Below are 56,742 nucleotides of genomic sequence, written 5' to 3'. Positions count from 1 at the left end.
AGAAATCGACTTGGGCAGAGCGCTCCGGAGTTACGTCCATGGCGGCGATGGCAACATCGTAACGACGGAACTTGAGGCTCGGGATCAGGCTGTCGAACGCCTGGTTATGGAAGGAGCATTGCAGCTTGGCTTCACTGCAAATGGCGCGGGCCAGATCGATGTCAAAACCCTGGAATTCGTTCTTGGCATCCATGAATTCGAACGGGGCGTAGGTCGCCTCGGTCACGAACTTGATCTCCTTGGCTACCGCCTGACCTGCCAGCACGCCCATCACAGTAAACAGCAATACCGCTTTTTTCATGACGATCTTCCTTAAATTAGTGATTCAAGAATTGAGCAAAACGTTCGGTCCGGGGTGCCGTGAAGCAATCAGCACTGCCCATCTCCACAATCTGTCCGCGCTCCAGATAGATAACCTGGCTGGCAATACGACGGGCAAAATCCACTTCGTGGGTCACCACCACCTGGGTGATCCCTGTCCCGGAAAGGGTACGAATAATCTCGGCCACTTCCTTGGTGATCTCCGGATCGAGCGCCGCGGTTGGCTCATCGAACAGCAGAATTTCCGGATCCATCATCAGGGCGCGGGCGATCGCCACCCGCTGCTGCTGGCCACCGGAAAGACGGGCTGGCCAGGTATCCTGTTTGTCGCCCAGACGCAGCTGATTGAGCAGATAGCGGCCTTTGTCCACCGCTTCCTGACGGCCCATGCCGAGCACCTTGACCGGTGCTTCAATCAGGTTCTCCATCACAGTCAAATGTGGCCACAGATGGTACTGTTGGAATACCATACCGACCTTTCGCCGCAGGGCCTGGCTACGCTTGGCAAATTCGGCGGGCGTCAGGGTCGACGGGAAAGAAAATTCACTGTCGCCGATCCGCATGGTACCGCTATCCGGGGTATCCAGCAGGTTCATCAAACGCAGCAGAGAGCTTTTCCCTGCACCGCTCGGACCAAGCAACACCAAGGTGGCACCGGGTTCGGTGCAAAACGAGACGTTCTGCAGGATGGTGTGTTCCTGCCAGGATTTGGCGATGCCGGAGAGTTCGATACCCATACAGTCAATGTGAATAAGTTTTCAGGATGAACTGCCAATTGTAATTAGATGCTCAATAGATGCAAGCCGAATTTGCATCAATATGCAACAGAAACCCCTGTTTCTTGCAAAAAAACGCATCGGAATGCAAAATGGACGGGTGATCGCCCTCCGCCAGGGCTTCAATCATGCCTCAGCCCTTCACTTCATGAGACCAAAATGAAACATAACGACAAGCAAGAAAAACTGGCGAAAGCCTTTAAAGCATTGCTCAAGGAAGAACGATTTGGCTCCCAGGCGGAAATTGTTGCCGCCCTGCAGGAAATGGGGTTTGAAAATATCAACCAATCCAAGGTGTCACGGATGCTCAGCCGCTTCGGCGCGGTACGCACCCGCAATGCCAAGATGGAGATGGTCTACTGCCTGCCGGTAGAACTCGGCGTGCCGACCACCTCCAGCCCGCTCAAGAATTTGGTGCTCGACATCGACCACAACGGCGCGTTGGTGGTCATTCACACCAGTCCGGGTGCGGCTCAGCTGATTGCCCGCCTGCTTGACTCCCTCGGCAAGGCAGAAGGAATTCTGGGGACCATCGCTGGCGACGACACCATCTTTATTACTCCGACCAGCGATACCGATGTCGAAGAGCTCTACATGTCGGCCCTCGAACTGTTCGAGCAGACGCCGTAAGCAGGCTCTGATAACAATCAACCCGGCCTTGGCCGGGTTGATTGTTTTGAGGGGTTAGCGTCCCTGCCCTTGCAGAAACTCGACGCTCGGAGCAAAGAAGGCGGCGCCGGTGACCGCTCGGGTAAAGCGCAGCAGATGGTCGAAGTGGCCACCCTCACCTTTATACATACTGGCCAGCATGGCATTGAAGTGGGTCGGGGTGCGGCAGCAGGAGATAAAGTAGAGCCCCTGCTCGCTCATGGTGCCCCACGGCATGCTCTGGCGCAGGATCTCCATCGACTCGCCCTTGGGTGTCTTCAGATTGACCCGCTTGATGTGCGAGGTGAGCGGTTTAGCGGCCGATTCATACTCGATATTGTCGGTCTTGGTGCGACCAATGATGTCTTCCTGCTCCTTGACCGCCAGCTTTTCCCAGTCGCACATACCGTGAACAAAACGTTGGACGTGGATATATGAACCACCGGCAAACTCGCCCTCGGCCAGCAGTGCGACGTCAGCCTTGTGGTCTCCTTGCGGGTTCTCGGTGCCATCGACAAACCCGGTCAGATCGCGGCAGTCGAGGTTACGAAAACCCTGCACCTCTTCAGCCACCACCACCTGGCCGCTAAGCAGGGCCAGCAAACGGTGGCCGGCATGATGCAGCACATCTACCCGGTCGGCTCGCAGTTGGACAAAGAGATCAAACGGGGTATGCGGCGCTTCCTGACCGTTGGCAGACTGGGCCATAAAGCTACGAAACTGCGGTGGGCGGGCATTCGGATAGAGCGCATCCCAGGCCTGTGAACCAACTGCCAGCAGACCGCTGAATGCCGCATCCGGGAAATCGGCCTGTACCGATGCCCACAGGGTTGGCACCTTGGCCAGCCGCGCCACCAGCTCTTGTGCCTCACCGGTCCGGTTCAACATCAGATAGAGCGCATGCAGATTGGAGTCGGCGCAGACGCCTTGTTGTGCTTGCATATCCTTCATCCCTCATCAAAAGCAGCGGGTGGTGATGGGTCAGTTAGCTGGTCAACACTTGTCACAGCACTGCCTCACGTCGAGGGTCAAACAGTACCAGCCAGGGGATAGGTCGTCCATGCGGTGAGACCGCAGAAAATAAAAAAGCCGGATGACGTCTCATCCGGCCGAAAAGGAACGACAGTGCCGAGGCTCAGAGCGCTTCGCCATCGGTCTCACCGGTACGGATCCGCACGGCGTGTTCGAGGTCATAAACGAAAATTTTGCCATCACCGATCTTGCCAGTGTAAGCAGCTTTGCAGATGGCTTCGATCACCGGCTCCACATTATCATCCGAGGTAGCAATCTCGAGCTTCACCTTCGGCAGGAAGTCGACCTGATACTCGGCTCCACGATACAATTCGGTATGTCCCTTCTGGCGACCGAAGCCCTTGACTTCAGATACGGTCAACCCTTCGACGCCCAGTGCGGCAACAGCCTCGCGCACATCGTCGAGCTTGAAGGGTTTGATAATGGCGGTGATGAGTTTCATCTGGTTTCTCCCGATCCTTAGGTGGTCCAGAACGGACTGAAACAAAACCTGTGCCAACTCTGTTTTCTCTTGAAACTCATCAGGATAAGCCCCATTGAGCAACATCTTGCCGGTTTCGCGGCCCACAACAGCGCCCCATGCGCCAAATCGGAGCACCAAATTGGAACACATTTTGATGACGCACCAAGATAGAGCAAGCGCGTGCTAACTATCTCGGATCGCTTGATCATTCCACGTCATCAGCTGGTTTTTCAGACTACCCGGGCCAGCGGCCCCGGTGGCCAGCACGTCAACAAGACCGATTCTGCGGTCTGGTTACGTTTTGATTATCGCGCCAGCACAGTGTTGCCGGATCACTACAAAGAGGGATTGGAGCGGATGCAAGATAGCCGCGTTCACGACGGCTTTATCCTGATCCGCGCTGAGCGTCACCGCAGTCAGGATATGAACCGGCAGGAGGCGCTTGAGCGCCTGCGTGAGTTATTGCAAAAGAGCGCCGAGCGGCCGAAAAATCGGCGGCCAACCAGACCCACTCGCTCTTCCCAGCAAAAACGGGTCAACACCAAAAAACACAAGGGGGCGCTCAAAGCCTCGCGGCGCGCCCCCACTGGAGATTAACCATGATCACCTTTCCTGCTCTGCTGGCACTCACCCAGCTGTGCGCCCTGCCCTTGCTGGTGTTGACCGGCATGTTGCCAATCTGGCTGGCAGGTTTATATGCCGTGATGAGTCTGCTCACCTTTCTGGTCTATGGCTGGGACAAGCGGGCAGCACAACGTAAACAATCACGGGTCGCCGAGCGAACCCTGCACACCTGGGCCTGGCTAGGTGGCTGGCCAGGCGCCTTGCTGGCGCGCCAACTGCTGCGCCACAAATCGAGCAAGAAAGAGTACAAGCTGCCGCTGTGGCTGAGCGTAGGCGGCAACTTACTGTTCTTTGCCGCCCTGCTCTGGTGGTGCAACCCTTAACACAGGCACAACCTTTAGAAGATCCCCTTCTGGCGAACCTTCTGCATCTTCTCGCTGGGTAGTGCCAAATCGGAGAGATCCACCACCTCGGTAGAGCTGCCTTTGGCGGTCTCAACCGTGGTGGCTGCCGCCACCGGACGAGCACTGACACGCAACTGCTGCAATTGGGTGCTCTGCTGCTCCGCCAGATTGCGCAGTCGGGTCAACTCCTGCTGCAACCCGGCCAACATCTGCTGTTGGGAGGTGAGCAGGGCCGTGACCGACTCGGGCAGCTCGCCCATCCCGGTTAACTCGCGCTGCGACTCCTGCGCCGCCAACTGGTGACCTAGCAGTAACTGCAATTGCTCAAGCTGCTGGGGCGAGAACGAGCCATCGGTGCCCGACTCTAGCGCCGAAGTGGCAGCCGGCTCCCCCGGCAACAGGTTGCACTGCTGCAGCTCGGCAAACAGCTCTTCGACTCCCAACTGTTCACGGCTGATGGACTCGGCCACGTGATGGCACAGACGCGGATCGAGCAGATAGAGCTGCAAACCGGCCAGATAGACGCTGCGATGGAAACTGCGCATCGTCATGCTGATGTCATCACGCGAGCCGCCCTCCCGGCGCAGCGCCAGATACCACTCCTGCAGCGCCTCCACGGCCCGCTCGTCAGAGCGGGAGTGCTGTGGATTGAGGTAAAGCGACAGATTGAGCTTTTTGCCCTGTCCCTTATGCATCTTCCCCAACCTCGAGCATCACCGGCTCGGCCACCTCGGCGGCTGCATCATCAGCATGGTAGAGGCAGATTTCGCGCGACAGGGCGCTTTGCGGGTTGTCGATCAGCATCACCTTGTCGCCCAGGGTGGGATAGGCTTCGCGGATCGCTTTTTCAATCAAAGATGCACCGCCACCGACCAGATAGACCCGATTCGGGTTCTTGGCGAACTTCTTCGCCTCATAGGCCACCTGATCACCCAGTTCACTGATTTTGATCTCGATCCGCTCAAGGATCTGGGCGATCCGGCTCTCATCGTTGACCACGCTGCGCACGAACTCCATGTCGTGACGGCGCTTGATCAGCTCGTTGGCCACCAGATAGCTGGAGTCGCTGTCAGCCGCCGCCAGTGCCTTGCGGGCAGCGTCAGTCACCATGGAAACACCGATCTCATTGTTACCATAGATGGCAGACACATCGTCAAACTCGCCAACGATGATGCCCATGTCGAGGGTGGTGCCACCGCAGTCGATCACCAGCGACTTGGTGAACTCGTTGCAGTTGGAGTTGAGCAGATGGGAAAGCGCCGCCGGCAGACTTTCCGGCATCACTTCTACTTCCGCGATCTGGAACAGCTCACCCTTGTTGAGGCTGATTTCGCGCATCAGATTCTGGCGCTTGGCCTCAATTTTGGCGTCGTTGCGCTGGCAGTCATCCGGGTTGTAGTACTCGGTGATGGGCAGGGTCACGATGATCTTAATCGGGCACGGCGTCATCCCGGTCTGCAACAGGGCGTGGTGCACTGACAGCAGATTGAGATCGTCGTACTGATACTCGATATGGGTGGTTGAGAGTGCCTTGTCAGACGTCGCGTCATAGGTGTACTTGGTGGTGCCTATGGTGTAGTTGAACACCTTCTGGCCACGCAGCAGCGCCGCACTTTTCCAATCCTTGCGAAACGAGTTGGGGGATACCACGGTCTTGAGGGTACCGTTTTCGATCCAGCTGACTTTTACGTTGGTGGATCCGTCGTCGATAGCAAATTTCATGAGAGCGTGGGTCATCTGAGCTGTCTCTTGGTGGCCGGTGGCCTGTATCGATGTGGCTTCGCAAGCAAGCGCGAAAAACCTGTTTTTGCCAACCAAACGACCAGATCAGATGAAAACTTTAATAAAAAAATAAAGCGCGGTAGCCCGCGCTTTATGCTTACTCTCTCGGTGTTATTCCACCCCTTGGCAGGGCGGAATCCGAACCGGACGGCGCCGAGTCACCGGCCGGTCTCGATGGGATTGCTGCTCAAGCGACGGGGCACGAAGGTCAAGAAGCGGAAGACATAGGCAGGAAAACGGGGCTACGCCATCGGCGTCCCCGGCAGAGAGTGTTTCCCGCTGTGTTGGTATCCGGCTCAAGGGCCGTGCATCGCTTGAAGCGGCACATGGCCATACTAATCGCAGGCGTCATCCATGACCGTGATCGCCTCGGCAATTACCCTTTCGTAGCCGGTTGCGGCAGACACTGCGGCACAAAATTTCGAGCCACCTCACAGACATGGCCGCGCAACTTGGCCCCAATGGGGACAACCAAGGAGCGACGCATGAACAAGAGCACCGAACTGGCAGATCGCCTGGAGCGCGAATATCAGGCCCTGATCCGGCTGTTTACCCAATTTTGCCAGCAGGCGGCGCCACTGGCCGATCGCTATCAGTTTTTCGGTTGGCCCGATTACGAGGATGCCCCGGCCCAGTCACGCCTGTTTACCCTACTCGGGGAAGAGCGTTCGCTCGAATTGCACTGCCATCCGGCTGCGGCTGGCGAGCTGACCGGTCATATCAAGGTGCGGGACGCCCAGGGTCAGGTGCATGCGGCGCTGACCTTCCAACCGAGCGGTCAGCTCCTGCTGGAGACCGGCAATCTGCTGGACGACCCGCCCGCCCTGTTACTCAGGCTGCTACTGGGTGCGGTGTATCACGATCAGCCAAAGGGCTGATTTCGACCGTAATGTGCACCAACTCTTCGTGAATGGAGAGGCGGCGGCGCATCTCGTCGGCCTCGAGCGGCTGTTCGCTCCACAGTGACAGCATGCAGGCGTAGCTACCCTGCCCCACCCGCCACACGTGCAGGTCGCGCAGGGTTGCTCCTTCCGGTGCCTCATCAATGATCTCGCGGATCTCCTCCACCACCGGCGCATCCATCTCGGCATCAAGCAACACCCGACCGGTCTGGCGCAACAGGCCAATAGCCCACACCCCCACCAACGCAGCCCCGACGATCCCCATCACCGGGTCCAGCCAGTCGGCCCCCCACCACATGCCGCCGCACAGAGCCAAAATGGCCAGCACCGAGGTCGCAGCATCGGCCAGCACATGGATATAGGCCGCACGCAGGTTGAGATCATGATGCTCATGATCGTGGTGATGGTGATCGTGACCATGGTGGTGGTCGTGGTGGTGATCATCTTTGAGCAACCAGGCGCAGGCCAGATTGACCAGAAGACCGCACAAGGCAATGCTGATCGCTTGCTGATAGTGGATCTGGGCCGGGTTGAGCAGGCGCACTACCGATTCAAACAGCATCAACAGCGCCACGCCGACCAGCATCAGGGCGCTGGTAAAGCCGCCCAGCACTTCAATCTTCCAGGTGCCAAAGCAGAAACGGTGGTCACGCGCAAACCGGCGTGCAGCGCGATAGGCCAACACCGATAACCCCAGCGCCAGCGCATGGGAGCTCATGTGCCAGCCATCAGCCAGCAGCGCCATCGAGTTGAACCACCAGCCGCCACCTATCTCGGCCACCATCATGATGACCGTCAGCAGCACGGCCCAGCGCGTCTTGCGCTCAGCCAGGGGGTTGCCCTCATTGATCATGGGGGCGTGACAAGGGAAGGTTTGGGCAGACATATTTGGTGGCTCCGACACGATGCGATATACTCCCCCCCAGTATACACCCGCTTCGATGGAGGCCAAGCATGTCCCACACCATTCACCACAAACGCAAGCTGTTGACCCGGGTTCGCCGCATTCAGGGACAGGCCAATGCGCTGGAGCAGGCACTGCTGGCCGAGAGCGATTGCGCGGCGATCCTGCAACAGATCGCCGCGATCCGCGGCGCAGTCAACGGTCTGATGCTGGAGGTGCTCGAAGGCCACATGCGTGAACACCTCGGCGCCGATGACGCCACCCCGGAACAGCGGCACCAGGATCTTGAGCAGGTCACCAGCGTGCTGCGCTCCTACCTCAAATAACCCCCTAGAATGATGACGGCGGCCGGCAGGCCGCACAGCCCTTGAGCCGCCTCGCCAATTACGCCATGATGACGAACCCGGCCAGACGCCGGTGTTGATTGGAATGTGACACTCAAGGACCCCCCATGTTTGAACATGTCGACGCCTATCCCGGCGATCCCATCCTGACCCTGGTAGAGACCTTCCACGCGGACCCGCGCAGCGAAAAGGTCAACCTCGGTATCGGTCTCTATTACGACGAACAGGGCCGTATTCCGGTTCTGCCTTCGGTGCAGCAGGCTGAAGCCCAGCGCGCCGCCCTGTGCGCGCCGCGTCCCTATCTGCCGATGGAAGGGGCCGCCAACTACCGCTCTGCAGTCCAAAAACTGCTGTTCGGCGCCGAGCATCCGGCCGTTAAGGCTGGCCGTATCGCCACCATCCAGACCATCGGCGGCTCCGGCGCACTGAAAATCGGTGCCGACTTCCTCAAGCGCTATTTCCCGGGTTCCGAGGTTTGGGTGAGCAATCCGACCTGGGACAACCACAAGGCCATGTTTGAAGGGGCCGGCATCAAGGTGCACGACTACCCCTACTACGATGCCCAGACTGGCGGCGTTGCCTTTGCTGCCATGCTCGACTGCCTGGGCAGCCTGCCGGCGCGCAGCATCGTGCTGCTGCACCCCTGCTGCCACAACCCGACCGGTGTGGATCTCTCCTGCGAGCAGTGGGATCAGATCATCGCTCTGGTGGTGGAAAAGCAGCTGATCCCCTTCATGGACATCGCCTATCAGGGCTTTGGTGACGGCCTCGATGAAGATGCCTACGCCATCCGCGCCATGACCGATGCCGGCGTCAGCTTCTTTGTCAGCAACTCCTTTTCGAAGAACCTCTCCTTCTATGGCGAGCGCTGCGGCGGTCTCTCCATCATCTGCCAAAGTGCAGACGAAGCCTCCTGCGTACTGGGCCAGATGAAGGCGACCGTTCGCCGCAACTACTCCAGTCCGCCCACTCACGGTGGCCAGATCACTGCCGCCGTGATGAGCCAGCCGGAGCTGTATGCCCTGTGGGTCGAGGAAGTGGCCGAAATGCGCAGCCGCATCAAGGCGATGCGTGAGAAGCTGTTCGCCGTGCTGAGCGCCAAAGTGCCCGGCCGAGATTTCAGCTACTTCGTCAGTCAGCGCGGTATGTTCAGCTACACCGGCCTCACCCCCGAGCAGGTTGACCGCCTGCGTGAAGAGCATGCCGTTTATCTGGTGCGCTCTGGCCGCATGTGTGTGGCCGGCCTCAACAGTCGCAACGTCGAGTATGTGGCCGATGCCATCGCAGCCGTCCTGAGCTGATGACCCCGACCCCGCTGCGGCGGGGTCCTTTTTATCCGGTGACCCCATGGATCTGATTGCCCTCTCTCGCCTCGGCGTCCGCCATCTGGTAACCCTGCACATGCTGCTCGATACCCAGAGCGTGACCCGTGCCGCCGAGCGGCTCTGCACCAGCCCCTCTGCCGTCAGCAAGACGCTGGGACAGCTGCGCGACACTCTGGGCGATCAGCTGTTCTATCGTCAGGGCAACCAGCTGGTGCCGACCGTGTTTGCCGAACGCCTGGCTCCCAGCCTGCATCGGTTGCTGGTCGATCTGAATACGCTGCTCGGTGAGGGCGAATTCGAACCCGCTCGGTGGCAGGGCACTTTGCGAATAGCCCTGCGCGAAAGCTCGATGGAGTGGCTCGGTGGGCCGCTGCTTGGCCAACTGATGCAGGACGTGCCGGGGTTGGTGCCTGAGGTGTGGAACAAAGAGGCGCGCGGGCTCGACGCGCTGGCGCAAGGGCGGCTGGATTTTGTCATTTTGCCGCACGATCAGAGCCAGCCTCGCCATACCGGACTGGAGTGGCAGACCCTCTATGAGGATCGCTTGATCTGTCTGCTGCGCCCCGACCATCCGGCGCTGGCCGCCGAGTGGACGTTGGATAGCTATCTTGGCTGGCGTCATTTAGCGATTCGCGACGAGGAGCTGGCGACCCCCTTCTTTGAGCAGCAACTGGCCCAGATGCAGGTACAGCGGCGCATTGGCGCCACCCTGCCCGACTTTGCCAGCGCCGCCGCACTTTGTCGCCACAGCGATCTCATCCTTACCTGCAGTCAAGGCTGGGCCGCGTCGCGTCATAATGAGCTTGGATTGGTAAGCCGTCCGGTGCCGTTTGCCTACGGCGCGGTTACCTATTCACTGGTCTGGTTTGGACCGGCCGGACAAGATCCGGCCATGCGCTGGTTACGGCGCCGGTTGGTGGAATTGGCGGGCGGATTGCCCCGCCTCACCTGATAACCAGCGGGTGATAAAGCTGCGCATCGGCTCAGGCCGGCCAAAATAGAACCCTTGCAGCAGATCCACCTTTTTGGCCTTGAGGTAGCTCGCCTGCTCGGCAGTTTCCACCCCTTCTGCCACCAGCACCAGCCCGAGACGGCTGGCCAGATCAATCACGTTATCAACGATATGCTCGGAGAGGGATTCGGTCCCGATCCGACGAATAAATGATTGATCGATCTTGAGAATATCCACGTGGAAGCGCTGCAGATAACTCAGGCTGGAGTGACCGGTACCAAAGTCATCGATGGCCAGCTTGACCCCCATGGCATCGAGACGGCGGAATAGCTCGAGGGTGCCGGCATCTTCCACCAGCAACTCCCGCTCGGTGAGTTCAAGCACCAGCGTCACCCGCCCCGGTTCAAAGTAGGCCAGAAACTGGTAGCAATCCTCATAGAGTTTGCCGCTATCGTGGCAATGGGCAGCGCAGATATTGAAGCCGACGTGAAAGCCGGCCGGGAAGGTGTGCTGGATGCTCTTCAAAGAGCGCGCTACCTGCTGCATCATTTGCGAGGTCATCGGCAGGATCAAACCCGATGCTTCGGCCTGGGGAATAAACAGATCCGGACGAATCAAACCTGCCGTCGGATGCTGCCAGCGCATCAACACCTCGACGCCCACCATCTGCTCGGTATCACCCGCCACCATAGGTTGCAGATAGGGGACAAACTCGCGGGCCCGCAAGGCGCGCTCCAACTCGCCCGACGGGGAGCGGGAGCGGCCCAGTTGCCACCATAGCAACACCGCGAACAAGGTGCTTATCAGCAACAACATCAGAAAAACCATCTGACGCGCGTGCCAGGCTGACTGCCAGTTCACTGCGGTTATATAGCCACTATCGATGACAAAGGGATAGCGTTTGGAAACCACCCGCACAGCTGACGTATTTGCCATCGGTGCCGGCACATTGCCAAAACGGCCATGACCGTCGAGCCAAACCGATCCCACCTGCAATATCACCCAACTATTGCCACGACCCAGATCGAGCATAAAACTGAGCGACTGGCCATCAATGGCAGTCAGCGCAACGCCATCGCCGCGCTCCTGGCGAATCACCAGCAAGGGGTGATTCTGCCGCACCCGATTGCCCTTCATCAGTAACAAGGTGCGACCGGTGTAGAGCTCGGGTTCATCGGCCTCATCCACCACGCCAAACAGGGAGGTGCAATACAGCCGACCTTTCCAAGCCAGATTGACACTGCGGATAAACAGCCCCAGCGCCGCCTGCTCCCGCAGCGATAATTCAACATTGGCACAGGGCGCCCCGGCATCAGGCAGAACGGCCGCATTGGCCCGCTGCGCCTGATCGATCATGCTGTCGATAATGGTGCGGGCGTGCTCGGCAGATTGACGGGCATGACGCTCGAGATCATCAAGATAGGAGTGATAGATGCCCCACGCGCCCAGCGTCAACGTCAGCAAAAACAGCAGCAGGGTGAGGAGCAAACGCAGCATGGCAGACCCGTGTCAGCGAGGTGATGAAGCACCTTGCCGGCAGCGTACCGGCGCAAGGTGCCCCTTTCTATCACACAGCGGCGCAGCTTTCCCAGCCCAAAACAGAGCGAGTGACAGAGATCGGATCTCTGTTAAGGGACTCACAAGGCCGGCAATGTGATACTCCCGCGCCAGCCGAGATTCCGAATGGAACTTTCCAGTTGCTCCAGCTCGGAGCGGGTGGCCGCCAGCCAATTCGCTGCCTCGCCGCGCACGCCATGTTGGCGAAAACCATTGAGGCGCAGTGGCACCGGACCCAGCTGCTGCAACCAAGCCACCAGTTCGGGCAGGTGGTGCTCAAAGTCACTGCGTCCCGGTATATGCAACAGACGCAGCTCGGCCAGCCGATGGTGGCGTGCCAGAAATTCGATAGCGTGGCGCACCCGCTCGCCACTGCGACCGGTCAAGGCCTGATGCACCGGCTCCTGCCACCCCTTGAGATCAACCATCACCCCGTCGCACACCGGCAGCAGTTTTTGCCACCCCTCTTCAGGCAGATAGCCGTTGCTATCGACCAGACAGGTAAGATGGGCCAAATCGGGGGCCGCTTTAATGGCAGCAAACAGCGCCAGCACAAACGGCAGCTGGGTGGTCGCCTCACCACCGGAAACCGTGATCCCGGTAAGCAGTAGGGCGTAGCGGCGCAGCACATCGATCACGTCCGCCACCGTCATGGTTCGGGTCTTGGGGCTGGCACTGCGCGGACACACCGCAAGGCAGTGATCGCAGTGAGTGCAGAGGGCGTCGTTCCAGACCACCCGGCCATCTTGCCAACTGAGCGCCGTGGCCGGGCAACCGGGCACGCACTCGCCACAGTGATCGCAGCGGCCAATGGTGTGCGGATTGTGACAGGTGGGGCAGTGAAAGTTGCACCCCTGCAGGAACAGGACCAGGCGATTGCCCGGTCCGTCCACACAGGAGAAGGTCAGCAGCCTACTGACGCTGGCCTGCCAGATTTTCATCGCTCACCACGCGCGGTCGGCGCTGCAAAATTCCGGTTAACTCGGCTGCCTCGGCGCCCAGTCCAGTGGTGTTGACGCGTGAGCCGTGCTCGGACAGCGCCGCGATATCGGAAAGCTTCACCATGTAGCCGGTAACTCGCACCAAATCATGGCCCGCTACGTTGGCCGAGAATTCGCGCATACCGAGGGCAAAGCCCCCTTTGCACAACTGCATCATGGCCTGCGGGTTCTGCCGGATGGTAGGCTCCAGCGTCAGAATTTCACTCACCCCCGAGCTGTAGAAGCGATGGTGCGGCGCCAGCGCCAGCAAATGGGTGGCAGGATCCGGCTCCTGGCCATAGGGGATACGCACGCCGGGTGTGGTGCCCTGATCGATGCTCAGCCCTGCCTGGGAGTGCAACAACGCCCGTCCGCGCCAGGCGTGGGCAAACTGGCGCACTGCCACGAAGGCAGCCAGCGTGGCCGAGATGCGATGACCAAGCCGGTTGGCCCCCTCATCCTGCCCATAACGGCCGGTCAGCTGACTCTTCTCCAGCAGGATGTTGACCGCTTCGGCCATGGCATAGATGCCAAACATGGGCACAAAGCGCGCCTCTTCGATGATCCCCTCTTCACACAGGAAGCTCTGGAAGAAGCCGGACTCTTCGTGCAGGAAGCGGCAGCGCGCCTCAATCAGCTGGGACATCAGCTCGCAGTAATGGGGCAGCTGGTTGCCGATAAAGTCATCCACATCCTGACTCAACTCAGCCACGGCCTTGAGGTTGAGACGGGTCAGAGTATTGGCGCCACCACCGATCGGCAGCACGTTGTAGCAGCTGACAATGCCAAAACCACGGCTGTCGAAATCGGCCTGATTAAGCGGGTAGTTGGCGATGTGCGGTTTGCTGCACTCGGCAATATTGGTCACCCCTTGCAACAGCAGGGAGTCGGGCGATATCTCCGGGTCATAAAACAGGGTCAGGTTGGGCGCGACCTGCTTGAGCTCGGCGTCGATGCGCAGGATCAGGCGGCAGACCGGGTTATCATCCGGCCCCACGTTGACGTGCATAAAGGCGTCGGGCAACACCCGATCCAGATAGACCCAGAGCGCCTTGAGTTTGCGATAGAGCGTCTCTTCCGGCACACCACCGATAAAAGGCAACAGGAGCTGATCCAGCCGTCCCAGCCAGACCGGCATGCCGGTCACTGACGGTACATGATGGTAAAGAATGCGCAGTGCCTCGATGGCTTCGTCCAAATCGCGCGGCGCGTCCAGCTCCAGCCAGCGGGAGCCGCGAGTCAGAAACCGTTCGTAATCGGGCAGCACATAGCGCCCTTTGTAAGGCGCGTGGCCTTCGTACATGTCGCAGATGATGCGAGCATCGAGCGCTTCGCGCACAGCTGGCGGCAAGTCGGGATAAGGCAGGGCATTTTCGGCCTCGAGCGACAACAGACGCGCCTTCTGGGCCGGGGATAGATGGGGATTGCGCACGATACGCTGGCAGTGCTGGACAAAGGACATATGGCACCTCCGATAAGATCGGCCATATCCTTGCTCTTTACGTGCCTTTTATGAAGGGAAAAGTTGTTCACGGCGGATTCCCAAAGCAGAAATCCGCCGATGGCGATCACATCAGGGATAGATCACGATGGGGGTACCCGGCTCAATGGCGTTGTACACCTCATCCATGTCCTTGTTGAGCAGGGCAATACAACCGTTGGTCCAGTTGGAGCGCTGCACCGCCGGGTCACCCCAGCTGTTGCGCTGACCGTGGATCAGAATCATGCCACCCGGCTCGACACCCTTGGCCTTGGCAGCCGCCATGTCATTCAGGCTGGGATAGCTGATATGAATGGCCTTGTAATAACCCGTATTGGTCTTTTTGTAGTCCAGCAGATAGCGACCTTCCGGGGTGCGCTGATCGCCTTCCTTCTCTTTATGACCGCGCGGAGCCGGGCCCAGAGCAATCCAGTAACTCTTCACTTCCTTGCCATCCTTCATCAAGGAGAGGCTATAGCGGGACTTGTGCACCACCACCATGTCCGCAGACAAGGACGCAAAACTCAACGCCGGCCACAGGGCCAGCAAACCAATCAATACCGCTCTCATTCCATCCCTCGAGCCGCCTCTATGGGCATTGTCTCTCTGTTTACATCCGAACCGCCCGCCTCGCAACCGGGCCTGCTTGCGACAGGCCGTGACGCGGCGTGCGACATCATATTGAAACGCCATCAATACTCAATACAGCGCACTGAACAAATCCTGAAAGCTAGCCGGGGCTGGCGCGCGTTCCGGTTATAAAACAGTGGGATACCGCCAATCATTTGATGAAATCTGGTGTGACGGGGGCCACAATATAAGCCTCTGATCCCGCCAGGAGTGGTCATGTTGCGCTGGTTACCCATTTCACTCTTGCTCTGTTTTGCCACCGCGGTACACGCCAGCGAGCCCCTCTGGCTGCGCGAACCCGCCCTCTCGGCCGACGGCAAGCAGCTGCTGTTTACCTGGCAGGGAAGGCTGTTTCTTAGCAGTGCCAACGGTGGCAATGCCACGGCACTGACTGGCAGTGATTATCAGAGCCATAGCCCGGTCTGGTCACCCGACGGCCACACCATCGCCTTCGCCGCTAACTTATACGGCAATGATGATGTCTATGTCATGCCCGCCAGAGGCGGCGCCATGACTCGCCTGACCTTCGACTCGGGCAGTGATCGCCCCCTCGCCTTCAGCGACGATGGCAAAGCGGTGATCCTGAGCAGCCAGCGTCCACCGCTGCCCCGTTATGATTTCTACCTGCCAGACACCTGGAACAGCGCGACCCTCTACCGCGCCCCGCTGCAGGGCGACCACCTGACCCCCTACTTGCCACTGCCAGCCCAGGCTATCCGCCAACACGGCGATCAACTGCTCTACCAGATGCCCTCGGCCGACCAGCCGTGGCGTAAACACCAGAACTCGTTCGCCGTCAGCCGCATCTGGCTGATGCAAGGAGAGCGTCAGCAGCAGTTGAGTGAAGATCGCATCGCGGCCAGCGATCCCTGGTGGAGCGCAGACGGACGGCAGGTGGTCTATCTCAGTGAGCGCAGTGGCAATTTCAATGTCTGGCAGCGGGATCTCGCCAGCGGCAAGGAGAGCCAGCTCACCTTCTATCGCCAGCATCCAGTGCGCCAACTCACCATGGCGGCTAACGGCGATCTGGCCTGGAGCTGGAATGGCGAGCTCTATCGCTTGCCCGCAGGCAGCACCACGCCCGCCAAGATAGTGGTTAACCCCCTGCTGGGCCAAGAGCCGGATCAGAGCAGTGAAAGCCTGACCCAGGTCGACGATGCCGTGGTCAATCCCACTGCCAGCGAAGCCGTGGTGGTGGCGCGCGGCGATCTGTTTGCCATCGATCTGGCCAACGGGCGCAGCCGCCCCCTGACCCGCACACCGGCAGAGGAGAGTGAACCGCACTATCTGCCGGATGGGCGCGGCATTCTCTACCTCTCCGAGCATTCTGGCGAAGCGGCGATCTATACCTTAAAGCCCGCTAGCGACGCACCTCTGAGTTCCCCCGGCACACTGACTGACGCACTGCTGCTGCATCTACCCGGCCATACCATCAGCAACCCGACCCTGAGCCCGGATGGATTGTGGCTGGCCTTTGTGCAAGATGGGCAGGCGGTACATCTGTTGGACATGGTTAAGCACCGGCAGCGCGAGCTGCTTGGCGCCAGCTTCAACCCGATGCGCCACCAAATCACTCTGGCGTTTGCGCCCGATTCCCGCCACCTGGCGCTGACGCTACAGCCGGACTCGGCGCAGCAAGAGGTGGCCGTGATCGACATCGCCGCCAACCAGCCGACCCCGATCAACGTCAGTCAGAGTGGCTACCTCGACGAACAGCCGCGCTGGAGTGACGACGGCGCCCTGCTCTATTGGCAGTCAACCCAGTACGGTCTGCTCGATGCCGATGGGGAGCCACTCGGGCGCACCCTGCTCGGGCTGTACAGCAGCCGGGCGGCACGAGCCGATGTGCTGGCCGAGCGATCGGCGCCAGAGTCGGGCTACCCGTTTGAGAGTGACCGGCTGGCTTATCGTCAGGCACTGCAACTGCCGCTGCCGGGTGTCCTGCTCGCCAGCCGCCTGCACCATGGCGCCCTGCTTTATCTGGTGGAAGAGTCGCCCGATGGCACTCATCCGGTCATCAAGGGCTATCGCTACGATCTGCACAAAGGCCAGAGCGAGCCGCTGTTTGATGAGCAGCCCGGTCCGGCCTTGGCCAGTCTTGATGCAGAGGCTAATCAGGCCATTCTGATTGGAGATGGCCAACTGACCCGCATTAACCTGGATAGTGGTGAAGCCACCACCCAGCCGTTTACGTTGCAACAGGAGAGTCGCTGGCAAGAGCGGATGCAGGCCAGTTTCGAGCAGATCGTGCGACTGACCCGCAGCGAGTTCTTTAGCCCCGACATGAATGGAACACCCTGGGAGCAGCTGGTCAGCGCCTACCGCCGTTTTCTACCCTCCATCAGCAATCCGCAGGACTACACCACCCTGCTTGGCGAGCTGGCCGGTGAGCTCAATGTGTCACACACCTGGGGCCTGCCGCCCGCCTCAACATCGCGGCATATGGATGAAACGGCCAGCATCGGTGGTTATTTTGAAGAGACGCCGCAGGGTCTGCGCCTGCAAGCACTGCTGGCCGGTGGTCCGCTCGATATGGAGAGCGACCTGCAAGTCGGTGACCTGCTGCACACCATCAACGATCAACCGGTCAACAGCCTGCCGCAGCTCGATCAGGCGCTCAATCATCAGGCCGGACAGCCGCTGCAGCTGCACGCCACCCATCAAGGCAAGCCATTAAACGCGGTGGTGGAGGCCATCAGTCTGACCGCCGAGCAGACATTATTGCTAAAGCAGTGGGCCGAGCAGCGTCGCGAGCAAGTACATACCCTCAGCCAAGGCCGCGTCGGTTATGTCTATCTGCCGGAGATGAGCAGTCAGGTCTATGCCGACGTGGTAGCCGATGCACTGGGGCGCGAGCGGCAGAAAGAGGCGTTGATCGTCGATGTGCGTTTCAATCAGGGTGGTTATCTGGCCAATACCCTGGTGGAGTTTCTCTCTGGCAATGGTGAGCGCCAGGGCATGGCCAGTAGTTGGCCACAGGCTGGCAAGGGTGCGCCCGACGCCGCCACCCGCCAATGGACCAAACCGAGCGTGGTGCTGGCCAATGCTGCCAGCTATTCGGAAGGATCCGCCTTTACCCGCTACTACCAGACGCTAAAACTGGGGCCGCTGGTCGGAGAGCCCATCCCCGGCACCGGTACCATGGTCTACAACCACCAGTCGCGCCTGATCCCGGGGTTGGAATACGGCATCCCGACCCTGGCACTGCGCACGCCGGATGGCGCTATCTATGAAAACCATGAGCAGCAACCGGACCAACTGGTGCGCTACACCCCCGCCGATCAGCTGGCCGGGCGGGATCCCCAGCTGGAAGCAGCCGTGAAAGCGGCGCTGGCTCAGTTGCCTAAGCAGATGCCGTAATGTGGACATAAAAACGGGGAGCCAAGGCCCCCCGCATTTTATCTTGGCATCGGTTACACCTTGAAGCGGTGCACCATCTGCTGCAACTGTTGGTTGACCCGGCCCAGGGTCTCGGTGTTCTGACCGCTGGCCTGCGATGTCTCCATCAGGTGGGCCAGCATGTCGCGGATGGCAACCATGTTGCGATTGATCTCCTCGGTCACCCGGCTCTGCTCCTCGGCAGCGGTGGCAATCTGTCCACTCAGATCGTTGATACGCACCACCGCATTGGCCATGCCATCGAGCCCTTCGTTTACCTGACCGGTGGTATCTGCCGCCTCCTGGCAACGGCGCTTGGTCTGCTCCATGGCCACCACTACCTGCGCGACCCCTTGGGTAAGACGGCTCAGCATTCCCCCCACCTCGGCGGTGCTGTTTTGGGTGCGCGCCGCCAGGGCACGAACCTCATCGGCCACCACGGCAAAACCACGCCCCTGCTCACCGGCACGCGCCGCTTCAATCGCCGCGTTGAGGGCCAGCAGGTTGGTCTGCTCGGCAATGCCGCCGATGACACCCAGCACGCTGCTGATGTGGTTGGCTTCCTCCTGCATGGTCTGCACCTTGGCCGCAGCGCCGTCGACTTCACCAATCAGGGCCATCACACTTTGCGAGGCACTGGCCACCACTTCCCGTGACCGTTCAGCCTGATCGCTGGCCTGACGGGTAAAGTCAGCCGTTTCGGTGGCATGGCCGGCCACGCTCTCGGCGGTAGAGCTCAGCTCGTTGACGGCAGTCACCACCTGATCGGTCTCGGCCGCATGGCGCGACAGGATGTCGCCGGCAGCGCGAGTCTGTTGTCCCAGCTGATCCAGCTCACGGACAAACTGGCCGCTGGAGTCGGTCACTTCACGCATCAATTGCTGCAGATAGGCGATGAAATGGTTGATGGAGAGCGCAATCTGATCGATCTCGTCTTTGCCATGCACCGAGATTCGGGCGGTCAGATCCGCATCACCGGCCGACAGGGCCGTGATGTTGCTGCGCAAAGTACCCAGACGTTGACCCAGCTGGCGAATTGCCCACAGCATCAGCAGGAACAGCAGACCAATCAGCGGCAACTGGATTGATGCAAGCAGCGTCAGCACTTCGTTACTGGCCTGAGTCAGGGCACTGGTCGGCATGGCGGTAGCCAGCAGCCAGGGCGTGCCCGGAATGGCTTGCAACAACAGGGTTTGCTCCTCTTGCAGCCCGCTGAAGGTGGCGCGCAGCACCCCATCACGCGCCTGTCCCAGCAGCGGCAGCAGTGCAGAAGCAAACGGGTCATCACGATGTTCGGAGAGATTGCCGAGCACCACATCCCCGGTCAGGGTGCTGTTGCGGCTTAAGATCTTGCCATCGGCCTCAACGATCAGCACCTGACCGCCGATTTCACGCTCTTTCTTGGCAACCAGATCGTTGAAAAAGCCCAGCGTCACGTCGATGGTCGAGACGCCGTACAGCTGACCATTTTTGTAGATCCCCATGGCGCAGTTGGTGCGCGGCTGGGCACTGGCGCCATCCTTGTAGGCCGCCGCCCAGGCACATTGGCCGCGTGGAGCTTGCTGCCCGGCACGGTGCCAGGCCTGTTCAAAGTAGTTGGGCGCTTCGTCAGAGTTCCAGTAGGTATTGACGATCAGCTTGCCGCCCGCGTCGCGGTGGTAGAAGGTACTGAACTTGGCACGCCCTTCGCCGCGCTGATTGGGCATCGGCCAGATACCGCCGCCGAAGATCATGCCATCACCGTAATGATCGACCAGTGCGGGCAGCAGGGTATCGATCTGTTCACTACTCAGTTCGGGCACTATCTGGGTGATACTGCGCTGTTGGCTCTGTACCGCATTCAATTCATCGGTAATGTCAGTTGCGATTTCGCTCACAACCAACGCCAGATTCTGCTCGGCAGATTGCTGGACTTTGGGCTTCACCCACATCTGGATGCCGACGACCGTCAAACCGGCCACCAATAGCATGAAGCCAATGAAAACAGTGGTATACCTACCTTTTATCGTTGCCATAACGCCCATCTGAACGCTCCCCGTGGTTGCCTGTTTTTTATTCTGAGCGTCAAGATTACGCCCTAACCTAAGCGCGATTATTCGTTTTTGTGATCCACATTGGCGTGTTTTCGCTCACATTCAATGAGTGAAAAGGAAAAGGTTTAACTACAAACCGTGATGGAAGACACAAAAAAACGGGGAGGCAGCGCCTCCCCGTCATCTAGTGATAGTTTTCTGATTATTGATGAGCCTTGGCAAAGGTCTTCATTTCGTCGGCACGCTGCACCATGTTGTCAGCGCGAGTGGTCAGGTCCTTGATAAACTGCGCTTTCTGCTGGGCATCGGGCAGATTGTCATAACGCTGCTGCAGGTGAGCCTTCATCTGCTCCGCGGTCAGTGGTGCGCGCATCTTGTGATGGCCACCACGCATCTTGCCATTCATCATGGGGCCGCCAGCCGGGCAAGCCGCAGCGTTCTGGGTAGTGGTGGTCGGAGTGGCAGCCGCTTCGGATGCAGCATAAGCACCAAGGGGAAGCGCCAACAGCAAGGAAGTGGCCAGCAGAGTTTTGGTCAGGGTTTTCATGGTCGTACTCCTCTTCGGTGTTCTCAGCAATCAAGACGCGTTGTGCTCTTGTGTGATCTCATTACAGCCCGAACCCTTGTCTCAAATGTGCCAGCCCGCGCCTTTTTTGTAGCAGAGTGTGCCAAGGCAGCAAGCAATGGTGGCGGACCGTTTAGCTTCCGAAACGAGGTGCCATAAAATGAACAACGGGACCATGTGGCCCCGTCGTCGTTATAACTTGCTATTCCCCGTCAGTGTGTCCCGTTTGGCTAAGGCCGCGATCAGGGCTCCTGAATTACCTGCTCATGAAAATACTCGGTCGTATAGTTCTGGCCGGGCTGAGTGCTGCAGGCACTCAGGCTGACACCAGTCATGATCAACAGCAGGGCAAAAACGGCTTTCAGTGACAGGTTCTTCATGATTGTCTCCTCGATGGCATTGAAACCAAGCCTATTGATGCCTTGGTTATTATGATTAAAGACCATCTTTGTGTTTCAAGTGTGCCGGAACGAGACTTTTTTGTGACAGAGTTTGACCACTGACCGGTTTGCCACACTTTGACATAACCCGCCTGCACGATTCCCATATACTCGCACCTGTAAGCAGACGAGAGGTATCCCCATGAAGCAGGACAATCCCCACATTCTGGTGGTCGATGACCACGGCGAAATTCGCGATCTGCTCAAGCGTTTCCTTGAGCAGCACAATTTTCGGGTCACCTGCGCCCGTGATGGCCGCGAGATGAAGCGCCTGCTGGAAGAGCGGGAGATTGACCTGATCGTGCTGGATCTGATGATGCCGGGTGAAGATGGCCTGACGCTGTGCCGCGAGCTGCGTGCCCGCGCCAATACCCCGGTGATCATGCTGACCGCCATGGGCGAAGAGACCGATCGCATCATTGGCCTCGAGATGGGGGCTGACGACTATCTGGCCAAGCCGTTCAATCCACGCGAGCTGCTGGCCCGCATCAAGGCGGTGCTGCGTCGCACCCAGGGCGAGGTGGAGCGCAGCAGCAACAGCGATCTGCCGGCCGAGGTTCGTTTCGATCGCTGGCGGCTTGATCTCAATCGCCGGGAACTGACCGATGAGAGCGGCGTCATGCACAGTCTCTCGACCGCCGAATTCGATCTGCTCAAAGTGTTTATCGAGCGGCCACAACGGGTATTGAGCCGCGACCAGCTGCTCGATCTGGCCCGTGGCCGCGAAGCCCAGGCCTTTGACCGCGCCATCGATACGCTGGTCAGCCGACTGCGCCGCAAGCTGGAACACGATCCGAAAAATCCTGACCTTATCAAAACCATCTGGGGCGGTGGTTATCTGTTCGCATCCGAGGTGATCCATGGTTAGACGGCTGATGCCACGCAGCCTGACCGGACAGATTATTCTGGTCGCCCTGTGCGGGCTGGTGCTGATCCAGCTGCTGTCACTGCAGATCTACCGCTCGGATCGGGAAGAGGCGCTTGGCTTTGTTAACAGCCGCAATGCCATGCAGCGGATCACCTCGGTGGTGCGTCTGATTTCCCTCTCACCCCAGCCGCTCTATGACGAGATTATTCGCGCCAGTCGCAGCGAAACCCTGCTGCTGCGCCTCTCGCCCGAGCCGCTGGTGCCCGATACCCGCAGCCCAGAGTATGAAGAGAAGCTGCGCCGCATTCTGCACTACCCCAGCCAACTCAATATCGAGATCAGTGCCGAGCTCAAGGAAGCCACCCAGCGCAACAAGGCTTGGCGGCACCACGCCCGCATGATGGGCGATGCCAACAAGCTACTGCCGATGGACATGCGCCTGTATGGCTCCATCGAATTGCACAACGGCCAGTGGCTGCACTTCAGCTCGCTGGTTGACAGTGAAGGATCCGGCTGGTCAATGCGCTCCACCATCAACCTGCTGCTGGTCGCGTCCCTGGTGATCGGTTTGATGATCTGGCTGCTGCGCCGCGCCTTGCGACCGCTCAAGCAGCTGGCGACCAACGCCGAGCGGCTGGGCCGTGGCGAAGATATCGAGCCGCTTGAAGAGAGCGGACCCGGTGAAGTGCGCGGCAGTATCGTGGCGTTTAACCGGATGCAGACCCGCCTTAACCGTTTTGTGCAGGACCGCACCCGGATGCTGGCAGCCATCTCCCACGATTTGCGTACCCCCATCACCAGTTTGCGGCTGCGCAGTGAGTTTCTGCCCGACGGTGAGGACAAGGATCGCATCCAGCAGACGCTGCAACAGATTGAGCAGATGCTCTCAGCCACCCTCAGTTTTGCCCGCGAGGAGGGCACTCAGGAGCCCACCCGCGAGTTGGATCTGGTCAGCCTGATCGAGAGCCTGTGCGATGACTACAGTGACATGGGCGAGCAGGTGCTCTGTCTGGCCAGTGGCCGCGAGGTCTATCCCTGCCGCCCGGCATCACTGCGCCGGGTGCTGCAAAACCTCATCAGCAATGCCATCAAGTATGCCGGCAGCGCCGAAGTTAGCCTGGAGCGGGAAGATCAGCAGTTGGTGATTCGGGTCTGCGACAACGGCCCGGGTATCGATTCGACCCAGCTGGAAGAGGTGTTCAAGCCGTTTGTCCGGCTTGATGAGGCGCGTAACACCGAAAGTGGCAGTGTCGGGCTCGGGCTATCCATCGCCCGGACCCTGATTCATCAACACGGTGGGGAGCTGACCTTGCACAATCGCCCGCAAGGGGGGCTGGAGGCTCGTATCATCCTGCCGCGCTAGGCAGGAGAGAGACTCAATGCAGAAAAGGCAGTCTGAGCAGCGGACGGGTTCGGCCCGTTCGCTTTCAAATAGGGCTCTCTTTACGCAGTTCACTCACACAATCTGACACCGCCAATACCAGGGCGGAGCGCACAATCTGGTCCTGTCTGGCGAGCTGCATCTGATAAAAAGACCACTCTTCATCCGCTGCCGGAGGTTCAAGAGTCACCATGCCCGCCAGGTTAACGCCATGCAGCCGGTCGAGCAGATCCCGCACCGGTTTATCGCTGAAACGGTAATCCTTGGGATCGCGAAACAGCATGTCGCGGATTTTGAGGTACACCTCGAGATCTTCGTAAAGCTCTAGAGAGATGAGACCAAGAGCCAAAATCAGCTTGAGGCGAACCTCCAGCTGGCCAAGTGGGCCACTCTGGGTCATCAAGGGTTCAATGGCATATTTGACGGCATACTCTTCCTGACGAAACGCCTTGCGGATCAGGGAGTCCACCGCCTCCTCCAGGAGGGTCACCGCCTCAAGGAAGAAGCCACGCGGACCTTCCTGTTCATTGAGGCGTTCCAGTACATCATCATCCTGGTGTGGATCAGTCATAAGGGGGTCCGTTGGGGGGGAGGCAGCAGGCCTCCCCCGCATCTTGCACTATTTACAGCTGGTGATAACGCTCCACTATGGCGGCCAGAACCGGATGGTCCACGGCAAGCCCGGTGGCTCGGGATAGCGCAGCAGCCACGCCATCCTGTTCAATCCATTGTTGCAACTCGACAGCCTGGGGATCGTCAGCATTGCGATAGTGCAGCGCGGCGGCAATGCCTTCCTGCAACTGTTCGCACGGCAGACCATATTCCAGACAGCCCAGCAGCGGTTTGACCAGACGATCCTGCGCACCGAGTTTGCGCAGCGGCTGGCGGCCAACCCGGTCAATTTCGTCAACCAGATAGGGGTTGGCGAAACGGGACAGGATCTTCTCGATATAGGCGGCGTGCAGCTTGGGATCGAAGCCGTAGCGACGCACCAGCACCGCTCCGCTCTCTTCCATGGCCGCGCGCACCTTGCTACGGATCACCGGATCTTCAATCGCTTCGCGGATGGTGTGATAACCGCGCAGGCGACCCAGATAGGCCGTGACAATGTGGCCGGTGTTAAGCGTGAACAGCTTGCGCTCGACAAAGGCCATCAGGTTATCGGTGGTCTCCATCCCGGCAATCTCGGGTACATCACCCTTGAATTGACCGCGATCGACGATCCACTCACTGAAGCTCTCAACGGTCACTTCCAGCGGATCATCGTTTGCCGCAGCCGGCGGCACGATACGGTCTACGGCAGAGTCGACGAAGCCGACCTTGCTCTCCAGTGCCGCATGATACTCGGCGGGCAGGTACTTCAGCACCTCATCGCGCAGGTGAGAAGTACCGCGCACCATGTTTTCACAGGCGATGATATTGAGCGGGGTATCGTTACCCCGTTCAAAACGGGCCTGCAGACCCTTGGCCAGGGTACTGGCAATCTTGTCGAGGACAGCAGGTCCAACAGCCGTGGTGACCAGATCCGCGGTAGCGATACGCTCAATCACCTCAGGGCCGGCCGAACTGACGGCGGCCACGTTGGTGACCCGATCCAGATGGCGGGATTCACCCACCACCTGCACCGCATACTCCTGACGGTGGTTGAGCTGATCGATCAGCCCCTGGTTGACGTCGGCAAACGTCACCTGATGTTGCGCGTCCGCCAGCAGTTTACCGATAAAACCACGACCGATGTTACCAGCACCAAAATGCAATGCTTTCATGATATTAACCTCTCTCGACCAATACAAAACCGGATTAAGCGGCCTGTGCGCTACCCAACAGATCCAGCAACTCTTGCGGATCGTTGGTCGTCGCCAAGCGGTCAATCACACCCGGCTCATCCAGGGCATTGGTCAGGCGAGAGATCACCTGAATGTGTTCATCGTTGCGAGCGGCGATGCCGATCACCAGACGAGCGACGTCATCCTTGCCATCGCCGAAGGGCACGCCTTGCGGGTATTGGCAGATCACGATACCGGTACGCTTTACCTTGTCCTTGGCGGCGATGGTGCCATGGGGCACGGCAATCGACTCACCGAGGTAGGTGGAGACCAGCTTTTCACGCTCGAGCATGGCATCCACGTACTCGGACTCGACATAACCAGCCTCAACCAGCAGTTTGCCTGCGGTGCGGATGGCGGTCTCCTTGTCACCGGCCGACAGACCGAGGTGAATGTCGGTGCGCGACAGGCTGAACACTTCCGAAGACTGGCTCTCGAAGCTGTCATCGTTGGCGGCAACCATCAGGGTCGGACGCATCACATCGTCGTTAGCGGCTTCAAACAGCTCACTCACCAGACTCTGATAAAGCGCGTTGTCGAGGAAGTTGGTCAGCGAGATATGACGGGCGTTCGGCGCATGGCGACGGGCGCGCTCGGTCAGATCCTTGTGAGTGATCACCCAGTCCACCTGATCGTCGAGTTGATCGATGGCACGGTTAGTGACGCTGATGTCCAGACCGGCGTCTTGCACCCGTTTGCGCAGCATGCCGGCACCCATGGCGCTGGAGCCCATACCGGCATCACAGGCAACCACGATGCGGCGTACAGCCAGCTCACCGCTCGGCTTTTTTGCAGCAGCGGCCTGCGGCTTGGCACTCTTCATGGCCTTCATCTTGCGAGTCGCTTCATCCAGCGCATCACCTTCGTCAGCTTGCGGAGCCTGAGCACGCACAAAGATTGAGGCAACCAGGAAGGATACGGCAGTCGCAGCAGTGATGGAGAGCAGCACACCGACCAAAGAAGCCTTCGGCGTCATCAGCAACACGGCAAAGATGGAACCCGGGGAGGCCGGAGAGACCAGACCTGCGTTGAACAGGGTCAGGGTGAACACGCCAGTCATACCACCGGCAATCACAGCCAGGATCAGACGCGGGTTCATCAGCACATACGGGAAGTAGATCTCGTGGATACCGCCCAGGAAGTGGATGATGGAAGCACCGGCAGCCGATTGCTTGGCAGCACCACGGCCAAACACCATGTAGGCCAGCAGGATACCAAAGCCCGGACCCGGGTTAGCTTCGATCAGGAAGAAGATCGAACGGCCTTGTTCGGTGGCTTGCTGAATACCCAGCGGCGAGAAGATACCGTGGTTAATCGCGTTGTTCAGGAACAGGATCTTGGCCGGTTCAACGAAGATCGAGGTCAGCGGCAGCAGGTGGTTGTCTACCAGGAAGCCAACACCACCAGCCAGGATGCTGGAGAGCGTCTTAACAAACGGACCAATCACGAAGAAGGCGAGGATGGCCAGCAACATGCCGATGATACCGGCAGAGAAGTTGTTTACCAGCATCTCGAAGCCGCTCTTGACGCGACCTTCCATCATCTTGTCAAAGCGTTTGATAGCCCAGCCGCCCAGCGGACCGACCATCATGGCGCCCATGAACATGGGGATATCAGTACCGACGATCACACCCATGGTGGTCACGGCACCCACGACCGCACCGCGGTCGCCACCCACCAGCTTACCGCCGGTGTAACCGATCAGCAGCGGGAGCAGGTAGGTAATCATCGGTCCAACCAGCTTGGCGATCGTCTCATTCGGAATCCAGCCGGTGGGAATAAACAGGGCGGTAATAAAGCCCCATGCGATAAATGCCCCGATATTGGGCATCACCATGTTGGACAGGAAGCGTCCAAAATTCTGTATCTTGACCTTGGTATCCGGTGATAACATATCTGCACCCCGTTGTTGATCCTATTGGCACTCAATTGGTGTTGGATCAGTCGGTTTTGGCGAACCGCTGTTCCATGCGTTGTCTTAGCAAGTTCAACTCTACCAGTTTGCAGTAACAACAGATCAGCAACGGGGATTTTTACGATCTTCGTCACACTATGGCCACCCTCCCCCCTCATCAACCAGTGATCCTGATCACACTTCACCTCTGTAATTAGGCTACAAAACACCCAAAGGTCATTTTGCAAACGCAATAAAGTGATTTATGTCACATAAAATGCTCTGAACATTTCCCTGTGTAACGTGATCTGTTTCACACTTTACATAAATGTATCCGTTCGGACATCCTGTGTTCAGCTAAATGCCCACAACGATACCTATCAATAAACTAAAAAAACATTAAAGTGGCAATTAATTAATGATTTTGTAACCTGCTTACAAAATAGGCTCATCGCGCATCACACTTTGACAGGGCAGATTGAAGCCATGCAATGGCACTTGCCGCGTCATCAAAATAGCGGCACTCGATGAATGGGACATCAGCCAGCATTTGATTGGCCATGTAACGGCGAAACCCTTGCTCAGGCATCACCACCGCCATGAAGTCGCACCCATTGGCCGCGCACCAATGAAATTGCCGGTTAAAGCGCTCAATCACGTCAGGCCCTGCGGCCTCAAACTCTTCCGTGAGTTCGACGATTCCCCAGGGAGCCCCCAGCAACGGGGCTACCACCTCCTTGAACTGCTGTTCATAAGCCATGGCTCCAGACAGGTTAAAGGCTCCCATCGGCTGACAAATCAGCAAGCGCCCCTCTCTGTACATATTGAAATGGCCGTGAGCCTGCATACGCCCTCCCGGTAACTGCACCTGACCGATATGACACACTACCACAGCCACTTTGGCCGGCGGCCAACTCGGGTTGTTAACGAGTGAATGATAATCGAACTGGCGTTAAATAATGGTTATGGATATGCTACCACCGCAAACATTCCAGTAGCTGTCACGTTTTGAGGTTCCAGTGCAAAACCACGCCACCACATTTTACCAACGCGCCTGGCGCTGGCACTTCTTTGCCGGCCTGGTTGTCGCCCCCTTTCTGATCCTGCTCTCGGTTACCGGGATCATCTATCTGTTCAAGCCACAGCTTGATGACCTGATGTACTCGCAACTACTCAAGGTAGCACCGACCAGCCAAGCCATGCCGGCAGATCACCTGCTGATGGCCGCCGAAGCCAGCATGCCGACGGCCCACGCCATCAAGTATTTGCCGCCGACGGCTGCCGATCGCAGCGCCCAAGTGATCCTGCGCGAAGGTGATAATGAGTGGCTGGTGTTCGTTAACCCGGCCGATGCAAGAGTGCTCGGCAAGCTCGACAACAAGCACAATCTGCAAGCCTCGGCCCGCGCACTGCATGCCGAGCTGATGGTTGGCCCGGTAGGCGATGCCATTATCGAACTGGTCGCCGGCTGGACCTTGGTGCTGCTCTGCTCTGGCCTCTATCTATGGTGGCCACGGCAGAAAGTGGGGATGCAGGGCATTCTGCTGCCACGTAAAGATCGCCGTGGCCGGCTGTGGTGGCGTGATATGCACGCTGTTTTGGGTGTGTGGGGGGCGCTCGGTCTCCTGTTTTTTGCCCTGAGCGGCATGACTTGGACCGGTATCTGGGGCGAGCGTTTTGCTGATGTCTGGAATCGATTCCCCGCCGCCATGTGGAATGACGTGCCGGCCTCTACCCCGCTGACCCGCACCCTCAATCAGCCCCATGACCAGAGCGTTCCCTGGGGCGCCGAGACCTTACCGATGCCGCCGTCCCATACCCATCACGGCGGCGATGATGCGGGCGATCATGCGGCTAGCGGTCGCATCAGCCTGCAGCAAGTCGTCGACATCGCCAGTGCCCGTCACATTACCCCCAGTTACAGCATCAACCTGCCAAAAGGGGAGCGCGGTGTCTTTACCGTCAGCATTTTTGCCGATGATCCGCGTAACGATGCCACGCTGCATATCGATCAATACAGTGGCGCCGTGTTAACCGACGTGCGCTGGCAAGATTACGGCCCGGTCGCCAAAACGGTGGAAACCTCGGTCATGCTGCACATGGGCAAGATGTATGGTCTGCCGCATCAGTTAGTGATGCTGCTGCTCTGCCTGATGGTGATGGGCTCGTGCCTCAGTGGACTGTGGATCTGGTGGCGTCGCCGCCCGAGCGGCCGCCTTGGTGTACCGCCGCTGCCCGAGTCCTTGCCCAGTTGGCGTGGGGCCGTTGTTTTGTTGGTGGTGCTGGGAGTAGCATTCCCGCTGCTCGGCGCTTCGTTGCTGGCAGTCTGGTTGCTCGATATGCTGTGGCAGCACGCGCAGAAGTTGCTGCGCCCGCTACCGGCTATCAAGTAACCGTCCCGCGGCAGGTCACGGCTGGCCTGCCGCCTCGTCTGCTTCAATCAGCAAGAGTCGTCCGCTCAACGCCGATACCGGAATGCTCGCCGCTGCGGCGGGCACGGTTATCTGCTCACCACTTAGCAAATCCCGCCAGTGCCGTACGTTGGCCAAGGCCGGGGGTAGCTGGTAGCGTTGCTGTTCAGTGCTGACATTGAGCAAGTAGAGGATCTGCTCACGGTCTGCGGTTTTAAGCACGCCATACAAGCCGTGCTGCGCGACCAAACGCTGACTGCGACCACGCCACAGTGCCGGATGCTCAGTGCGCAGTTGCATCAAATGGGTGAGATAGCGGCGTAATGCATTCTGCTCAGCCGCAGGCGTAAAATTCCCCGGCCACTTGCCATCACTGCGGGCAACATGGTCATCACACAAGCCGCGCTCAACACAGCCCTGCCCAATCTGGCCAGCATATCCCGGCACTTCATCGCCCCACTCCTCGCCATAATAGAGCGTGATCGGGCCACTATGCGCCGCCAGAAAGGTGAACGCAGCCTGATGGCGCAACCAATAATCCGCTGGATTGAAATGACCACGCTGCAGCAAGTCACCAAAGCGCACCAAGTCGTGGTTGCCGAGCATCAAATTGGGCATGGCATGAGGAGGATAGTTCTCCCGACGATTCCAGTTGGCATCGAGCACATCAGCGCCCTGCCCGCCCTTGCCGGACTCTTCCACGGCCAGCGCCTGTACCAGACCGTAGCGCAGCGGAAAATCGAACGCCGAGAGCAGCGCTGGCGCCTGCGCAGGACCATAGGCAGTGCGCGCTATGGTGGGGGCGTCATTCCACACTTCACCAACCAGATAGCCCAGTGTCCCCCACGACTCGCCGCGCGCCAGACGCTCGCGGCTGGCCTGCTCAACCGTCATACGGATAGCGCGTAAACTGGCGACATCGAGCTGATACGCCTGATCGAGTCGCCAGCCATCGATGCCATAGTGCTCAATCCAGTAGCGGGCCACTTCCTGAAAATAGGCCAACGTGTCGGGATGGCGGTAATCCGCCAGTTGACCCGGGTAACCGGCACCACCGGAGGTCAACGCCGGCCGTCGCCCCTGTGGGGATGGCGCCGTGATACCAACCCGGTTTACATGGCCAAACACGCCGTCGAGGATCACATAGAGACCCCGTGCATGGGCGGCGTCGATCAATGACTTGAGCTCCTCGTTGGTGCCAAAGCGAGGGTCAACATGAAAGTAATTGCAGGCAAAGTAGCCGGTAGCATCAAGGCGATCATCGCCGGATTGCCCGGCGCAAGAGTCAAAGACCGGAGTCAGCCAGATGGCGTTGACGCCCAGTGACGCGATGTAATCGAGCTGCTGACGAATACCGGCCAGATCCCCCTGATGGCGCGAAGGGCCGTAACCGGTGCCGTAACCGCGCCGAGGGTCGCCATCGGCAAACGCCTCGACCATCACCTGGTAAATACGCAGGTCACAACCTGACTCCGCCTCGCCATAGCAGGCAAATGCCGTGGGCGGCGCGCTCTGGGTGGTGGAAACCGGAGCAGATCTGCTGCAGCCGCCCAACACACCGCCAAGCAGTATCAGACCGACCATCCAACCTGTGCTGACTCTCATCACGCCTCCTTGCAACAGATGGCGCCATGCTAGCGGCAATGAGATGCGTTGAACGTGATTGAAACCGTTACCCTGCCAGGCAGCTGAAAACACCCGGCAGTATGGGCGCGGGAGGCTAGACGAAATACGGAGAGCGCATAGACGGGCAGACCATCAAAGATCTGCCCGCAAGCCGGTCAGCGCCCCTGAAAACAGGGGAGTGTGCGGCTGAATTTGTGTTCGAACACCAGCGATGTTTCCAGATGCACCACCTCTTCGCGCGAGGTGAAGTGATCAAACACAAAGTTACGCAGATGGTCGGTATCGGTCACACAGAGGTGAACCAGAAAATCATCCTTGCCCCCCATGTGGAACAGGCTGATCACTTCCGGTAGATCAAGAATGGCATCACGCAGGTCATCCATAATCTGGCGACTGTGACGCGCCAACCGAATCGACACCATGGCCTGAATGTGACCGCCGAGCGCCCGATGATCCACGTCGCAGTGAGCACCGCGCAGCACCCCTTCAACTTGCAGTTTTCGCACCCGCTCAAGGCAGGTGGAGGGGGCAACCCCGACCAGGGCGGCCAAATCCTTGTTGGTCATGCCCGCATCACGGAACAGATGCGACAAGATATCCAGATCGAGTTGATCCAGGTGTTTCATTCCTTCTCCCTGTAATGTCATTCCTGTCTCGGTAATGCAGAGATGGCGGCATCAAGCTGCGCTAACAGCAGGCAGTTCTGCTCCCCCATCATGATGTGTGACACCGGCTGCATGCCAACCCGTGCCAGCAGTTGCAGCGAGGATTGGTTATCCGGTGCGACGATGGCCACAATTCGCTCGAGACCCAAACGGTGATAGCCATCATCCAGTACGGCGCGAACGGCTTCAAGTGCATACCCTTGACGCCGGAAGGCAGGCAGAAACGCATAACCCACATCGACATCGGTGAGCTGCGGCCGGCGGATCAGGCCGCAAATACCCATGGCGGCACCGTCTTGCTTGCGTTCGACCAGTAGCAACCCCAAACCGTGGCTGCGATAACTCTGCCGAGGACCCTGTTCGATGTAATCACTCGCCGCGGCCAGATCGCGAATGCCGCGATCACCGATGTGACGATGAAAATCAGGATCATTGAGCAGCGCCAGAATAAAGGGCGCGTCGCCTGTTACCAGCTCACGCAAACGCACTCTCTCTGTTTCAAGCTCCATGACGCCTCTCCCCGTGAAAGGGACAGGTTGCCGGAGAAAGGGGGAAAAAGGCAAGGGCGGTCTCCCGCCCCTGATAGTGACTAGGCAGCCAGTAGCGAAGCGTAGCCGTTACCCTGATCGCGCATCTCCTGCAGCACGCTGGCGCAGAGGAGCCAAGGGAGCGCCGCCTGTTGGGCCAGATCTGCAGGCCACTCGGGCGGGGCTTCGTTACTGATCTGACTCTGAGTAGAGAGTACAAGGGCAAGGTTGATAATGGCAGCATCCAGATGAAATTCGGGCGCCAGCAGGGGGCTGTAGTGGTGCTCAACCGCAGTACAGATAAACGCCGGGAATTGCCACTGACGAGCCAACTCGGCACCGACCTGAGCATAGTTGAAGCCGACCACCAGCATTTCAGCCTTGGCGCGCCCCTTGCTGCTCTCAAGATCGACGATGCGGTGAATAGTGTTGGCCGGTAAACCGGCATGCATCACCAACCGTCCCAGGTCATGCAGCAGGGCACAGGTAAACACCTCTTCCCCGTTGCGATGTAGCTTAACTGCCAACCGACGCGCCAGCTCGGCCACGTCAAACACCCGGCCCCAATAGTGGCGCAGGTCAATACCCGGGATCTCGCGCATGGCACCAGTGAGCCCACAGGCCAGTACCATGTTTCGCACCACCTCCAACCCGAGACGAACCACCGCTTCATTAACGGTGGCAATCTGGCGGGAGCTGCCAAAACGGGCCGAGTTGGCCACCCGTAGCACTTTGGCAGAGATCACCGGATCCTTGTTAATCTGCTTGGCGATCAGCAAGATATCCGGTTCTTTTTCATTCAGCGTTTGAATGAGATCGCGTACCACCTCTGGAATATTGGGCAGATTCTGCGTCTCGGAAAGCAGGGCAGCAATACTTGGCATGGCTATCATCCTCACAAGACCAACCACAACCGGGTGACTCGGGCACCCTGTGAGAGCAAGTATGGTTGAATAAAAGATGCAGAGGATGATGAATAAAAATAAGTGTAAAACGCCCGTGGTATACTACGGCCACTTTGCCAAGGAGCATGCATGAGCGAAGACATTTTCGACGAAGCGCAACTGCGCGAGATCATCACTAACCAGCTGGCTGACCACAACCCAGCCCACGTCACCGCCACCCTGCTGCGGCTGACCATGAAGGGGATGGATAAAGAAGAAGCCATCGACTACCTGAGCTGCGCGCTGGCCGCCGAGCTGATGGCCATGGAAGCTGACCAGGGCCCCTTCAACCTCACCCGTTACCAATCCTATCTCGACAGTTTGCCGCAGATGCCCTGGGCAGAAGAGTAAGGTCATATTGCGCCGTTAAGGTCCCCGGCACTGCGGGTATGTGGCACCGAGCAAAGACAAAAAAGCCAGCCGCGAGGCTGGCTTTGTCATGCAAGAAAGCTTACTTCATGGGGCTGACCGCATCCTTGATATCATCCTTGTGACGCTTGGCCTCACGCTTCTCCTTGAGTGTCATCTGCGGTTTTTTCTTGGCTTCTTTACCATGGGTTTTACTCATGATCCCGAACTCCCTACCGAACTGAAACTCCCGAATGCGTGCCGCTGTCGCGGGCGCGCTTCCTGCCAAATGGGCGAGTGATAAGGCTCGCCAACCTCTTCAGCCTACACCCGCCACCTGCGCAAGGCCAGTCAGCCCGGCTGGCGGTAACGGGCCACCTGCCAGGTGTTGCGCCCCAGCTCCTTAGAGCGATACATCAGGTTATCTACCTGGGTCAGTAGCGGTGTCATTTCGGCACGTTCACCCACCGGCAACCAGACCGCGCCGATACTGATACTCAAAGACAAGGGGCCATGAGCGGTCTCCATCGGCGCCAGGTGAACCGCCTCACTGAGACGCTTACCCCAAGCCTCCAGTTCACTCTGCTCCATCTCCCCCAGCACAATCATGAACTCCTCGCCGCCCATCCGACCGAACGGCGCCGATGCGGGAAGCTGTTCACGCACTCGAGCGACGACCGTCTTGAGTACCTGATCCCCCATCTGATGACCGAAGCGATCATTGATCCCCTTGAAACGGTCCAGGTCGAACAGCAGCAGGCTGGCACCATGGCCTTGCTCCAACGCAGCCTGCAGACAGGGCAAAAACGCCCGCCGGTTGAGCAAACCGGTCAAGACATCGGTGTTGGCCAAGGTTTGTAGCTGCAGGTTGAGCCGCTCCAGCTCAGCGGTTCTGGCGGTCACAGAGTGGCGCAGCTGGACGATGTAGCTCACCACGGTGAGAATAAACGCGATCCCGGCCAGCGGCAGCAGGAAGGAAGGATAGACGGTCTCCACATTGACCCAACGCTGCCGGATCCGCTCGCGCTCAGCTTGGGGAATCCGCATAAAGCCACGGTCAATCTCGCTGAGCAACTCATCGTTGCCCTGACGTACCGCCAGCCGCACCTGCCCGCTATAGAGACGCCTGACCGGAATAAAGGTGGTCTTGATCTCATCGGATGAGAGATAGATGTTAGCCGTCTGCTGATCGGCAATCAGCAGCGTAATATTCCCCTGACGCGCCGCCTGCATCAGCGCTTCGTTGTCATCAAACAACACCAGCTCTGACTTGGGAAAATGAGTCCGGGCGTACTCCTCCTCGAAGCTGCCGATCACCACCCCGAGGTGGCCGTCATCAAGCAGACTATCGAGCGCCTCAGTGCGTACCGAGGCTGACACATATAACTCGGTGTCGAGTTTGGCGAGCGGCTCACCAAACTCCAGCCACTGTTCACGTTGCGCTGACCAGAGCAGGCCGCTGTGCACATCGGCCTTACCGTCGCGTACCATGTCGATAGCCTGTTGCCAGTCAGCCAACATGAACTGGACCGGGCGACCGGTGATACGCGAATAGGATTGCCATAACTCGATCAACAGCCCTTGGGGATGGCCATCTTCGTCAAGGTAGGTAAAAGGTTTCCAATAGGCAGAGCCAGCTACCCGCAAGGGCGCCTCGACTGCCATTGCCCAACCCGACAACAGCAGCAGTAACAGGCTGACAAACCGCCACCCCCGATGTCGTCGCACTAGGTTGAACCTCATCATTGGCGTTATCACGTGCAGACTGCCAGCCCCGATCATCAGGGACAAAAATCCGGCCACCACCTGCTGCTGGCGGCAAACCGGCACAGCCTTATATGACATGATGCTTCACGTGTACTCCTCCCACTCTACGACAAACTCGGAGTGACCGAAGACCCCATTCGGGGAGCGCCGAACGGCACAAGGTGAGGAGACCATGACACAGCATATTGGCATCGGTGGGGTTGCAAGCCTGCAGCATCTGTGGTCTGCTGCCGACCGATATGTGGCCATCTGGCCGCCCAGAAAACAGGGAAGTCATGAAAGAGACCTATCAGACCCGCACCCGGATGGTGATGGAAAATCTGCGCACCCGCATCTTGAGTGGCGAGCTGCCAGCCGGGGCGCCCCTGCGTCAGGATGCCCTCGCCCGCGAGCTTAAGGTGAGCAGAATCCCGGTGCGTGAGGCACTGATGCAGCTGGAAGCGCAAGGATTGGTCAAGTTCACGGCACACCGCGGCGCCGTTGTTACCGCCCTCGACAGCTCCACCATCGACGAGCTGTTTTATTTGCGAGCGTTGCTGGAAGCCGATACCCTGTTTCATGCCGTCGACCTGATGACAGAAGCCACCTTCGTTGACGCTGAAGCCATCCTGGCAGAATTTGACCGGGCTCTGGAGAGCGGCACTCAGGTTGAGCGCTGGGCCGAACTGAACCATCGTTTTCACGCCACCCTCTACCGCGCTGCCGGACGTCCCCAGGCCATGGAGCTGATCGATCAGATCAATCTGAGCTGCGATCGCTACGTTCGTGTCGAACTGCTGTTTGCCCATGATGGCGTCGACAAGGCCGAACGGGAACACGCCCAACTGCTTACCCTGTGCCGTGCCCGACGCAAGCACGAGGCGGTGGTGTTGCTACAGCAACACATTGCCGAAGCGGCTGCATCGGTCAAACGCATTCTGCAGGCCGGTGCATAACAACAACCAGCTCGTAATTAAAATGGCAACCAACATGAATACCCTTGAGATCATCGCAGAACGGGTCCGCCTGGTGCGTGAGACCCTGCGCGAGCAGGAATTGGATGCATTCATCGTCCCCCATGATGATGACCACCTGGGGGAGTACATCCCCGCCGAGGCCGAACGTCTGGCCTGGGTGACCGGCTTCACCGGCTCAGCCGGTCTGGCCATCGTGCTGCAAGAGCGCGCCGCCCTGTTTATTGATGGCCGCTATACCGTGCAGGCCCGTCATCAGGCGCCGGGTGAGATCTTCGAATATCACCACCTGATCGAGACCCCGCACGTGGCCTGGCTGGCAGACCAGCTGGAACGCGGTAGCCGGGTCGGATTTGATCCCCGTCTGCACAGCCTCAATTGGTATCGTGACGCCCATGCCCTGCTGGCAGAGCGCGGTATCGAACTGGTTGCCCTTGATGTCAACCCCATCGATCGGCACTGGCAGGACCGTCCGGCCCCCAGCAAGGCACCCATGATTCTTTACGGTGAAGTACTGGCCGGCGAGCCGAGCAGCGCCAAGCGCGAGCGCATCGCAGCCGATCTGCGCAAGCGCGGCATCGATGCCGTGCTGCTGACCCAGGCTGAGTCGATCAACTGGCTGCTCAACCTGCGTGGTCGTGACATCGAACGACTGCCGGTGGTGCTCGGCTTTGCCGTGCTCTACGCCAACAGCACGCTGGATTTCTTTGTCGATACCGACAAGCTGGAGTGCTTCGCCTTCACCCAGCATGTGGGTAACGATGTCTCTTTGCACCCTATCGACAATCTGGGCGACGTGCTCAAGCGTCTGGGTGAAGACCACCTCAAGGTGCAGGCCGATCCGGCCACGGCCAACGCCTGGAGCCAGCTGGTGATGGAATCAGCCGGTGCCACTCTGGTTGCAGCCCAAGACCCGACCTTGCGTCTGAAGGCATGCAAGAACGCCACTGAGCTGGCTGGCATGCAGGCTGCCCACCAGCGCGATGCCGTCGCCATGGTGCGTTTCCTGGCTTGGCTGGATCGTCTGGTTGAAAGCGGCGAATTTGCCGGTGTCGATGAAGGGACACTGGCCGATCAGCTGGAAGCCTTCCGCGGCGAGCTGGAGCACTATGTCGAGCCGAGCTTCGACACCATCTCTGCCCTTGGCCCCAACGCAGCCATGTGCCACTACCGCCACACCAACGGCACCCCGCGCGCCTTTGGTCAGGATGGGATCTATCTGGTGGACTCGGGTGGCCAATACCTCGACGGCACTACCGACATCACCCGTACCGTCAAGGTCGGTGAGGTCAACGACGAACAGAAAGCCATGTTCACCCGCGTGATGCAGGGCCACATTGCGCTGGATCAGGCTCGCTTCCCGCGTGGTACTGCCGGCATCCAGCTCGACGTGTTGGCACGCCAGCCGCTGTGGCAAGCTGGCTTCAACTACGACCACGGCACCGGCCACGGCGTCGGCCACTTCCTGAGTGTCCACGAAGGCCCGCAGCGCATCGCCGCCAAAGGCAGCATGGAGCCGCTGCAACCGGGCATGGTGCTCTCCAACGAGCCGGGTTACTACCGCGAGAATGCCTTCGGCATCCGCTGCGAAAATCTGGTGGTCGTGCGTGAAGATCAAGAGCAGAGCGAGATCCCGATGCTGCGCTTCGATCGCCTGACCTACGTCCCATTCGATACCCGTCTGATCGACCGCTCCCTGCTGAGCCCGGCCGAGTTCCGCTGGATCAATGAGTACCACGCCGAAGTTCGCCGCCGTCTCTCCCCCCTGTTGGAGGGCGACGATCTGGCCTGGCTGGAACAGGCTACCGAACTGCTGTAGTGAAAGGGGCCGTCTGGCCCCTTCTTCTTTATTTCCTGTGCTGCCGACAGACCCTGGCGCAGCCAGATTTCTCCCCGCTAGGCTGCGACACGCCGACAGACCCGCCATTGTTTGAATTTGCATCATGATGTGACAGCGCTCACATTCAGGTCACCACGCGGCCAGCCTATACTGGTCGCGCTCTGGCGCTGCCTGACATATCAATACCGGATGTCATTACCGCTATTGATGGCAGACATAACAGGGTTCTAACGAAGCCCGGACGGGTGTTTTATTGCGCTTGGCCCGGCAGTAGAGTGGCGCACATCTGTCCTGAACACATTTGTGAGGTATCCCCATGCTCAGCATCAGCAAAAAAATGACCGTGCTGGCCGTTCTGACATCCACTCTGGCCGGCTGTGCCAACGGTGACATCTTCTCCGGTGACGTCTACACCGCAGATCGCGCCAAGCAGGTGCAAACCGTCACCTATGGCACCATCCAGTCTGTTCGTCATGTGAAGATCCAGGCGGAAGATGGTGGCCTGCTCGGCACAGTGGGCGGCGCCGTAGTCGGTGGCCTGCTGGGCAGCACTATCGGGGGTGGCACCGGTCGTAGCCTCGCCACCGCAGGTGGCGCTATCGCCGGTGCGGTTGCCGGCAAGACCATCAATGACAAGGTCAACCAGGTGAACGGCGTCGAGCTGGAGATCCGCAAGGAGAACGGCGACGTGATTGCCGTGGTGCAAAAAGCCGACCCGTCATACCGGGAAGGTGCTCGGGTTCGTATGAGCCAGGGCAACGGTAAGGTTAACGTCGCCGTCATCAACTGACAAAAAGAGGCTCCCACGGAGCCTCTTTCCTTTATATTCCTCTGCGGTGGATCACCGAATTGCACACCATTGATTGACGCTGTAGCCCGTCTGTTTCGATACTGACCTCAAGGACAGGAGGGACGTATGCTGGATCAAAGCTGGCTGACCATCGGAACAGAACCGACTGAGCAAGACCGACTGTTTCTAAAACTAAAATCCGCCACCGCCTGTTCGGAAGATGAACTGCGCGCCATCCTGGCTCGATCATCCTGGTGTCGCTGGCACCCTGAGGTGGATGGTATCCGCGCGGCGGTCATCAGTCTGAGCACCCTGATAGCCACCAATGAGCAACCCAAGCCGGATGAACGTTACTGCGTCGCCATTCGCCATGATGCCAGTGTCAAAGTGGTAGTCGACAAAGACAAAATGAATGCGCTGGCCCACATCACGGCGGATTGGGGCGGAAAATCGCTCACCATGGAGTTATTGCAAGAAGCCATGCGGTTGGCCGGTGTCACTGTGGGCCTCTCCCCCGAGCTGGAACACCAAGCACTGCGCGTATCCCTTAACTCAGCACCGGGCACCGTGTTGCAGTATCCGGTGGCGGTCGGTAAACCAGCGATCAATGGTTCAGATGCTTTTCTTGAACCCTTGGTCGAGACCCTGACCGAGCGGGTACTCAAACCGCGTCAACTGGACCATGATCGGGTCGACCTGCGCGATCTTGGTACCCTCTCCACTGTCGTGGCAGGTACGCCATTGATGCGCCGCCATCCAGCCACTCCCGGTGAGGCAGGAATTAATGTGCTGGGCGTTCCCATTCAGCCCAAAGCCGGCAAAGAGATCAGTATGAGTGCCGGCGACGGCACCCTAATCTGCGCCGAAGACAGCAATCTACTGCTCTCACAACGCGCCGGCATGCCGCGTCTGGAAAAAAACGGCATGGTGGTCGATGACCTGCTCAACCTGAAAACCGTGGATGCCAAACACGGCCATGTGGATTTCAACGGCAGTTTGGTCATCAGTGGTGATGTGGAGCCTGGCATGAAGGTCAAAGCCAGTGGCGATATCGTTATCGGCGGCTTTGTCGAAGCGGCCACTGTCACGGCTGGCGGCTCAGTCACCATCAAACAGGGCGTAGTTGGCCGGCGCACCAGCCAGGGCGAGCCCACCTGCGTGGTGCGCGCCAACCTTGATGTGACCGTCTCGTTTGCCCAATATGCCCGTCTGGAGGCAGAGCAGGATATTAAGGTGCAGAACCAGCTCTCCCACTGTTACTGCCGTGCCGGTCGCAGCGTTTTGGTTGGTGTCAGCAATCCGCGCAAGGGAGTGCTGCTTGGCGGCCTCACCATCGCCGGTGAGAGTATCGAATCTCCCTTTATCGGCACCGAGGCCACCAGCCACACCCAACTGCAGGTACTCGGCGGCTTTTTTGCCATCCGCTCCCAGCAGCGCGATCTTAACGAACAGAAAGCACAACACACGCTCATGCTGCACAAGCTGCAGGATCTGTTGCTCAAGCTGGTTCAACAACCGGCGAGCAAGCGCGATGCCGTACTGCTCAACCAACTCAAAGAGCAGCGTGAACACCACATGCAGGCGCTAGGTCAAATCAATCAGGAACTGGAAGAGTGCGACGCACTGACCCAAAGCATTTTGCACAACATCCATATCACTGCGACCCAACGCCTCTACCCGGGAGCGCTGATTGAGCTTGCCGACCTGGCCTATAAGGTCGACATCGAGCACGGGCCATCGCGCATTGGTATTTCAGACGGCCAAATCGAGCTGCACCCCTGGAGCGCGCCCCCAAATGGACGCAAGAGCTGACCGTGCATCGGCGAGCAGTTTTGAGTAGACTCACACCCCTGATTGATCCCACTCTTTTCAGGTAGCTGCATGTACAAGCTGATCGCTCTCGATATGGATGGCACCCTGCTCAATCACCAAAAGCAGGTCTCCCCCCGCAATCAAGCCGCCATTGCGGCCGCCCGCCGCCAAGGCGTCACCGTGGTACTGGCCTCCGGCCGTCCTTTGGAAGGGATGTCCTTCTTCCTCGAGCAGCTTGGTATGACCAGCGATGATGATTACGTCATCTGCTACAACGGCGCACTGGTTCAACGCGCCAGTGATCGTCAGGTGATCCGCAGCCAACTGCTGCGCGGCCATGATGCTCATCGGGTGCAGACGCTGGCCCGTGAGCTGGGAGTCAACGTGCACGCCTTCTCCCGTAACCTGGGTTTGATCACCCCGGCCATCAGCCACTACACCGAGCACGAATCACGCCTCAACGGCCTGCCGATCACTGTTATCGATTTCGCCGAGCTCTACCCGCAAGACGAGATCCTCAAGGTGATGCTGATTGACCCGCCCGAGCTGCTGGGCCCGGCCATCAGCCGTCTGCCGGCCAGCCTCTATGAGGATTACACCGTGGTGCAAAGCGCCCCCTTCTTCCTCGAGATCATGAACAAGCACAGCCACAAGGGCGCAGGCGTGGCCGCGCTGGCCGAGCACATGGGGATTAGCCGCGAGCAGATCATCTGCATCGGCGATGCCGGTAACGACAGCCACATGATCGAATACGCCGGTCTGGGCATCGCCATGGGTAATGCCACTGATGATCTGAAGGCACTGGCCGACCATATCACCGGCATGAATGATGATGACGGTGTCGCTCAGGCCATCGAACACTTCGTGCTGGGTCGATAAACCGGCACTCAAACGCTTGCCTTCACACCGCACGCGATAAAGCCCGCCCCGGCAACGGTGGCGGGCTATCTTTTCCTGCATACCTACCTAGAATGTCATCGCACTGGCACACAAGAACAAGGCACCATCATGATTGATCGCTCGCTTCCCCTGACGGATCTGCATCGCCATCTGGACGGCAACATTCGCGCCCGAACCATTCTGGAACTCGGTCGCCAGCACCATATCGCCCTGCCGGCCAATGAGCTCGAGGCACTACGCCCTCATGTCCAGATCGTCGAGAACGAACCCAGCCTGGTGGCCTTCCTCAGCAAGCTCGACTGGGGCGTGAAAGTGCTGGCCGACTACGACGCCTGCCGCCGGGTGGCTTATGAAAATGCCGAAGACTTGCAACTGGCCGGTATCGATTATGCCGAGCTGCGCTTCAGCCCGGCCTACATGGCGATGAACCACGGTCTGCACCCGCAAGGGGTCGTAGAAGCGGTGATCGACGGAGTGCGCGCCGGTTGCCGCGATTTTGGCGTGCAAGCCAACCTGATTGGTATCATGAGCCGCACCTTCGGCACCGATGCCTGCCGCCGCGAGCTGGAAGCCTGTCTGGCCAATGCCGATCATCTGGTTGCCATCGATCTGGCCGGTGATGAACTGGGCTTCCCCGGCGAGCTGTTCACCGACCACTTCCGCCGGGTGCGTGATGCCGGGCTGCGGGTGACCGTGCACGCCGGTGAGGCCGCTGGCCCACAAAGCATGTGGCAGGCTATCCGTGAACTGGGCGCCGAGCGTATCGGTCATGGCGTCAACGCCATCCATGATCCGCGCCTGATGGACTATCTGGCTGAGCAGCGCATCGGTATCGAGTCTTGCCTGACCTCTAACCTGCAGACCAGCACAGTGCAGAGCCTGGCAGACCATCCGCTACGCACCTTCCTCGGTCACGGCATTCTGGCCTGCCTCAACACCGACGATCCAGCGGTGGAGGGAATAGACCTGCCCCATGAGTATCAGGTTGCCGCACCGGCCGCCGGTCTCACCGCCGCCGAGATGCGTCAGACCCAGCAAAACGGCCTGACCCTGGCGTTTATCAGCGATGCCGAGCGCCAGACGCTGCGCGAGCGCTGCGCCAACCGCTAACTCTCTCGCCGCCCGTCACGGCGGGCGGCACATTCACCCGCCATTCACCCTGCATCCTTATCGTGAGCGCCATCGGCAGGCGCAACGGGCGTCTGCCCCCGGGAAGGATTGCCATGACCGCCGCTGAACTGCACGCACCGCGAGCCTCGCTCGCCGCCACTCTCACCGACACCGCCCACGCTCTGCCGAGCGAGCGGGTGAGCCTGCGCCAGTTGCTCGAACTGATTGGCGAGCAGGGCATGCTGGTGTTCTGCCTGCTACTGACCGTCCCCTTCCTGCTGCCGGTGTCGATTCCGGGGGTCAGCACGCCGTTTGGTCTGCTGATCCTGTTTATCGGCATCGGAGTCACCTTCAATCGGGTGCCCTGGCTGCCCGAGCGACTGATGAGCCGCCACTTTGCCACTGCGCAGATCGCTCCCATGCTGCACAAGGCCGCCACCCTGCTAGCCAAACTCGATCGCCTGATCCGCCCGCGCATGCTCACCTTCACCGGTAGCCGCGGCGTGCATCGCCTCAATGGTCTGCTGATCATCGTGGCCGCCGCGCTGCTGATGTTGCCACTCGGTGCCATTCCCTTTACCAATGCGCTGCCCGCCTGGAGCATCCTGCTGCTGACTGCCGGCATGCTGCAACGGGATGGCATGGTGGTACTGGCCGCCTGGCTGCTGGTCAGCGCCACCCTGGTCTGGTTTACCCTGCTCGGTATCGGTCTGCTGCAAGCCGGTGAACAGGCCCAGCAGCTGCTCGGCTGAGCGGCTGAAAGAGCGGCAACCTCCTGCTATACTGCGCGACATAACACAATATGATTGTACGCAATATATCAGGAGTTCCCATGAGTGATGATTCGCTCCTGCGCCTCGACCGCCAGCTCTGCTTTGCCCTTTATAGCGCCAGCAATGCGGTCACCCGCGCCTATCGCCCCTGGCTGGACCAGCTCGATCTGACCTATCTGCAATATCTGGTAATGATGGTGTTGTGGCAGGAAGAGGGGATCAGCGTGACCGGTCTTGGCAGTCAGCTGCACCTCGATTCGGGCACCCTAACGCCGCTACTCAAACGGCTCGAGGCCAAAGGGCTGATCCGCCGCGGCCGCAGCGAACACGATGAGCGGGTGCGGGTGTTGCTGCTCACCGACGAAGGACGCGCCCTGTATGAAAAAGCGGCCACCATTCCGGCCGAGCTGCGTTGCCGCCTGTCGATGATTGACGAGCAGTTGCTCTCCCTCAAGCAGGCGTGCGAGCGGATCGTCGACGATCTTGAGGCGCAGCCCTGAGCATCAGGCGGTGCGCCGGCGAAACAGTCCGAGCGCCAAGGTCAGCGAGCCGCAGGCAATCGCCAGCATCGGCCACAGCAGTGGCCAGGCCGCTGACCATCCGAGTTGTTTGAGAAACACCCCCTTGAGCAGGGCGATGCAGTGGGTCAGCGGATCGATGAGTGCCAGCCATTGAAACGCCAGCGGCATATTCTCAATGGGGGAGACAAACCCTGACAGAATGACCGCTGGCACGGTGAACGAGAACACCCCAAGAAACGCCTGCTGCTGAGTGGAGCAAAGCGACGAGATAAACAAGCCGATCCCCGCCAGCGCCATACCGTAGCAGACCATGCCGACCAGCAGCAGCGACAGGCTGCCACCAAAGGGCAGGCCGTAGACCCAGCACGCCGCCAGCGCCACAACCATCCCTTGCCCGACCGCCACCAGAATGCCCGGCACCGCCTTGCCCGCCATAATCCAGCCCGCCGTCAGCGGCGAAACCAGCAACTGATCCAGCGTCCCCTCCTCCCGCTCACGCGCCACCGACAGCGCCGTGACGATCAGGCAACCTGTGGTGGTGATAATGGCGACCAGCGCCGGCAACACATGCCAGTGAAAATGCAGGTTGGGATTATAGAGATGGCGCACCGCCAGCTCGGGCGTGGTGCGCCCCTCACCCTGCCAGCGGGCGATCACCTGACTGATGTAACCGGCAGCCACCTGACCGCCATTGGAGCGCCGACCATCGATGATCAGCTGCAGTGGCGCCGCCTCACCACGCGCCAGTCGCCGGGAAAAATCGCTTGGAATCATCAGCCCGAGCAGCGCCTGCTGGCTGGTGATCGCCTCCTGCATACCGGCTTCCCCGGCTACCGGCACAATACGGGTAAACGCCGGAATATGGGTCAGACGCTCCAGCAGTTCACGGCCGCTGGCGCCGCTGTCCTGGTTATAGACAGCCAAGGTATTACCGGTCACCTCAAGGGTGGCGGCAAACGGGAATACCGCCGTCTGCAGCAGCACCGGCATGACCAGCAAAAAGCGCCCTTGCGCACTCCCCAGCAGGGTCTGCAGCTCTTTTCGTATCAGCCACCAGAGTCTTAGCAGCATGGGTCACTCCAGAGTTCGCCGCGTTTTGCGGGCAGTCAGCACCAGCCAGAACAGCGCCAGCAATAACAAAAACAGGGCATTGGTAAGCAGCAGAGAGACCACATTGCCAGCCTGATACAGCGTCTGCAGCGAACTGGCAAAGTAGCGCGCCGGCATGATGCGGGTCAGCCACTGCAGCGCAGTCGGCATGCTGGCAATCTCGAACACAAAGCCCGATAGCATCATAGCCGGCAGAAAAGCGGCAATCAGCGAGGCCTGCGCCGCATTGAACTGGCTGCGCATCACGGTCGAGAGAAACAACCCCAGACCGAGTGCACTGCCTAAAAACAGCGTGGTGATCAGCCAGAGCCAGAGCAGCGAGCCGCGCCACGGCACATCCATCACCCAGATGGAGAAGAGCAGGCAGATCAGCATGGCCACTATGCCCAGAGCGTAATAAGGCAAGAGCTTGGAGAGCAGCAATTCGCTGCGCGTCACCGGGGTTGAGAGCAGTGCCTCCATGGTGCCGCGCTCCCATTCACGCGCCACCACCAGCGAGGTCAGCAGAGCGCCGATAATGGTCATCACCACCGACACCGCCCCCGGCACCAGAAAGTTGCGGCTCACTAGCGCCGGGTTGAACCAGGCACGCAGTTGCAGCTCGATACCGCCCCGGGGCAGCGCCCCTTCATCGCTGAGCCAGCGCTGCCAGATCTGCTGCACGTCGTTGCTGATAAAATTCGCGGTATTGGGCTCGGCGCCATCGGTCAGCAGCTGAACGCGGCCTCCCAGACCCCGCACCAGTTGACGCGAGAAGTCAGACTCGATCACCAGCAAGCCACGAATATCGCCGCGCTCGAGGCGCGCAAGCAAGGCCTCCTTGCTCGCATCGCGGATCACCGTCAGCGATGGCGAACCGCTCAATGCCTGTTCAAGACGCACGGCAGCGGCGCCGCTGTCGGCGCGCCACACGCCCAAACGCAGGTGATCCACATCCAGATTGATGGCATAGCCCATCACCACCAGCAGCACCACCGGCATGATAAAGGCGATCAAGATACTGCTTGGATCGCGCAGGATCTGCAGTGTCTCCTTGTAACACAGTGCGCGCAGGCGGCGGGGGTTGATGCTCATGCGATCTCCTCACTGGCCTGCTCGACCAGCCGGATAAATGCCTCTTCCATGGTCGGCAACTCAACACCCTCTGCGGCGCGGGCTTTGAGCTGATCCGGCGTGCCCAGCGCCAGCAGACGACCGCGCAAAATCAGGGCGATGCGGTCGCAATACTCCGCCTCATCCATAAAGTGGGTGGTCACCACCACCGTCACCCCGTGATCGGCCAGCGCATGAATGTGATTCCAAAACTCGCGGCGGGTCACCGGATCGACCCCGGAGGTCGGCTCGTCGAGAAACAGAAGCGGCGGTTCATGCAGCAGGGCGCAGGCCAGCGAGAGACGCTGCCGCAGCCCCAGCGGCAAAGAGTCAGCCTGCTGCGAAAGCCAGGGCGCAAGGGCAAATGCTTCGACCATGGCGGCAATACGCGCCTTCTGACGACGACCGAACAGGCCATAGACACCGGCAAAGAAGCTCAGATTCTGCATCACCGTCAGCTGGCGATAGAGGGAGAACTTCTGCGCCATGTAACCCAGTCGCTGGCGAGCGGCCGAGGGGCTATGAGCCAGATCGATACCAGTGACCAGCGCCTGACCACTCGATGGCTGCAGCAGGCCACACTCCATCTTGAAGGTGGTGGACTTGCCGGCACCGTTGGGGCCGAGCAGACCGAAAATTTCACCGCGCCGCACCGTAAAGCTGACGTTGTCGGTCGCCACAAACGAGCCAAAACGCCGGGTTAATTGGCGCGCCTCGATCACCGCATCGGGGAAGACCTCAGCCGGCAACCGGGCCTCTTGCAACTGACTGGCCAAACTCGATTCACCGCCCGGGCCGCCGCCGAGCAGATCGATAAAGGCATCTTCCAACCGGGCCTGCGCCGGTTTGGCGGCGTCCGGCGGCAGTTGCCAGTCGGCCAACGGCGGCGCCTGATGCAGGGGGTTAAGCAGCAGCCGCACCTTTTCACCGGCCAGAGCGCCGTCCATCACCGCCGGGTGGGAGAGCGCACGGCGCAGCAGAGCACGACGGGCCCGGCCATCCATGCCTGCGGCCTCAATCAGCCAGCAGCGCTCGGCCATGCTGGCCATCAGCGCCTGTGGCGGCGCACTGGCGCGCACTTCCCCTTCGGCCATCAGTAGTACGTGGTCGCACAGCTCGGCCTCATCCAGATAGGCGGTGCTCCACAGCACCGTCATGCCGCCCGCAGCCAGCTCACGCACCATCTTCCACAGGGCGCGGCGCGAGATGGGATCAACCCCGACCCCCGGCTCATCGAGCAGCAGCACCTCGGGGTGACCCAGCAGGGCGCAGGCCAGCCCCAGTTTTTGCTTCATGCCGCCCGAGAGCTTGCCAGCCGGACGCGCGGTAAAACGCGCCAGATCGGTAAAGTCGAGCAAACGGGCAAACAGGGCAGAGCGCTCGGGCTCCAGCACATTGCGCAGATCGGCGTAGAGGGTGAGATTCTCGAGCACGCTCAAATCTTCATAGAGACCAAACTGCTGCGGCATATAACCCAGGCGAAGACGCAGGGCATCGCCATCCCCTACCGGATCCAGTCCGAGCACCCGCACCACGCCCTGATCGGCCGCCAGAAGTCCGGCCAACAGGCGTAACAGGGTGCTCTTGCCGGCGCCATCCGGGCCGACCAGACCGATGATGCCGCCCGCTGGCAGCGCCACCGAGATATTGTGCAGGGCAGGATGGCCGGCAAACGCCTTGCTCACCCCGTCAAGCAGGATGGCGTCCATCAGCGGGTCAACCGCACAGTGACCGGCATCCCTTGGCGCAGCGCCGCATCAGGGTTGCTCACCACGATGCGCAGCCGGTAGACCAGATGGGTGCGCAAATCCGGCGTCTCGACCGACTTGGGGGTAAATTCGGCGGTGGGCGAGACAAATCCCACCACACCTTGATAAGCATGATCGGGGCGTGAGTCGGTGCTCAGCGTCACCTTGGCGCCGCTTGGGAAGTGGCCAAGCCAGGGCTCTTCCACATAGGCGCGCACCCACACCGGCGCCGTCAGCGACAGGTTGAAGGCCGTGCTGCCGGCCTGCACCATGCTGCCCACCTCGATGGCGCGGGTCAGGATGATGCCATCGCTCGGCGCCAGCAAGGTGGCGTCCGACAGAGCCAACTCGGCACTGGCCAGAGTCGCCTTGGCGCCCTCCAGCTGGGCATCGGACTGGGCAATCTCTTCCGGGCGATAGCCGCTCGCCAGCTGCTTGAGCTGTTCACGCGCCGCAGCGACACGCGCCTTGGCTTGATCGCGCTGGGACGTCGCATTATCAAACTGGACACGGGAGATAGCGCCGGTGGCCACCAGACTGCGTTGCCGTTGCCACAACCGCTCTGCCTCGACGGCAGCCGCGTCGGCCGCATTCAATTCAGCCTGGGCACGGGCGGTCTCCTCGCTGCGATAACCCTGATGTATCAGGGCATTGGCGGCACGGATTGCCGCCAGATTGGCACGGGCACTGTCGCGGCTGTACAGCAGCGGCGCCGGGTCGAGCCGCGCCAGCAGGTCGCCAGCTTTGACGGCATCGCCTTCGTCCACCTTCACCTCGGCCACCCGGCCACCGGTGCGAAACGCCAGATCCACATCGCGGATATCGACGTTGCCATAAAGTAGCGAGCCATCCTGCGGCTGATCCTGCCACCAGAGATAGGCACCGACGCCCAGAGCCAGCACCGCGATCACCATGCCAAGCGCTCGTTTCATGCCTGTTCTCCTTGTGTGGCGCGCACGCCATCCAGCGCCCAGGCCAGACGTTGGCGGGCGGCATCAGGACTATCAATTTGCTCCAGCAGCGGGGCAGCACTGGCCGAGAGCCAAGCCAGCTGATGGGCACCTCCACCCAGGATCAGCGGCATGCCGACCGCCCCCATGATGAAGATCATCAGCTGCAGCGGATGGCCGGCGCGCAGTGCCCCTTGCGCTTGCGCCTGCCGGATCAGATCCAGCAGCAGCAAAGGGTGGCGCTGCGGCACACTCAGCAAGAAGCGCTGGGCCGCCACTTCACCCGCCAACGCATCACCGATCAGGTGGTTGATAAAACTGCGCTGGGCGGCGGCAAACTCGATCAAGGCCTGCATGGTGGCAGCAAACGCAGCCATGGCGGATGCATGCTCGCCGCGCTGCGCCACTGACTTGAGCCCGGTAAACAGAGGGGCATACCAGAGCTCCACCAGCTCATCGATGAAGGCGTCACGGTTGCCGAAGTGATAGACAAAAGTACCGAGGTTGACTCCGGCCTGAGCGGCCAGCTCGCGCACCGTCAGGCCGCGCAGCCCCTTGGCGGTGACGATCGCAAATCCGGTATCGAGCAGTTTCTGGCGGGTCGGATGCATGGTGCCGGTGATCCTGCAGCTAGGTATTAGCCTGAATTATACAGCCGTATAAAACTATCACCCGTGATCCGTTCGATCTTTTTTTAACCGCAGCGCATCGACGGTTATTGGGGAATAGGCGGGCGCAGATCGGGCCACTCGGTGTGGCAAAGGTGCTCAGCCAGATAGTCCACCAGCAGTCGCACCTTGGGCGAGAGATGGCGATTGTGCGGATAGAGCGCCCAGATCCCCTCCTCCGGTGCCCGCCACTCGGGCAGCAGTTCGACCAACCGGCCCGACGCGAGGTGACCTGCCACGTAGTAATCAGGCAGCTGCAAGATACCAATCCCCTTGAGCGCCGCATCCACCAGCGCGTGGCCACTGGGGCAGCGCAAGCGGCTACGCACCCGCACCGTGGTCGGTGTGCCTGCGCGGGTAAAATGCCACTCGTCACTGTTGCCCACCAGACAGGTGTGGCGGGCCAGTTCGTCGGGGGTGAGCGGGGCACCGGCGCGCGCCACATAGTCGGGCGCAGCGCAGACATACGGCAGGCGCGAGCCGAGCCGGCGCGCCATCAGGGTGGAATCCTTGAGATGGCCAAGACGAATGGCGAGATCGTAGCCCTCCTGCACCAGATCCAGCAGCTGATTGGTCAGGGTCAGGGTCACCTCAAGAGCCGGATAGCGGGCCATAAAGTCATTGACCAGCGGCGCGACCCGGCTTTCGCCATAGGCCACCGGCGCGGTAATACGCAGGCTCCCCTGCGGCACTGACTGGTGGCGGCCAAGGGCCAGCTCCGCCTCATGCAGCTGATCGAGCAGCTGCCGGCAGTGGCGATAATAGAGCTCGCCAAGTTCGGTAAGGCGCACCTGCCGGGTGGTGCGCAGCAACAGCTTGGCCTGCAGCCGATCCTCAAGCCCCGCCACCTGACGGCTCACCTGCGCCACCGACAACCCCAGCTTGCGCGCCGCCGCCGTAAAGCCACCCTGCTCGGCCACGCTGACAAATTCGCAGATCCCTTCCCATCCCAGCATTATTACTCACAGGTAAAAGTGATTTGATATTTACCATGATTATCACCAAAAACGAGGGAAACTACACTTTAGCCTGTACGCCATATCCACCAGCTAGAGGAGCAATTCATGGCACAGGTTCACAGCATCAAGTGCAAGGCAGCCATCGCATGGGGTCCGGGTCAGCCGCTCTCCATTGAAGAGGTAGAAGTCATGCCGCCTCAGGCGGGTGAAGTGCGCATCAAGCTGGTGGCGACCGGCGTCTGCCACACCGATGCTTTTACCCTCTCTGGTGATGATCCGGAAGGGGTGTTCCCCTGTATTCTCGGCCACGAAGGCGGCGGCATCGTCGAATCGGTGGGCGAAGGGGTCACCAGCGTCAAGGTCGGTGATCACGTCATCCCGCTCTACACCCCGGAGTGCGGCGAGTGCAAATTCTGTAAGTCGGGCAAGACCAACCTCTGCCAGAAGATCCGCGCCACCCAGGGCAAGGGATTGATGCCAGACGGCACGACTCGTTTCTCCAAAGAGGGGCAACCCATCTATCACTACATGGGCACCTCGACGTTCAGTGAATACACTGTGCTGCCCGAAATTTCGGTCGCCAAGGTCGATCCGGCGGCGCCGCTCGAAGAGGTGTGCCTGCTCGGTTGCGGCGTCACCACCGGCATCGGCGCCGTGATGAACACCGCCAAGGTAAAGGCTGGCGAGAGTGTAGCCATCTTCGGTCTGGGCGGGATTGGCCTGTCGGCCATCATCGGTGCCCGCCTCTCCAATGCCGGTCGCATCATTGCCATCGACATCAACGAGAGCAAGTTCGAGCTGGCCCGCAAACTGGGCGCCACCGACTGCATCAATCCGAACAACTTCGACAAACCGATTCAGGAGGTGATCGTCGAGATGACCGACGGTGGCGTCGACTTCTCGTTCGAGTGCATCGGTAACGTCAAGGTGATGCGCGCAGCACTCGAGTGCTGCCACAAGGGCTGGGGCGAATCGGTCATCATCGGCGTGGCCGGTGCCGGTCAAGAGATCAGCACCCGTCCGTTCCAGCTGGTCACCGGCCGGGTCTGGCGGGGCAGCGCCTTTGGTGGCGTGCGTGGTCGCAGCGAACTGCCGAGCTATGTCGAGCGCTACATGAAGGGCGAGTTCCGCCTCGATGACTTCATCACCCACACCCTGCCGCTTGAGCAGATCAACGACGCGTTCGATCTGATGCACGAAGGCAAGAGCATCCGCGCTGTGATTCACTACTGATGCAATCCGGGCGCCCCGCGCGGGGCGCCCGGATTGGGAGAACGCCATGACCCTGGAAACGATCAGCGGTAACAAGAGCTTCGGCGGCTGGCACCGCCAGTATCGCCACCACAGCGAGGTGCTGGGCTGCACCATGCGCCTTGCTGTCTATCTGCCGCCACAGGCCGAACATGGCCCGGTGCCGGCACTTTACTGGCTGTCAGGTCTCACTTGCAGTGACGAAAACTTCATGCAAAAGGCCGGAGCACAGCGCATCGCCGCCGAACTGGGCATCGCGCTGATCGCCCCCGATACCAGCCCGCGTGGCGACGGGGTAGCGGACGATCCGGCGTATGACTTGGGCATGGGAGCCGGGTTTTATCTCAACGCCAGCGAGCAGCCCTGGGCCAGTCATTATCGCATGTATGACTACGTTACCCGCGAGTTGCCCACACTGCTCGAAGCGCAGTTACCACTTAACGGGCAGCGCGCCATCAGCGGCCACTCCATGGGCGGCCACGGCGCCCTGATTTGCGCCCTGCGCGAGCCGCAGCGTTATCGTTCGGTCTCGGCATTCAGCCCCATCAGCCACCCGATGCACTGCCCTTGGGGCCAGAAGGCCTTCACGGCCTATTTGGGATCGGACGAAGCCCGCTGGCGCGAGTGGGACACGGTCGAGCTGTTAGGTTCGCTCGGCGCCCCGACGCTGCCATGTCGGGTCGATGTAGGGCTGGCCGATCCGTTCCTGACCGAGCAGCTCGGCATTGATGCCTTGGCCGATGCGGCTGCCGACGCCGGCTGGCCCATCGAACTGGAACGGCATGAAGGGTACGATCACAGCTACTACTTCGTGGCGAGCTTTATCGAGGCGCACCTGCGCTTTCACGCCGCGGCGCTCGGCTGAGACGAGCCGAACACCGCCAGCATGTCACGCTGCAGGGCCCGCAGCTGCTCGATCAACGCCAGATTGAGCCAGAGATATCCGATCACTTCGGGTGCCTGCGCCTTCTCGGGCTCGATCATCAGTTGGCGCAGGTCAGCATCGAGGCCGTCGAGCTGGCCCAGCATGTCCTGATTGAGCGAACCGGCCAGCGCCAACGCCGCCAGCTGATCGAGCACATCGCCAATGCGCTGGTGCGCCCGGCGCAGCAGATCGGCATTGAGCATCATGAAGTGGCTCTGGCGATTAGCCCAGAAGGCACCGCCGAGCAGCTCCAGCTGCGCCACCAGATTGCGCAGGCTGCGCTGGATCTGCTCCATCTTCTGGCTCGGAGCGCCACTCTCGCGGGCTGCCGGCGCCAACAGGGTGCGCAGTTTGACCAGCTCGCTCATCAACTGGCTGCGCTGGCGCTCCAGTTGCGGCGGTTGCAGCAAGTTGGGCGACAGGGCACTGCGATAGATAAGACTGGTCGCCTGTAGCTGACGGGCCAGTTTGAGCCGCCAGTGGATGTAGGCTTTGTGCGGTCGCAGCGCGGCCAGCACGATGGCGATCAGGGCACCGAGCAGCACGTCTCCGGCCCGCCACAGCGCGGCGTCGATGGTGCTGGGATGAGGCCCCACCACCACCGCCAGCGTGATACCAAGCAGCAGCCCCACATAGGGGCGCTTACCCAGCGCCATATAGCCGCAGACCACCATGACCGCGCCGCACCAGAGCATGCCGAGCCAATCGACATACTGGAACAGATAGAGCGCCACCACCCCCAGCGCCGCACCGACGCAAGTCCCCAGCACCCGGTGCCAGGTGCGCGTCACGATATTGCCCCAATAAGGCAGCGGACCGAGGATCACCACCAGCGTCACCAGCGACCAGGCGTCATTGGGCAAATTGAGGTGGTGCAACAAACTTAACGTAATCATAAATACCACCGCCAATCGCAATCCGTGGATTAGCCGGTAGTGTCGGTAGACCGCCTGCTGGCGGGCCGTGATGGGGGTGTTGCGCTGCATGACATCCAAGTGCAGAAGGGTGGAAATGGGCAAATTATATGCTTCTGCCCGGCGCCGTCCATGCCACGCTTTCTTGGCATCGCGTGACCAACCCCGTATAGTGCTGGGCGTTTATCACTCAGGTTTCCCGACTATGTTCCAAGACAATCCGCTGCTGGCTCAGCTCAAGCAACAAATCCGTGAAAATATCCCGAAGAAAGAAGGGGTCATTCGTGCCTCTGATCGTGGATTCGGATTCCTCGAAGTCGATGAGAAGACCAGCTATTTCGTGCCGCCCCCTTACATGAAGAAGGTGCTGCACGGTGACCGCGTGGTCGCCCTGATCCGCACTGAAAATGAAAAGGAAGTGGCCGAGCCGGATGAGTTACTGGAACCGTCACTGACCCGCTTTGTCGCCCGCGTGAAGATGTTCCGCGACCGCCTCAACGTGGTGCCTGACCATCCGAGCATCAAGGAAGCTATCAAGGCCCGCCCGAAGAAAGGGCTGGACGAGAAAGATTTCCACGAAGGTGACTGGGTGGTTGCGACGCTCAAGCGTCACGCCCTCAATGACAATGGCTTCTTCGCCGAAATTACCGCGAAGATCGCCGACAAGGCCGATCACAATGTGCCCTGGTGGGTGGTGCTGGCGCGCCACAATCTGGCCCAGATCGAACCGGCCGACCTGCCAGAGTGGCAAGATCTGGAAGCGGATCTGCCGCGACGGGATCTGACCGGGACCGCCTTCTTCACCATCGATGGCCCCAAAACCAAGGACATGGACGACGCCCTGGCCATTCGCGAAACCGAACAGGGTTGGGAGTTGCTGGTTGCCATCGCCGATCCGACCGCGTATGTGGCCGAAGGCAGCGATCTGGACAAGGAAGCCGCCAAGCGTGCCTTCACCGTCTATATGCCGGGCCGCAACGTGCCGATGATTCCGCGCACCCTCTCCGACGAGCTCTGCTCGCTCAAGGAAGGGGAAGAGCGCAACACCCTGTGTGCCCGCCTGCTGGTGCACAAGGATGGTCTGCTCGACGAACAGACCGAGTTTTTTGCCGCCCGCATCCGCTCGCGTGCCCGCCTCAACTACGACGACGTCTCCGACCTGTTTGAAAGTGGCAAGCCGCTCGCTATCGACGCCGATGTGCTGTCCCAGCTGCCGCTGATGAAGGCCATGACCGAAGCGCGCATCGCCTGGCGTACCGAGCACGCGCTGGTATTCCCGGATCGCCCCGACTACGACTTCGAACTGGGCGAGAACGGCGCCGTGCTGGCCATCCACATGGAGCCGCGCCGCATCGCCAACCGTATCGTCGAAGAGTCGATGATCGCCGCCAACATCTGCGCCGGTCGCGTGCTGGGCAAGACCGTCGGCTACGGCATCTTCAACGTCCACAGCGGCTTTGAACAAGACTCTCTGGACGCCACCATCGACCTGCTGAAAAGCGCCGATGCCCCGTTTGAGAAGGAAGAGATCGCCAGCCTGTCCGGTTTCTGCGCCCTGCGCCGCTGGATCGACAACCTCGATACCCGCTGGCTGGATGGCAAAATCCGCCGCTTCCAGAGCTATGCCCTGATGTCGGCCGAGCCGGGTGCTCACTATGGTCTGGGTCTGGATGCCTATGCCACCTGGACCTCACCGATCCGTAAGTATGGCGACATGGTCAACCATCGCCTGCTCAAGGCCGTGATTGCCGGCCAGCAACCGGGGGCACGTCCGAGTGAAGAGCTGACCCAGCACCTGACCGACTGCCGCCGTCTGCACCGCATGGTCGAGCGCGACATCGCCGACTGGCTCTACGCCCGCTTCCTGGCGCCCGTGGTCCCGACCGGCAAGGTGTTTGCTGGCGAGATCATCGACGTGATGCGTGCCGGTCTCAAGGTGCGTCTGCGCGAGAACGGCGCGGTGGCCTTCGTGCCCGCCAAGCTGATCCTCGACAACAAGGAGCGCCTCGAGTGCAACTGGGACAGCGGTCGCGTCTTCCTCGACAAGGAGCCGATCATGGAGCTGGGCCAGGTGATTGAGGTCAAACTGGCTGAGGTGGTGGAAGAGACCCGCTCTATCGTCGCCCAGCTGGCCGAGCCCTTGGTGCCCGGTCCGAAACCGGAACAACCGGCCGCTGAACCGGCAGCCGAATAACGCCACGGGGCCCGGCACTGCCGGGCCCTGCTGTTTGTGCGGGTAAAGATTCCTATGACACCACCACTCCCCCGCTTACCCGGTCTGGATCTGGCAAGAGCACTGGCCCTGTGTGGTATGGTGCTGGTGAGTTTTCATTTGGCCTCGGCCAGCAGTGATCTCAGCAGCTGGCTCGACCGGCTGATCGCCATGTTGCAGGGCCGACCCGCCGCGCTGTTTGTCACGCTGGCCGGTCTTGGTATCGGACTTGGCAGCAAGGGGATGCGCTGGCGCCAAGCGGCTGCTCGCACCGCCCGACGCGGCCTGTTTCTGTTCATACTCGGTCTGGCCAACACGCTGCTGTTTCCCGCCGATATTCTGCATTTCTACGGCGCCTTTTTTCTGATTGCCGCACTCTGTTTGCGCCTGCCCTCCTCCCTGCTGCTTATGGTGGTGATGGGGCTGGCCGATCTGTTTGTCACCTTATTGTTTGTGTTTGATTATCCGGCTGGCTGG

General features: G+C 60.0%; 54 protein-coding genes (2 of these 54 running past the window's edge). 24 read left to right on the top strand and 30 right to left on the bottom strand.

Annotated features, from left to right (window positions below; genetic code table 11):
- A protein-coding gene (locus BW958_RS14225; RefSeq protein WP_076576422.1) for a lysine/arginine/ornithine ABC transporter substrate-binding protein crosses the window boundary here: on the bottom strand, nucleotides 1-301 show its 5' end (the start). Its footprint begins 437 nt before the window's first position; only the first 301 of its 738 coding nucleotides appear in the window; the start codon lies at nucleotides 299-301; the stop codon falls past the left edge of the window.
- A 16-nt stretch (nucleotides 302-317) separates the two neighbouring features.
- Entirely contained in the window at nucleotides 318-1,058 is a 741-nt protein-coding gene (locus BW958_RS14220; RefSeq protein ID WP_076576421.1) for an ATP-binding cassette domain-containing protein, read from the bottom strand.
- Between the two features lie 198 nt (nucleotides 1,059-1,256).
- Between BW958_RS14220 and argR the strand changes: the two genes are divergently transcribed.
- A complete protein-coding gene (gene argR / locus BW958_RS14215) occupies nucleotides 1,257-1,727 on the top strand; it encodes a transcriptional regulator ArgR (RefSeq protein ID WP_076576420.1) in 471 nt (156 codons plus the stop codon).
- Nucleotides 1,728-1,781: 54 nt separating this feature from the next.
- Here argR and BW958_RS14210 read toward each other — a convergent pair whose 3' ends face one another.
- Both BW958_RS14210 and glnK read right to left on the bottom strand, forming a co-directional pair.
- Nucleotides 1,782-2,687: a Dyp-type peroxidase gene (locus tag BW958_RS14210; protein ID WP_076576419.1), complete on the bottom strand. Its 906-nt coding sequence runs from the start codon at nucleotides 2,685-2,687 to the stop codon at nucleotides 1,782-1,784.
- 193 nt (nucleotides 2,688-2,880) lie between these two features.
- Complete coding sequence (gene glnK / locus BW958_RS14205; RefSeq protein ID WP_076576418.1) at nucleotides 2,881-3,219, bottom strand: P-II family nitrogen regulator; 339 nt, start codon at nucleotides 3,217-3,219, stop codon at nucleotides 2,881-2,883.
- 201 nt (nucleotides 3,220-3,420) lie between these two features.
- Between glnK and arfB the strand changes: the two genes are divergently transcribed.
- Nucleotides 3,421-3,837, top strand: a complete 417-nt coding sequence (gene arfB, locus BW958_RS14200) for an alternative ribosome rescue aminoacyl-tRNA hydrolase ArfB (RefSeq protein WP_076576417.1) — start codon at nucleotides 3,421-3,423, stop codon at nucleotides 3,835-3,837.
- Between the two features lie 2 nt (nucleotides 3,838-3,839).
- Nucleotides 3,840-4,187 (top strand): DUF1294 domain-containing protein, encoded by a 348-nt coding sequence (locus BW958_RS14195; RefSeq protein WP_076576416.1) that lies wholly within the window; start codon nucleotides 3,840-3,842, stop codon nucleotides 4,185-4,187.
- A gap of 14 nt (nucleotides 4,188-4,201) precedes the next feature.
- Here the strand turns inward: BW958_RS14195 and BW958_RS14190 are convergent, their stop codons facing one another.
- Complete coding sequence (locus BW958_RS14190; protein WP_076576415.1) at nucleotides 4,202-4,903, bottom strand: hypothetical protein; 702 nt, start codon at nucleotides 4,901-4,903, stop codon at nucleotides 4,202-4,204.
- Nucleotides 4,896-5,945, bottom strand: a complete 1,050-nt coding sequence (gene parM / locus BW958_RS14185; RefSeq protein WP_076576414.1) for a plasmid segregation protein ParM domain-containing protein — start codon at nucleotides 5,943-5,945, stop codon at nucleotides 4,896-4,898. The genes BW958_RS14190 and parM overlap by 8 nt, the downstream gene beginning before the upstream one ends.
- Before the next feature lie 530 nt (nucleotides 5,946-6,475).
- On the opposite strand from parM, the gene BW958_RS14180 reads away from it, so the two are divergent.
- Nucleotides 6,476-6,868 (top strand): hypothetical protein, encoded by a 393-nt coding sequence (locus BW958_RS14180; RefSeq protein WP_076576413.1) that lies wholly within the window; start codon nucleotides 6,476-6,478, stop codon nucleotides 6,866-6,868.
- Here BW958_RS14180 and dmeF read toward each other — a convergent pair.
- A complete protein-coding gene (dmeF, locus tag BW958_RS14175) occupies nucleotides 6,822-7,778 on the bottom strand; it encodes a CDF family Co(II)/Ni(II) efflux transporter DmeF (protein WP_076576412.1) in 957 nt (318 codons plus the stop codon). The two genes, BW958_RS14180 and dmeF, sit on opposite strands and share 47 nt — an antisense overlap.
- A 68-nt stretch (nucleotides 7,779-7,846) precedes the next feature.
- On the opposite strand from dmeF, the gene BW958_RS14170 reads away from it, so the two are divergent.
- From BW958_RS14170 to BW958_RS14160, 3 genes are all read left to right on the top strand, one after another.
- Complete coding sequence (locus BW958_RS14170) at nucleotides 7,847-8,122, top strand: metal/formaldehyde-sensitive transcriptional repressor (protein WP_076576411.1); 276 nt, start codon at nucleotides 7,847-7,849, stop codon at nucleotides 8,120-8,122.
- Between the two features lie 125 nt (nucleotides 8,123-8,247).
- A complete protein-coding gene (locus BW958_RS14165) occupies nucleotides 8,248-9,441 on the top strand; it encodes an amino acid aminotransferase (RefSeq protein WP_076576410.1) in 1,194 nt (397 codons plus the stop codon).
- 46 nt (nucleotides 9,442-9,487) lie between these two features.
- Nucleotides 9,488-10,417, top strand: coding sequence for a LysR family transcriptional regulator (locus BW958_RS14160; protein WP_076576409.1), 930 nt, complete (start codon nucleotides 9,488-9,490; stop codon nucleotides 10,415-10,417).
- Here the strand turns inward: BW958_RS14160 and BW958_RS14155 are convergent.
- From BW958_RS14155 to BW958_RS14140, 4 genes are all read right to left on the bottom strand, one after another.
- A complete protein-coding gene (locus tag BW958_RS14155; protein WP_076576408.1) occupies nucleotides 10,367-11,914 on the bottom strand; it encodes an EAL domain-containing protein in 1,548 nt (515 codons plus the stop codon). The two genes, BW958_RS14160 and BW958_RS14155, sit on opposite strands and share 51 nt — an antisense overlap.
- Nucleotides 11,915-12,054: 140 nt before the next feature.
- The gene (locus BW958_RS14150) at nucleotides 12,055-12,915 is read right to left on the bottom strand and encodes a YjjW family glycine radical enzyme activase (RefSeq protein ID WP_076576407.1); all 861 of its coding nucleotides are present in this window, start codon (nucleotides 12,913-12,915) and stop codon (nucleotides 12,055-12,057) included.
- Nucleotides 12,887-14,416, bottom strand: a complete 1,530-nt coding sequence (locus tag BW958_RS14145; protein WP_076576406.1) for a YjjI family glycine radical enzyme — start codon at nucleotides 14,414-14,416, stop codon at nucleotides 12,887-12,889. The genes BW958_RS14150 and BW958_RS14145 overlap by 29 nt, the downstream gene beginning before the upstream one ends.
- 111 nt (nucleotides 14,417-14,527) lie before the next feature.
- On the bottom strand, nucleotides 14,528-15,004 hold the full coding sequence (locus BW958_RS14140; protein WP_076576405.1) for a L,D-transpeptidase family protein: 477 nt from the start codon (nucleotides 15,002-15,004) through the stop codon (nucleotides 14,528-14,530).
- A 276-nt stretch (nucleotides 15,005-15,280) separates the two neighbouring features.
- Between BW958_RS14140 and BW958_RS14135 the strand changes: the two genes are divergently transcribed.
- Nucleotides 15,281-18,424 carry a S41 family peptidase gene (locus tag BW958_RS14135; protein WP_143233093.1) on the top strand — a complete coding sequence of 1,048 codons (3,144 nt, stop codon included), beginning with the start codon at nucleotides 15,281-15,283 and terminating at the stop codon, nucleotides 18,422-18,424.
- Between the two features lie 53 nt (nucleotides 18,425-18,477).
- On the opposite strand, the gene BW958_RS14130 is transcribed toward BW958_RS14135, so the two are convergent.
- From BW958_RS14130 to BW958_RS20525, 3 genes are all read right to left on the bottom strand, one after another.
- Nucleotides 18,478-20,412: a methyl-accepting chemotaxis protein gene (locus BW958_RS14130; protein WP_256702026.1), complete on the bottom strand. Its 1,935-nt coding sequence runs from the start codon at nucleotides 20,410-20,412 to the stop codon at nucleotides 18,478-18,480.
- A 265-nt stretch (nucleotides 20,413-20,677) separates the two neighbouring features.
- A complete protein-coding gene (locus BW958_RS14125; protein WP_076576403.1) occupies nucleotides 20,678-21,022 on the bottom strand; it encodes a hypothetical protein in 345 nt (114 codons plus the stop codon).
- Nucleotides 21,023-21,282: 260 nt separating this feature from the next.
- Nucleotides 21,283-21,420, bottom strand: a complete 138-nt coding sequence (locus tag BW958_RS20525; protein ID WP_179078860.1) for a hypothetical protein — start codon at nucleotides 21,418-21,420, stop codon at nucleotides 21,283-21,285.
- A gap of 202 nt (nucleotides 21,421-21,622) precedes the next feature.
- Between BW958_RS20525 and BW958_RS14115 the strand changes: the two genes are divergently transcribed.
- Nucleotides 21,623-22,348, top strand: coding sequence for a response regulator (locus BW958_RS14115; RefSeq protein ID WP_076576401.1), 726 nt, complete (start codon nucleotides 21,623-21,625; stop codon nucleotides 22,346-22,348).
- The gene (locus tag BW958_RS14110) at nucleotides 22,341-23,711 is read left to right on the top strand and encodes an ATP-binding protein (protein ID WP_076576400.1); all 1,371 of its coding nucleotides are present in this window, start codon (nucleotides 22,341-22,343) and stop codon (nucleotides 23,709-23,711) included. Before BW958_RS14115 ends, BW958_RS14110 begins: the two co-directional genes overlap by 8 nt.
- A 64-nt stretch (nucleotides 23,712-23,775) precedes the next feature.
- Here the strand turns inward: BW958_RS14110 and BW958_RS14105 are convergent, their stop codons facing one another.
- The 4 genes from BW958_RS14105 to BW958_RS14090 form a co-directional block, all read right to left on the bottom strand.
- On the bottom strand, nucleotides 23,776-24,300 hold the full coding sequence (locus tag BW958_RS14105) for an MltR family transcriptional regulator (RefSeq protein WP_076576399.1): 525 nt from the start codon (nucleotides 24,298-24,300) through the stop codon (nucleotides 23,776-23,778).
- A 52-nt stretch (nucleotides 24,301-24,352) separates the two neighbouring features.
- Nucleotides 24,353-25,495, bottom strand: a complete 1,143-nt coding sequence (locus BW958_RS14100; protein WP_076576398.1) for a mannitol-1-phosphate 5-dehydrogenase — start codon at nucleotides 25,493-25,495, stop codon at nucleotides 24,353-24,355.
- Nucleotides 25,496-25,529: 34 nt separating this feature from the next.
- A complete protein-coding gene (locus BW958_RS14095; RefSeq protein ID WP_076576397.1) occupies nucleotides 25,530-27,449 on the bottom strand; it encodes a PTS mannitol transporter subunit IICBA in 1,920 nt (639 codons plus the stop codon).
- Nucleotides 27,450-27,897: 448 nt separating this feature from the next.
- Nucleotides 27,898-28,296, bottom strand: coding sequence for an STAS/SEC14 domain-containing protein (locus tag BW958_RS14090; protein ID WP_076576396.1), 399 nt, complete (start codon nucleotides 28,294-28,296; stop codon nucleotides 27,898-27,900).
- A 172-nt stretch (nucleotides 28,297-28,468) separates the two neighbouring features.
- Between BW958_RS14090 and BW958_RS14085 the strand changes: the two genes are divergently transcribed.
- Complete coding sequence (locus BW958_RS14085) at nucleotides 28,469-29,842, top strand: PepSY-associated TM helix domain-containing protein (RefSeq protein WP_076576395.1); 1,374 nt, start codon at nucleotides 28,469-28,471, stop codon at nucleotides 29,840-29,842.
- 15 nt (nucleotides 29,843-29,857) lie between these two features.
- On the opposite strand, the gene BW958_RS14080 is transcribed toward BW958_RS14085, so the two are convergent.
- The 4 genes from BW958_RS14080 to BW958_RS14065 all read right to left on the bottom strand — a co-directional run bounded on the left by BW958_RS14080 (nucleotide 29,858) and on the right by BW958_RS14065 (nucleotide 33,562).
- Nucleotides 29,858-31,465 (bottom strand): alpha-amylase family glycosyl hydrolase, encoded by a 1,608-nt coding sequence (locus BW958_RS14080; RefSeq protein ID WP_083687353.1) that lies wholly within the window; start codon nucleotides 31,463-31,465, stop codon nucleotides 29,858-29,860.
- A 176-nt stretch (nucleotides 31,466-31,641) separates the two neighbouring features.
- Nucleotides 31,642-32,112: an Lrp/AsnC family transcriptional regulator gene (locus tag BW958_RS14075; RefSeq protein WP_076576393.1), complete on the bottom strand. Its 471-nt coding sequence runs from the start codon at nucleotides 32,110-32,112 to the stop codon at nucleotides 31,642-31,644.
- A 17-nt stretch (nucleotides 32,113-32,129) separates the two neighbouring features.
- Nucleotides 32,130-32,660, bottom strand: a complete 531-nt coding sequence (locus tag BW958_RS14070; protein ID WP_076576392.1) for a GNAT family N-acetyltransferase — start codon at nucleotides 32,658-32,660, stop codon at nucleotides 32,130-32,132.
- A gap of 80 nt (nucleotides 32,661-32,740) precedes the next feature.
- The gene (locus tag BW958_RS14065; RefSeq protein ID WP_076576391.1) at nucleotides 32,741-33,562 is read right to left on the bottom strand and encodes an HDOD domain-containing protein; all 822 of its coding nucleotides are present in this window, start codon (nucleotides 33,560-33,562) and stop codon (nucleotides 32,741-32,743) included.
- A gap of 150 nt (nucleotides 33,563-33,712) precedes the next feature.
- Here BW958_RS14065 and BW958_RS14060 point away from each other — a divergent pair, with 150 nt between their 5' ends.
- Complete coding sequence (locus BW958_RS14060) at nucleotides 33,713-33,973, top strand: hypothetical protein (RefSeq protein ID WP_076576390.1); 261 nt, start codon at nucleotides 33,713-33,715, stop codon at nucleotides 33,971-33,973.
- A gap of 348 nt (nucleotides 33,974-34,321) precedes the next feature.
- Here BW958_RS14060 and BW958_RS14055 read toward each other — a convergent pair whose 3' ends face one another.
- Entirely contained in the window at nucleotides 34,322-35,815 is a 1,494-nt protein-coding gene (locus tag BW958_RS14055) for a transporter substrate-binding domain-containing diguanylate cyclase (RefSeq protein WP_256702025.1), read from the bottom strand.
- A gap of 197 nt (nucleotides 35,816-36,012) precedes the next feature.
- On the opposite strand from BW958_RS14055, the gene BW958_RS14050 reads away from it, so the two are divergent.
- From BW958_RS14050 to BW958_RS14015, 8 genes are all read left to right on the top strand, one after another.
- The gene (locus BW958_RS14050; RefSeq protein WP_076576456.1) at nucleotides 36,013-36,672 is read left to right on the top strand and encodes a GntR family transcriptional regulator; all 660 of its coding nucleotides are present in this window, start codon (nucleotides 36,013-36,015) and stop codon (nucleotides 36,670-36,672) included.
- Between the two features lie 34 nt (nucleotides 36,673-36,706).
- Nucleotides 36,707-38,509 carry an aminopeptidase P family protein gene (locus BW958_RS14045; RefSeq protein WP_076576389.1) on the top strand — a complete coding sequence of 601 codons (1,803 nt, stop codon included), beginning with the start codon at nucleotides 36,707-36,709 and terminating at the stop codon, nucleotides 38,507-38,509.
- Nucleotides 38,510-38,855: 346 nt separating this feature from the next.
- On the top strand, nucleotides 38,856-39,320 hold the full coding sequence (locus BW958_RS14040; protein WP_076576455.1) for an outer membrane lipoprotein: 465 nt from the start codon (nucleotides 38,856-38,858) through the stop codon (nucleotides 39,318-39,320).
- A gap of 126 nt (nucleotides 39,321-39,446) precedes the next feature.
- Nucleotides 39,447-41,132 carry a flagellar assembly protein A gene (locus BW958_RS14035; RefSeq protein ID WP_076576388.1) on the top strand — a complete coding sequence of 562 codons (1,686 nt, stop codon included), beginning with the start codon at nucleotides 39,447-39,449 and terminating at the stop codon, nucleotides 41,130-41,132.
- A 69-nt stretch (nucleotides 41,133-41,201) separates the two neighbouring features.
- Nucleotides 41,202-42,011, top strand: a complete 810-nt coding sequence (yidA, locus tag BW958_RS14030) for a sugar-phosphatase (protein ID WP_076576387.1) — start codon at nucleotides 41,202-41,204, stop codon at nucleotides 42,009-42,011.
- A gap of 129 nt (nucleotides 42,012-42,140) precedes the next feature.
- Nucleotides 42,141-43,142: an adenosine deaminase gene (gene add / locus BW958_RS14025; protein ID WP_076576386.1), complete on the top strand. Its 1,002-nt coding sequence runs from the start codon at nucleotides 42,141-42,143 to the stop codon at nucleotides 43,140-43,142.
- 113 nt (nucleotides 43,143-43,255) lie between these two features.
- Nucleotides 43,256-43,894 (top strand): exopolysaccharide biosynthesis protein, encoded by a 639-nt coding sequence (locus BW958_RS14020; protein ID WP_076576385.1) that lies wholly within the window; start codon nucleotides 43,256-43,258, stop codon nucleotides 43,892-43,894.
- Nucleotides 43,895-43,974: 80 nt separating this feature from the next.
- Nucleotides 43,975-44,415, top strand: a complete 441-nt coding sequence (locus BW958_RS14015; RefSeq protein ID WP_076576384.1) for a transcriptional regulator OhrR — start codon at nucleotides 43,975-43,977, stop codon at nucleotides 44,413-44,415.
- A 3-nt stretch (nucleotides 44,416-44,418) separates the two neighbouring features.
- Here BW958_RS14015 and BW958_RS14010 read toward each other — a convergent pair whose 3' ends face one another.
- From BW958_RS14010 to BW958_RS13985, 6 genes are all read right to left on the bottom strand, one after another.
- On the bottom strand, nucleotides 44,419-45,507 hold the full coding sequence (locus BW958_RS14010; RefSeq protein WP_076576383.1) for an ABC transporter permease: 1,089 nt from the start codon (nucleotides 45,505-45,507) through the stop codon (nucleotides 44,419-44,421).
- A 3-nt stretch (nucleotides 45,508-45,510) separates the two neighbouring features.
- On the bottom strand, nucleotides 45,511-46,620 hold the full coding sequence (locus BW958_RS14005; protein WP_076576382.1) for an ABC transporter permease: 1,110 nt from the start codon (nucleotides 46,618-46,620) through the stop codon (nucleotides 45,511-45,513).
- A complete protein-coding gene (locus BW958_RS14000) occupies nucleotides 46,617-48,347 on the bottom strand; it encodes an ATP-binding cassette domain-containing protein (protein ID WP_076576381.1) in 1,731 nt (576 codons plus the stop codon). The genes BW958_RS14005 and BW958_RS14000 overlap by 4 nt, the downstream gene beginning before the upstream one ends.
- The gene (gene hlyD, locus BW958_RS13995) at nucleotides 48,347-49,318 is read right to left on the bottom strand and encodes a secretion protein HlyD (protein WP_076576380.1); all 972 of its coding nucleotides are present in this window, start codon (nucleotides 49,316-49,318) and stop codon (nucleotides 48,347-48,349) included. The genes BW958_RS14000 and hlyD overlap by 1 nt, the downstream gene beginning before the upstream one ends.
- On the bottom strand, nucleotides 49,315-49,947 hold the full coding sequence (locus BW958_RS13990; RefSeq protein ID WP_076576379.1) for a TetR/AcrR family transcriptional regulator: 633 nt from the start codon (nucleotides 49,945-49,947) through the stop codon (nucleotides 49,315-49,317). Before BW958_RS13990 ends, hlyD begins: the two co-directional genes overlap by 4 nt.
- A gap of 104 nt (nucleotides 49,948-50,051) precedes the next feature.
- Nucleotides 50,052-50,960 (bottom strand): LysR family transcriptional regulator, encoded by a 909-nt coding sequence (locus BW958_RS13985; RefSeq protein WP_076576378.1) that lies wholly within the window; start codon nucleotides 50,958-50,960, stop codon nucleotides 50,052-50,054.
- A gap of 108 nt (nucleotides 50,961-51,068) precedes the next feature.
- On the opposite strand from BW958_RS13985, the gene BW958_RS13980 reads away from it, so the two are divergent.
- Both BW958_RS13980 and fghA read left to right on the top strand, forming a co-directional pair.
- Entirely contained in the window at nucleotides 51,069-52,196 is a 1,128-nt protein-coding gene (locus BW958_RS13980) for an S-(hydroxymethyl)glutathione dehydrogenase/class III alcohol dehydrogenase (RefSeq protein ID WP_076576377.1), read from the top strand.
- A gap of 46 nt (nucleotides 52,197-52,242) precedes the next feature.
- Complete coding sequence (fghA, locus tag BW958_RS13975) at nucleotides 52,243-53,079, top strand: S-formylglutathione hydrolase (RefSeq protein ID WP_076576376.1); 837 nt, start codon at nucleotides 52,243-52,245, stop codon at nucleotides 53,077-53,079.
- Here fghA and BW958_RS13970 read toward each other — a convergent pair.
- A complete protein-coding gene (locus BW958_RS13970; RefSeq protein WP_076576375.1) occupies nucleotides 53,058-54,125 on the bottom strand; it encodes an FUSC family protein in 1,068 nt (355 codons plus the stop codon). The genes fghA and BW958_RS13970 overlap by 22 nt on opposite strands.
- 133 nt (nucleotides 54,126-54,258) lie before the next feature.
- On the opposite strand from BW958_RS13970, the gene BW958_RS13965 reads away from it, so the two are divergent.
- Together BW958_RS13965 and BW958_RS13960 are read left to right on the top strand one after the other, a co-directional pair.
- Complete coding sequence (locus tag BW958_RS13965) at nucleotides 54,259-56,247, top strand: exoribonuclease II (protein ID WP_076576374.1); 1,989 nt, start codon at nucleotides 54,259-54,261, stop codon at nucleotides 56,245-56,247.
- Nucleotides 56,248-56,301: 54 nt separating this feature from the next.
- A protein-coding gene (locus tag BW958_RS13960; RefSeq protein WP_076576373.1) for a heparan-alpha-glucosaminide N-acetyltransferase domain-containing protein crosses the window boundary here: on the top strand, nucleotides 56,302-56,742 show its 5' portion. Its footprint extends 585 nt past the window's final position; the window shows 441 of its 1,026 coding nt (coding positions 1-441); its start codon is at nucleotides 56,302-56,304; its stop codon lies off the right edge, out of view.

The organism is Aeromonas sp. RU39B (genome assembly GCF_900156095.1).
Lineage (GTDB): Bacteria > Pseudomonadota > Gammaproteobacteria > Enterobacterales > Aeromonadaceae > Aeromonas.
The sequence above is the reverse complement of the archived record's forward strand: the minus strand, read 5'-3'. Positions and strand labels throughout refer to the sequence as shown.

Bases quoted from the DNA above. Each gene is read 5' to 3' on its own strand.
- BW958_RS14220 (WP_076576421.1), bottom strand. From the start codon at position 1,058: ATGGGTATCGAACTCTCCGGCATCGCCAAATCCTGGCAGGAACACACC.
- argR (WP_076576420.1), top strand. From the start codon at position 1,257: ATGAAACATAACGACAAGCAAGAAAAACTGGCGAAAGCCTTTAAAGCA.
- BW958_RS14210 (WP_076576419.1), bottom strand. From the start codon at position 2,687: ATGCAAGCACAACAAGGCGTCTGCGCCGACTCCAATCTGCATGCGCTC.
- glnK (WP_076576418.1), bottom strand. From the start codon at position 3,219: ATGAAACTCATCACCGCCATTATCAAACCCTTCAAGCTCGACGATGTG.
- BW958_RS14195 (WP_076576416.1), top strand. From the start codon at position 3,840: ATGATCACCTTTCCTGCTCTGCTGGCACTCACCCAGCTGTGCGCCCTG.
- BW958_RS14190 (WP_076576415.1), bottom strand. From the start codon at position 4,903: ATGCATAAGGGACAGGGCAAAAAGCTCAATCTGTCGCTTTACCTCAAT.
- parM (WP_076576414.1), bottom strand. From the start codon at position 5,945: ATGACCCACGCTCTCATGAAATTTGCTATCGACGACGGATCCACCAAC.
- BW958_RS14180 (WP_076576413.1), top strand. From the start codon at position 6,476: ATGAACAAGAGCACCGAACTGGCAGATCGCCTGGAGCGCGAATATCAG.
- dmeF (WP_076576412.1), bottom strand. From the start codon at position 7,778: ATGTCTGCCCAAACCTTCCCTTGTCACGCCCCCATGATCAATGAGGGC.
- BW958_RS14170 (WP_076576411.1), top strand. From the start codon at position 7,847: ATGTCCCACACCATTCACCACAAACGCAAGCTGTTGACCCGGGTTCGC.
- BW958_RS14165 (WP_076576410.1), top strand. From the start codon at position 8,248: ATGTTTGAACATGTCGACGCCTATCCCGGCGATCCCATCCTGACCCTG.
- BW958_RS14160 (WP_076576409.1), top strand. From the start codon at position 9,488: ATGGATCTGATTGCCCTCTCTCGCCTCGGCGTCCGCCATCTGGTAACC.
- BW958_RS14155 (WP_076576408.1), bottom strand. From the start codon at position 11,914: ATGCTGCGTTTGCTCCTCACCCTGCTGCTGTTTTTGCTGACGTTGACG.
- BW958_RS14150 (WP_076576407.1), bottom strand. From the start codon at position 12,915: ATGAAAATCTGGCAGGCCAGCGTCAGTAGGCTGCTGACCTTCTCCTGT.
- BW958_RS14145 (WP_076576406.1), bottom strand. From the start codon at position 14,416: ATGTCCTTTGTCCAGCACTGCCAGCGTATCGTGCGCAATCCCCATCTA.
- BW958_RS14140 (WP_076576405.1), bottom strand. From the start codon at position 15,004: ATGAGAGCGGTATTGATTGGTTTGCTGGCCCTGTGGCCGGCGTTGAGT.
- BW958_RS14135 (WP_143233093.1), top strand. From the start codon at position 15,281: ATGTTGCGCTGGTTACCCATTTCACTCTTGCTCTGTTTTGCCACCGCG.
- BW958_RS14130 (WP_256702026.1), bottom strand. From the start codon at position 20,412: ATGCTATTGGTGGCCGGTTTGACGGTCGTCGGCATCCAGATGTGGGTG.
- BW958_RS14125 (WP_076576403.1), bottom strand. From the start codon at position 21,022: ATGAAAACCCTGACCAAAACTCTGCTGGCCACTTCCTTGCTGTTGGCG.
- BW958_RS20525 (WP_179078860.1), bottom strand. From the start codon at position 21,420: ATGAAGAACCTGTCACTGAAAGCCGTTTTTGCCCTGCTGTTGATCATG.
- BW958_RS14115 (WP_076576401.1), top strand. From the start codon at position 21,623: ATGAAGCAGGACAATCCCCACATTCTGGTGGTCGATGACCACGGCGAA.
- BW958_RS14110 (WP_076576400.1), top strand. From the start codon at position 22,341: ATGGTTAGACGGCTGATGCCACGCAGCCTGACCGGACAGATTATTCTG.
- BW958_RS14105 (WP_076576399.1), bottom strand. From the start codon at position 24,300: ATGACTGATCCACACCAGGATGATGATGTACTGGAACGCCTCAATGAA.
- BW958_RS14100 (WP_076576398.1), bottom strand. From the start codon at position 25,495: ATGAAAGCATTGCATTTTGGTGCTGGTAACATCGGTCGTGGTTTTATC.
- BW958_RS14095 (WP_076576397.1), bottom strand. From the start codon at position 27,449: ATGTTATCACCGGATACCAAGGTCAAGATACAGAATTTTGGACGCTTC.
- BW958_RS14090 (WP_076576396.1), bottom strand. From the start codon at position 28,296: ATGCAGGCTCACGGCCATTTCAATATGTACAGAGAGGGGCGCTTGCTG.
- BW958_RS14080 (WP_083687353.1), bottom strand. From the start codon at position 31,465: ATGAGAGTCAGCACAGGTTGGATGGTCGGTCTGATACTGCTTGGCGGT.
- BW958_RS14075 (WP_076576393.1), bottom strand. From the start codon at position 32,112: ATGAAACACCTGGATCAACTCGATCTGGATATCTTGTCGCATCTGTTC.
- BW958_RS14070 (WP_076576392.1), bottom strand. From the start codon at position 32,660: ATGGAGCTTGAAACAGAGAGAGTGCGTTTGCGTGAGCTGGTAACAGGC.
- BW958_RS14065 (WP_076576391.1), bottom strand. From the start codon at position 33,562: ATGCCAAGTATTGCTGCCCTGCTTTCCGAGACGCAGAATCTGCCCAAT.
- BW958_RS14060 (WP_076576390.1), top strand. From the start codon at position 33,713: ATGAGCGAAGACATTTTCGACGAAGCGCAACTGCGCGAGATCATCACT.
- BW958_RS14055 (WP_256702025.1), bottom strand. From the start codon at position 35,815: ATGTCATATAAGGCTGTGCCGGTTTGCCGCCAGCAGCAGGTGGTGGCC.
- BW958_RS14050 (WP_076576456.1), top strand. From the start codon at position 36,013: ATGAAAGAGACCTATCAGACCCGCACCCGGATGGTGATGGAAAATCTG.
- BW958_RS14045 (WP_076576389.1), top strand. From the start codon at position 36,707: ATGAATACCCTTGAGATCATCGCAGAACGGGTCCGCCTGGTGCGTGAG.
- BW958_RS14035 (WP_076576388.1), top strand. From the start codon at position 39,447: ATGCTGGATCAAAGCTGGCTGACCATCGGAACAGAACCGACTGAGCAA.
- yidA (WP_076576387.1), top strand. From the start codon at position 41,202: ATGTACAAGCTGATCGCTCTCGATATGGATGGCACCCTGCTCAATCAC.
- add (WP_076576386.1), top strand. From the start codon at position 42,141: ATGATTGATCGCTCGCTTCCCCTGACGGATCTGCATCGCCATCTGGAC.
- BW958_RS14020 (WP_076576385.1), top strand. From the start codon at position 43,256: ATGACCGCCGCTGAACTGCACGCACCGCGAGCCTCGCTCGCCGCCACT.
- BW958_RS14015 (WP_076576384.1), top strand. From the start codon at position 43,975: ATGAGTGATGATTCGCTCCTGCGCCTCGACCGCCAGCTCTGCTTTGCC.
- BW958_RS14010 (WP_076576383.1), bottom strand. From the start codon at position 45,507: ATGCTGCTAAGACTCTGGTGGCTGATACGAAAAGAGCTGCAGACCCTG.
- BW958_RS14005 (WP_076576382.1), bottom strand. From the start codon at position 46,620: ATGAGCATCAACCCCCGCCGCCTGCGCGCACTGTGTTACAAGGAGACA.
- BW958_RS14000 (WP_076576381.1), bottom strand. From the start codon at position 48,347: ATGGACGCCATCCTGCTTGACGGGGTGAGCAAGGCGTTTGCCGGCCAT.
- hlyD (WP_076576380.1), bottom strand. From the start codon at position 49,318: ATGAAACGAGCGCTTGGCATGGTGATCGCGGTGCTGGCTCTGGGCGTC.
- BW958_RS13990 (WP_076576379.1), bottom strand. From the start codon at position 49,947: ATGCATCCGACCCGCCAGAAACTGCTCGATACCGGATTTGCGATCGTC.
- BW958_RS13985 (WP_076576378.1), bottom strand. From the start codon at position 50,960: ATGCTGGGATGGGAAGGGATCTGCGAATTTGTCAGCGTGGCCGAGCAG.
- BW958_RS13980 (WP_076576377.1), top strand. From the start codon at position 51,069: ATGGCACAGGTTCACAGCATCAAGTGCAAGGCAGCCATCGCATGGGGT.
- fghA (WP_076576376.1), top strand. From the start codon at position 52,243: ATGACCCTGGAAACGATCAGCGGTAACAAGAGCTTCGGCGGCTGGCAC.
- BW958_RS13970 (WP_076576375.1), bottom strand. From the start codon at position 54,125: ATGCAGCGCAACACCCCCATCACGGCCCGCCAGCAGGCGGTCTACCGA.
- BW958_RS13965 (WP_076576374.1), top strand. From the start codon at position 54,259: ATGTTCCAAGACAATCCGCTGCTGGCTCAGCTCAAGCAACAAATCCGT.